Genomic DNA, 57,671 nt, shown 5'->3' with positions numbered 1-57,671 from the left:
GGCCTCACACCCAGCTATTTATTCACTATACATAGAAAGGAGGATTCGGTATGGAGGTACCCAAATACCGGTCCTTGAAAGATCACGTATACGATTACATTGCCCAGAAGATCCAGGACGGAACCTTGCTTCCCAACCAGAAGATCAACGAGGCAGAAATATGCAAAAAGCTGGACATCAGTCGCACGCCTACTCGGGAGGCGCTTTTCCAGCTGGCTTCAGACAATCTGCTGCAATACATCCCACGCAGGGGATTTATTGTCACTCCTTTTGATGCAGGCAAAAAACTGGAGTTCTCCCAAGCGATCGGTGTGCTGGAGGCACTTGCTGCCACACTTGCAGCAGACCATCTCAGACCATCCGAACTACTGGAGATGGAAACTCTGGTTGTTCGAATGGACGAAGATATCAGCCAGCTTGATCTTGCTGCTTACAACAAGAACCAATATCAGTTCCATAATCTGTACATTCAGCGATGTGGTAACGCCACAGTCATTGAGATGTTAAACACATTGAAGAACAGTTTCATAAGGCAGTCCTATGTTAGTGATAATAAACCAAAGCTATCTGAGGTACTGATGGAAGTTAATGAAGAGCACCGCCAAATTTTAAGTGCTTTTCGAGCCAAAGATAAGAACCAACTGGAAGCCCTGCTTAAACACCACTGGCGGATTATCGACAACGATATGCTGTAGTCCGTTCTGTCGGAACAAACCAAAGGCAACCCACACAATTGTGTGAGTTGTCTTTTTCCTATTTTTCGTTTTTGACCTCCAACGGTGCCCTAGCCGCAAAAACAGCATATCCCAACTTTTTGCCGTATTTCGCGAGCAAACGATCATTGGTAAGACTCATACGCTGCATACGTTCATCCTCAAACCAATCCATATCGATCTCGCGATGTGGGTCATGATCAACGCCCCATTTTGCCATGGATCGCGAATGTTCTTTGACCTCTACCTTGGTGAAACCACACTGCTTGAGGCGTTTTCTCCATGCTGTGGCCGTTACCAGGGTTCGTATACCGTAAAATTGCTTTAACCTGCGACACATCAATTCGGTCTTCTGGCCTGATAGAACCATCTCCCGATCCACCAAAAGTCCACCAGGCTTCAACACTCTTCTATACTCAGCAAGTGCACTCCGCCATGGGGTGAAGATCGTGACCGACTCCACAAATACCACATCAAAATGATTTTCCGGAAAAGGTAACGATGTTACATCCGCCTGAACAAATCGAACATCCACCCGTTCTCGTCTCGCTCGCCGAACTGCCTTATCCAGCATATTGCGATGAAGATCAATCGCCGTTACCCGATATCCGCCTTTAGCCAAGTAACACGCAGTCCTCCCAGTGCCGCACCCTATCTCAAGAATATGATTACTCACAGGCAGAGATAAGCTATCCAGCAACTTCAGTGTTGCTAAAAATCCTCCAGGATGGGCACTTCCCTCCCCTAACCGAGCCAGCATGTCATGATAATCCACGCGACATCCCCTCCTCACTTCTCCCAGTGTATGGAGCAGATTCAAAAACGGCTCCTCCCCATTCGATTTTCCGGGTACTCGTCCATACCAATTGCTCTTCTTTTTACTATGATATACAAACCGTTGAATTCAAGCGGCAACCGCATCTAATGAGGAGGATTTGCATGTACAGAATTAATCGGGTATGTGAAGAAACGGTTTCTCCGCACGTTGGACGTTCCGTTTGTCTCGTTATGAACGACGGTAAGCATATGTATGGTACGCTTAGTCAATGTCGTGATGGCAAAATTTATTTGAACGGGTGTTTCGAAGGACCACGGCTGTGTTCAGTCAAATCCAAACAGCAGCTTGTGAAAAGCAGCAAGAAAAACGCTGCTGTAACAAAAAAAGTTAAATCTTCGGCATACGGTCGATATGGATACGGAGGATACGGTGGGGGTTACGGCTATGGAGCGGGAATCGATCTGGCTCTGGTAACAACATTGTTTCTGCTGCCATTCCTGTTCATCTAAATTCCATTCTGATCGTGGTAAAATTGTAGTCATAACAAAGACCCTTTTTGCTTATAGCGAAAAGGGTCTTTATCTTTTTCATACGATTCACGTCAATTACACTATATTTTCTGTTAAAAAATGATACAAAAAAAGGCATTCGCCAAAACGAATGCCGGGAACTTCATATTTAATACCCTTACCTTCGCACAGGGTGTCTGTTCGATCTTAAAAAAAAACACCTCGTTAGAGGCGGGTAAGCTATGTTAAATCCGATTTCCTTTAGGCATCGTTTTCAGATTACTATTCGAATTCTCAAGCAATGGTAGCATCCTAGTCGTGCTGACCATCTCAGAAGCACATATCGGACAAGTAGGTACGTTATCAAACGCAAAATTGTCCCGCATCCATCCTTTGCACGTATCACTCGTACATTCCCAGATTGCCGCATCAGCTTGTGGAATCTCTTCCAACGGTTTTTTGCGATTATACATGACTTCTACCCCCTTTGTTATGGAAAAACATCTAACCGACGTTATTTCACAGAAGCCTACACTTAGCGGAAGTTTAACGTCCCACCGGACTCCTGCCTCGTCAACTAATGGGTCGACTTTTATATAACTGATCAAAAAAAAGAAGCTGCCTTTACCATTTTAACATGTTAAAGGCAGCTATGCTTTAATTACAGTTTTACAACTTCTTCTGCTTGAGGACCACGGTTTCCTTGTACAATTTTAAATTGTACGCGTTGACCTTCGTCCAGAGTTTTGAAGCCGTCGCCTGTAATAGCGCTGAAGTGTACGAATACATCTTCTCCGCCTTCAACTTCGATGAAACCGAAGCCTTTATCAGCGTTGAACCATTTTACTGTTCCGTTTTGCATGTGAATTACACCTCCAAATAAAAATTAACATGTTCCTTTGTTCTTTGCAGCAAGCAAATAAAAATTCACACATTGAAAAAGGTACCAGTCATAAACCTATAAGTGATCGCCCTTTACAATATATGAATTAGGTTTTCCACTCTCTACAACTTGTTTTTATTATAACTCCAATTCAGCAAAAAAGCAAATCTTTGTATTTTCTTTTCAAACAGCTTTGGAAATACATGTTATTAACACGCGCGGGGACAGGGTTTATCACACTTATGTGTGTGGCCGCTTATGTACGGTCTTATGAAAGGATATGCAGATCTAATCCATCTTATACATTTTTTATATAACATTCTGACATGCATATCCAACACAACCAATGAATCATCTTACTCCAGTATAACACACTATGTCCATGCCCACATAAATGCATCCCGATCCCAGGCGATCTGCCCACGATGAAGCTTTCGGAAAGCCTTCTTCACTTCCTTGGACAATGATGTATTGCCGTTCTCGTTCACAAAAACAAACTCTTCACCAAAATGGGTCTTAACATATTCTATGGCAGCTTCCTGATGAAGTGTTCCTGTGAATTTAATCTCCTGTACCATCCATTCCGCTACACCTTGTGCTGTCTTCTCCACTATATCACCTACTGTCTGAATCTAATGTACGGATAGGCAGACCTCGTATCATGAACATATCTGTCTTCCCGCCAGACTGAAGTATACCATGATCCAACTGCTGACGGGAAACTGTATGATAACTACTTTCAAGCAATACCCGCAATACCCTTAATGAACAACCGTATTCGCTTGCTCACTCCCTTTGGATGGAATAGACGAATTTGTTCGAATGCTCCACACTAACCATGCACAGTAAGCAATCAGTACTGCCAGTATAAACAGATCGTAAGGAAGTGTACCTGTGTCCTCCAGATCATTCCCTAGAAATTGAATCAGATTATGTATGAAATGAAACAATATAAGCGGTACGATATTTCCGTTCTTCAGCATCAATAACGCCAGTACAGCTCCCAGGAGCAGCGCATAGATCAATTGTATGATCGTATCCGTCGTATCCTGACCAGACAATGCGTTCAATAGATGTGTGATGGAAAACAAGATGCTGGAGGTCACAACTGCGGCCACTGCACTTTTTCGAAGCAATATTTTGAAAATAAGCCCCCGATAGATCGTTTCCTCAACAAAAGCTACGAGCAAGGTAAAAAAGATGAAAAAGGCTACTCGTGACAAGCTCAGCTCCCCAAATCCTTTCAGGGTAAGTGTACCCAGTACAAGGAGTAGTGGAATATAATACTTTGCGTGGCCAGCCGGGATACTTCGCAAAGATCGGAAGCCAGTCTCTCCCCACTTGCGTCTTAACGTCAGATAGATCATCAGAACAATGGCAATGGGTGTAAAAGAAATGAGTACAGGGGAAGTGTAGTCCAGTTGTTTTATCGTTGCAATGGCCCCTGCTGCAAATACGGCTAACAGAAGAAGCAGCTCAATAATCACAACGGTGAGCACAGGTTTGCGCTTGGAAAAGGAATGTTTTGGCTTGGATTGCGCATTAATCATACATTTACCTACCTCGTTTCATTTATGTTCTCCGTTGTCATAAGAACTTATATACCAATATAGTTGTATCACATCATCCGTATATTGAATATTCCTATTATGGATAAAACTATAAAAGTAACAAAAAAGAGACTTATCCTGACTGCTTTTCCCCTAAAATCAGGTATGGCTTATACCTTTATCTGTCCATTATAGTATTACAAGAGTTCAATGCTGCAGGGGTGTGGCGACTCTTCAGCGTCTTATATCTATGAAGTACCCATAACGATAGTTTCACAATGCATAATGAAATCAGGGGGATACTATGAAAGCATTCTTTCAGCGCTGGGGGCATTTACTGGCTATTCTGTGCATACCGCTCCAAGGCTCCATTTACGTATTTCTAGGCAGCAACACCGGAAGTGATGTCTTCTACAATTATGCTTGGATTGACACACAGATTCCTTTTCTCAAAGAATTTATTTATCCGTACATTAGCTGGATGCCCATTCTGTATCTTGGATTTCTCTATCTGGGTCTGACGAACAAGTCGCTATTCTGGCGTACGTTGATTACCTATAATGTTGGTGTCATGGCTGCCAATGTCTGTTTTGCGGTGTTTCCTACCCATGTCCCGCGCCCGGAGATCGGCGGAACTGATCTGAGCAGCGTGTTAGTACAGTTTATCTATACCAATGATGCGCCTTTCAACTGTTTCCCAAGTGTTCACGTTCTGACCAGCTACTTGCTGTTTATTGTGATCAACAGACACTTGAACTTTAAGCCTTTGGCACGGATTTCTTGGTCGGCATGGCTGTGGTTGATTATTGCTTCAACGGTGTTTGTAAAACAGCATTCCTTGCTGGACATCGCTGGAGGCATTTTGTTTGCTGAGGGAGCGTATTGGACTGTACATGTCTTTGCTCTTCGTCTTGGGCAGGCACGAAAAAAAGGGAAGCAGCCACTCACAGCCTCTAACCCAAGCAGTCATGTATAACGACATATATATATATGTAACAGGTGGGATGATGATCCTGCTATACAAAAAAAGAGGGCCTAGGCCCTCTTTTTTTGTACTCATTTAATTAAACCTACTTATATAGAAGAACTTTATTTGGGTTGGACTACGCGTTTCACGCTATAGGTGGTCGTTCATGAAGAAGGTCAGACGGTGGACTTCCGGTTATACGTTTGAATATGCGGTAAAAATAAGACAGGTCCCGGTAGCCGAGAAATTCGGCAATTTCCTGGATGGAGAGTTGTGACTCAGTGAGCAGATATATTGCTCGTTTCATCCGTTGATCATGGACATATTGACTGATGGTCTGATTTGTCATGCTTTTGAATAATGCGGCAGCATAATTGGGAGTTTTATTGATCTCGTCCCCGAGTTCTTCCTTCGTCACTTTCTCCCTATAATGCCGCTCAATATATCGCTTCATCCGTTCAACATGATTATGCCTCTCCGGCGGGATAACTCCACGATCAAGCTCCCTGTTCATATAAATCAACACTTCCATCAATAAGGCTTGGCTCATCATGACATAATAAGACGGACGCTCCTGCCATTGTTGATAAATAGCGCTCATGCGTTGATGGATCAGTTCGTAACATCCAGGTTTATGCCGCAAAGCCTCATACCGTTCCAGTGCAGGCAGAGTTTCGGTATGGTCGCGTTGCAATTGAATTACAATCTGTGTGTGCGTTACTGTAGGAATACTCTTGCCGTAATATGGGGTACCACCTGGAATGAGGAGCAATTCCCCCTTTTCCATGATCTGTTTATCACCGTTCACCCAATATACACATTTTCCATAAGTAACCAAGCTAAGCCGCCAAGTTTCTTGAGATTGCACAGCTTCTTCGTACCAACCGACACCATTAATATGTCGTACTTCAAGTGGAGTGACCATAACACACCTCATTATCGGACTATACTCTAATCATTGTACTATAGTTCATACCCTGATTCGACAGAAAACGCTACAATACACATATAAGCTTAAATATGAGGAGGAAATTAGCATGTTAAAAACAAAAATTATTTGTACCATGGGACCTGCTTGTGACTCAATCGAATTGTTAAAAGTAATGATTCAGGAAGGTATGACCGTTGCCCGTCTGAACATGGCTCATGGCGAACTGGAAGATCACGTTACACGGATTAACAATATCCGCAAAGCAGCTTCCGAACTGAACACCTATATACCGATCATGATGGACATCAAAGGGCCGGAAGTACGTATCGGTAAACTGAAAGAAGCATCCTGCCATCTGCAAGCTGGTAAAGAGCTGATCCTGACTACTGAAGAAATTCTTGGTGACGCTGAGCGTATCTCGGTAAACTATCCGGAACTGAACCTCGTTGTGAAACCTGGCGATCGTATCCTCATCGATGATGGCCTTGTGGATCTGACTGTACTGTCTGTGGAAGGATCCGATATCCATTGTAAAATCATCAGTGGCGGCATTCTGAAACCACGCAAAGGGGTTAACTTGCCAGGAATCAAAACGACATTGCCAGGTGTAACCGAGCGTGACGTTATGCACATCGGATTTGGGATCGAAAACGATATCGAAATTATCGCAGCATCCTTTGTTCGTAAAGGTGATGACATCCGTGAAATCCGCAGCATTTTGAAAGAACGCGGTGTAGACCACGTTCAGATCATCTCCAAAATCGAAAACCAGGAAGGTATGACCAACCTGGACGATATTATTGAAGCATCTGACGGCATCATGGTAGCTCGTGGAGATCTCGGGGTTGAAGTTCCGATCGAAGACGTACCAATGATGCAAAAAGAAATGATCGATAAATGTAACCGCGCTGGTAAACCAGTTATCGTAGCTACACACATGCTGGAGTCCATGCAAGTGAACCCACGCCCTACTCGTTCCGAAGTTAGTGACGTGGCCAATGCTGTACTTCAAGGTGCTGACGTTGTGATGTTGTCCGGTGAATCAGCTGCTGGTAAATATCCGGTACAATCCGTGCGCACGATGGCTGCTGTTGCTCGCCGTGCTGAAACGATGATCGATTACAAAGAGCAATTCGCACAAAAATCGGCTCAACAGATCGCTGATATTACTGAAGTTATCAGTCAGGGCGCTGTAAGTTCTTCCCTCGTACTGAATGCAAAAGCAATCATCACTTCGACTGAGAGTGGATTCACAGCACGTATGATCTCCAAGTATCGTCCAAAAGCACCAATCATCGCAGTTACACAACATGAAGAAGTATTGGCGAAAATCTGCCTGCTCTCAGGTGTCATTCCGGTTATGGGCGACAAAGTAACAACAACGGATGAAATGTTCGAATCGGCTACGCGTAACGCAATCAAAACAGGTTACATTGAAAAAGGTGACATCATTGTATTGTCCGCTGGTGTTCCAATCGGTCAATCCGGTAATACAAACCTGATCAAAGTTCAACAAGTTTAATTCAATAGCTGAAACTGAAGCTATACATTTTAGCTATAAAATAGAAATACAAAAAACCACCGGGAGCAGAAATGCTTCCCGGTGGTTTTTTGTTGATGTTGTTGCCAATGATCGTGATGTTATAACAAACGGCTTCGAGATTATAGATTCCTCGAGTAATTAACCAGATCCTGTGACATGGTGTTGATCTCATCCATTGAAGCATTCACCTGTTGTGTCAGAGCAGCTTGATTTTGCGTTAACGTGGACATATTACCGATGTGCTCAAGAATCTGATCAATCAATGTTTTCATTTTCTGCATGCTATCTTCGATATTTACTGTGGCCTCCGAACTGTGATCAGCCAGTTTCCGCACTTCACCTGCAACGACGCCAAATCCCAGTCCCAGCTCTCCCGCTCGTGCAGCTTCAATGGCTGCATTCAACCCCAGCAGATTGGTCTGACTGGCAATCTCTCGAATAAACACGGTGATATTCTTCGTATCATCTGCACTGCTTTTCACTTGAATGGCCGCATCGGCGGATAACTCCTGTGCAGTAACCAGATCCTGTGCCTGATCGGTGATCGAGTTGATTCCACGTACCATCTCGCCAATGGACTCCGACAATTGTTTTGTTTTCAGATTCATGGCCTCCACGATCTGTTCCTTATTCTTCTCATGGGTAACATCTCGAATGGTTCCAGCTACACGGAGTGGTACTCCATCCTGATCCCGAATGGTCTCCCCACCCGCGTGATACCACCGATACTCCCCGTCTTTGCGCTGCAGACGATAATCCAGATCGTACGGCGTACGACCACTGTAATCGTTCATGTGTCTGGCAAATTCGTTGATCGTCCGATCATGGTCTTCCGGATGAAGTCGGCTGCTCCAGCTGCTGAACACATTCGGGAAATCCTGCTCGTCTTTAAACCCTAACTCTTTACGGAACTGGGGTGACCACCAAAATTCATTGTTTGGATTAACTACATCTCCAGCCACAACGGTCATATCCCACGGTGCCTCCACCAAGGCGCGGTTAACCAGATCATATCGGGTGACGAGTGCTTCCAGCTCATCAGACTTGCTCTTCTCCTCATGAATATCAAACATGATGCCCAGAAGTTTGACCGGAACTCCAGCCTGATTTCGGATGACTTGTCCAAGGCATCGGAACCAGCGAATTTCTCCACTTTTTGTAATCATACGGCTGATGACGTTATAGGCAGTTGTTGCTTTTGTGTCATTCACATGTTTCATAATCTCCTGCACCAGTTGGGGTCTGTCATCCGGATAGATCGATTTGGCCCAGCTTGCAAATGAATCGGGATAATCCTTGGCATTATGGAAGCCTAACATTTGGCGGAATTCATTCGAAAATGCGACGATATTATTGTTATCCAGTGGATCACCAGCAACAATTTTTGATTCCCATAATCCCACATTCATTGCCTGATTCAGCATTCTAAGGCGCATTTCCACGTCTTCGTTTTGAGCTTTCATCATATGTACTGCTTTTTTGATATTACTAGCTATTTCATCAGTATCCTGAAACTCAATGCCATCTTCAATCCCTGCGTCATAGTTGCCCTTTTCTGCGTTTGCTACCAGTTTACGACTATACTCCAGTAAATTCTGATGCGCATCTGTACGAAGGTGTTTGGTCGATTCAGTACGTTTACGAAACATGCTCATTTCTCCTCTTAGCTCATATGATATATATTTCGACATTATCAGACATTAAGTGTAGAGCAATGGTCTTAATTTTGTATAAAAACAAGAACCAGCGCTGAAACAGTACTGGTTCTTATATTAATTGCCTTTATTTTTTATGAAAATAAATCTTAAATGACTACCTCTTCCCAGCTACCAGCCAAAATTCAGTGTTTTCCCCGTCTCCACCCAAGTTTTGATACTGCTTAGAATCATCCACCAGCTGCTCTGTGCATTCGCAATGGAAGGATGGTTATTTGTAAATTGATCATTGATCAGCGTCAGCTTCGTACACTCACCTACAGTTTCCAATTGGAAGACCACTCTGGATTGAAGCTCGGCATGATTCGCATGGTACGACGGTCCAGGATGCTCCTGATAACTAAGTCTGGACAACGGTTCAAATTCCAATATATCTCCATACACATGGACAGTCTCCGCACCATCATTACCTGGCCCTACATAAGCAAACGGCTGGCCTGGTTGGAAATTGGTGCGAAGTTCGCTGCCGAAAAAACTGTTCCGTGTGCCGTCTGGTGATATTAGAGCATTCCACACCTCTTCCAGTCCTGCATTGATATAGAATTCATATTTCAGTTCCATGGACTCACTCCCTTTATGTATTGGATACGCGATCTGCCAACCTCGCACTCCTATCCTATCGTTATACCCCAAAGGCCGTATTGTAAAAACGCGACAACAGGTAAAATATAAGCTCTTTATGTTTTCGGGAATGTAATACCATAATCCAAATGGATTGCGCCCATATAGTGCTTTCCCAGAAGATCAGATATACTAAACGGGAGTGAAATAACAGGTCTGTTCAAGGTAATGCGACTAATTAAGAAAGGAAATGAGATATGAGCCAATCAACCAATATTATGGGTATCCCTTTTCCCAATGTCACGATGGATCAAACCGTTGCGATCCTTGATAAAGTCGTAGATCAGGAAAGCAATGAACTGTTCCATGTCATCACAGGTAATCCTGAGATGGTTATGTCCTGTCAAAAGAATGCATCTCTTCGGAACGTCGTCGATCAAGCCGGGTTGGTCACAGCTGACGGTGCCGGTATTGTGATGGTATCCCGTTTTCGGGGCGGACAATTGACCGAACGGGTAACCGGTTGTGATCTGCTGTTTCGTTTATTGGAGGAAGGCGATCAAAAACACTGGTCATTCTACATGCTGGGAGCAGAGGAAAGCGTCAGTGAACAGGCAGTAAAGATCATTGCGCAGCGTTACCCCGGAGTTATCGTAAAAGGTAGACACCATGGTTATTTCCAGGCAGATGAGGAACAACAGATTGTGGAAGAGATTTGTACTGCTCAACCAGACTTTCTTATCGTGGCTCTTGGCGCACCCCATGCGGAACACTGGATTAACAAGTATCGCCACCAGTTGAACGCTCGTGTAGCCATAGGTGTTGGAGGCAGTCTCGATATCGTGGCTGGCAAAACCAAACGTGCCCCTGCGATATGGCAGAAGCTTAACCTGGAATGGCTCTATCGCCTCCTCAGTCAACCTTCGAGATGGCGCAGGCAACTCATTTTACCCCGTTTTGCTGTGCGGGCATTGTTGTTCAGAGAACCTAAATAATGTGAGATGAGCAGGAGGGATGATTCGGATGCAACAGGTAGAACAAGGAGACAGACCAAGTATGGGCCTGCTGAATCTGAATGAAGGTGATCATAAATATCAACTGACACGCCATGCTCCTTCCGAAGCACTTCGCCCTTTTGTTAAACATTACTGGATCGTATCGTGGGATCTGACTGGACTTGAACCGTATCCCCAACATGTCGTGCCTAACCCCTGTGTCAATCTGGTTGTGGAACGGAACAATACGTTTTTCTTCGGACCATCGGGACGTAAATTCTCCTATCTTGTGAGCGGGAAAGGTCGTGTATTTGGCGTGAAGTTCAAACCAGGAGGATTTTATCCCTTCCTTCGGGTTCCTGTTTCTTCATTGTACGGACAACCGATGAATGTATTCAATATTCTTGACGTCACAGCGGAGTCCTTGGAAGACCGGCTTCTTGGGGCGGGGGATGATGCGGATAAAACCAGTTACATCGACCAGCTATTGTGTGCACACCTTCCTGCTGAAGATGCTCAAGCGAGAATGGTTAATGATATTGTGCAACAGATTGAACAGAACCGAGAGATGCTGCGAGTGGATGATCTGTCTTCTTATTGGAATATGCATACCCGAAAGCTTCAACGGCTGTTCAATCAGTATGTGGGCATCGGACCCAAAACGGTAATCAAGTTGTATCGTCTGCAAAATGCTGCAGAATGGATGGACCGCGGTCTTCACTGTGACCTGATTAAGCTATCTCAGGATCTTGGATATCATGATCAATCCCATTTCATCCGAGATTTCAAGTCCATTATTGGCAGTACACCAGAGGAATACTTACACTCTAGACATCCGCATGGTGAGCGCCGAGGGCTGATCAATTAGAAACCTGTCCTGAAAATCAGGACAGGTGAATGACTTCTATGGTATCCCCCGTATGGATTACACCTTCCCGTTCAACCGAGCATACAATCCCACGTTTTTTGCGAGCCGCAGGCACGAATTTTTTGCGCAAACCGTCCTGTTCATAGAATTGTTCAATCATTTTTCCCGGATGTACACAGGGAAGGTTCTCCCCTTCACATATTAACCCTGTCCCGTTTGGAAATAGGAGCCGCGTTCCAGCAGGCAGTTCCGTCAATCGATCAATGCCACGAACCAGTATATTGGCACCAAGCCACTCTGGACGCACTTCAGGAATGTTCATTTTCTCAGCAATAAGAGCACATTCTTCCTCAGACACAATACTGATCTGGCGGCGATTCGCAATCGGTGTGCCACGCTTGTAGATTTTCTGACGTGAGTCCGCCGGACGAAGCAGACCATAATGACGGTCACCCGGAATTCCTGCAAGCTCAATGTCGATAAAAGGTACAACTCGGGTCACAAATGTGGATGGATCATCAGCCAACATGACGAATTGAACTGTTCCCATAGTAATCTCCTCCCTTTCCTGAGCAATATTACTTCTTTATTGTTCATTATTACCCAATGAATGGATTGTCGACAATCGGCGTATGCTTAGCTTTGTAACCATTTTTTAATTTCAACATCATAACTCAACTGGAAAACAATAAAAATTTAAATAATACGCAATTAAATTGTTACAAATCAAATTTGCTCTTTCCGTTCTTGTTGCAAACATTTATACTAGGATGGACAAGTAAATAAATTACATATCAGAAAGCAAGGTGTTTCCTTTGATTAGTATCATTTTTGTAGCTCTTGTAGCTGTCGAACACTTCTATATCATGGTGATGGAGATGTTTATGTGGACTCGTCCACGCACAATGAAAACCTTTAATCTCACGCCGGAATTCGCCAAATCCACCAAATCTCTCGCGGCCAATCAAGGTCTTTACAATGGATTTCTCGCGGCAGGTCTGATCTGGGGACTCGTATATCCGGATGCTGCCGTTGGACAGCATATTCAGATTTTCTTCCTGGCGTGTGTGATTATCGCGGCTCTTTATGGAGGAGCAACTTCTTCACGGTCGATCATTATCAAACAAGGTTTGCCTGCGATCATTGCGTTGTTGCTCGTTCTGTTCCTGTAATTTCTGTCGAATGGTGCATTGCTTCGATTCATGTTAACTCCTTTATGGTAAGGTAGTGAATAGATAGCAGTGTACAATGACCAGAATCGTTCTGGAATTGGAAGGAGAACATGTCATGGGATTGTTTGACAAGCTTCGGCGGCGCAAAAAGGAAAAAGTACCTGCAGGTGGTGCTGTCGAATCGACGAATTACAGTGAAACCATCGTGGGTTTTGTCCTGCTGGAGCGTGACGATTGTGATTTTGACCTCTTCATCAGGAACATGAAGAACGAATGGGATATCGAGATTGAAGAACGCCCAGAGGAGGGCAATCTCTTTTTCGAAGTGAATGGAATGCAGGTGGTATGTGCCCATATTGCCGCGCCTGTACCCGACCGTGAAGTTGAGGAGAATGCCAAACTCAACATCCTTTGGCGAGAAGCGGAGCAAGTTACCTCACGGCACCAGTCTCAGATTATTGTCTCTGTTCTGAACGCAACAAATGCTATTGATGGACATGTTCTGTTCACTCAAACAGCGAGTGCCTTATTACAGTTGGATCACGCGCTGGCCATATACATGGCCCCACTTGTTGTTGAAGCCAGTCAATATGTCGAAACCAGCCGTGGGATCAAACATGATGAGTTGCCAGTCTCGCTCTGGATTTTCATCGGATTATTCCAAAATGCCGAAGGCGCTTCAGCTTACACTTACGGACTACGTAACTTTGGTAAAGAAGAGATGGAGATTATGCAATCGTCGGAGTCCTTAAGCGATGTATTTGAGATGATGTTCATGACCACAACGTATGTGGTTGAGAACGACGTCACACTGCATGATGGGGAAACACTAGGCTTCTCGGCAGAACAAAAGCTGAGCATTTCCCTTTCCAAAGGTGTAGCAACGGAAGGTAACAGTTTGAAGATTGGCTTCTAATTTAAGTAGTTATCTTAACTTTATCGTGTCACAGTTGTAGAAGCCGTCTGGAGTTCATTCTCTGGGCGGCTTTTAGCTATTTAACCTTCCTCCCAATGACGATATGATAACAATCCCTGAATTTAACTTCACTAGGAATAAGTAGTCCATAAGAACCACTTAATTATGAATTTAGTTTTCATTCTCGTTATAAAAAGGTATAATTAATAGGCTTATAGTCTCATATATTACATATTATTTTATTATCGAGGAGTTGCCTACATGTCTGTTAGACGTTTGGATTCAACTAAACCTATTATTGAAATTATCTGGGAAGGTATTGTTTCTCCTGAACATGTCGAACAAACGAATACAGAAATCCAGAGAATAGCGGAACAATTGGGGAATTCGTTTGATGTGCTAGTAGATATGCGGAACATGAAGGCTTTCCCTCAGGATACCAAAGAAAAAATTGTGGAACACCAGAAACTACTGACACAGTGGGGGATGAAACGAGCTAGTGTAGCCGTAGGTGGTGCGATCGCCAAAATGCAATTGAATCGGATCTCCAAAGAGTCCGCGCACCAGACTGAATTCCAATGGGAAACGTATGACGAGGCTTTGGCATTTTTGTTGAAATAATATTGAAGTGCTACGGACTTAGTATAATAAGAGAGATACCGATGCTGTACATGGCACACAGAAAGAGGCGTTCCCATGAGGAAACGCCTCTTCTTTTGCAGTTCCACGTGGTTTACTCAGTTTTGCCAGTGATCCGAACGCTCATCATTTAAGATTCAAGTTTACTTACACGCACCATCGTTACTGATGTACCATTTAGGGACTCCTCCACAAATCCTAACCGCTTATATAAGCGAATCGCTTGGTTATCCGGGTCAACACTGAGCGAGACTGCTGCAATTCCCCGCCGTTCAACCTCATCTAATGCGGTCTGAAGCAGTAAGGTACCTACTCCTTTTCCACGTGCATCTTCCGTTACAGCCATCCCCATCTCTGGCGTAGCTGCATTCACATAACCGTATCCCGCATTCTGATCCGTATAGAATCTTAATGTTATTGAACCTAGTCTCTTGCCCTGCTGGTCAACTGCAACATACCCGAAATCCCCTTCTCTTCCCCAGTCTTCAACGTATTTGGACAGTCCGGGAGTATGAATACTTTCGATTGGAAAAGGTTCATCACCTTCTCTTCTATGCAGGGATGCGTATAACATCTCCCACAGAAAGGGGATATCCTGTTCTTCAATAGGGCGTACATAATAGTTGGTTATGATGGTCATGTTTGCTCCTCCTTCAGCTTTTCAAAAAGGCGGTCCATCTCATTCAGATTAAACTCATTGGTAATCTCGTAGTCCTGAAATTTGTCTCTTGTTTTCGCGCCGCTATAGATGGAGATAGATTGTTCATTATAAAACGTCAGTCCAAATCCATCGGTAAAGCGACCTTCTTTATTAATGGTAAGTCGCCACTCATAGTAATGCGGATTCCTTTCGGAAACGTCGAATTCCCGTACTCTTTTAAGTTCAACATCCTTTAATAACTTCAGCATGTCTCTAATCTCTTTGGGATCTGTAATCGTTATTTCATCATCTTCATTATACGATTCATTGTTGAAAATTTTCCTAATCGTCAGTCGATCCAATGTATCCAGCATCGTCATATGATCTGTGACCTCTGCTCGAAACGTCGTATGTTTGCTAGGGATATACATAGTGTATTGACCGGAGGTATACATACGCACTGCAATAGCTAAAAAAACAATAATCATGGCGATACCCATAATCATCTTGATTCGTTTAATCATCCCAATCCCCTCTCTAGATCTACATAAAACATATAAATTGGTAATTATTGATATATTCCAGTATAACATCTCACCCCTTCTGTTCCAATGTCATTTCTTATCTCTGGTCTCTCAATTACGATGACGTTTTGGGCTACGCTAAAATTGAAGATTTAAATGAAAATTTAAATAAACAAGCCCGTTCTCCCATAGGGTGAGCGCGGCTTGTTTGTTAACTTTGTTATATTGTTTTATTACCTATTCATAACCAGGTAAGACGACAACCCTTATCCCGAGCATGAATATGACACACGTAGACTTGGCCTCACAACTGATCAGGTTACATCAGAAACCTAATTGTTTTCAGCCCAATACACGGCCTGCTGATTCTCGGATAACCAGCTCAGGCTTCAGCACAATCTTCTGCGGTTCTTTTTGTTCATCCTTTAACTCTTCAATCAACAGATCTACAGCGCGATGTCCCAGTTCTTCAATTGGCTGGGCAACGGTCGTAAGCGGTGGACTGGTTACCGAAGCCAGAATGGTGTTATCAAACCCGATAATCGACACATCCTCTGGTACGCGTAGGCCCAGCTCTTTGGCTGCCTGGAGAGCACCGATGGCCTGAATGTCATTACAACAGAACAAACCTGTCGGGTGATCCTTCTCACCGAGCAGCAGTAACGCCTCTTTTTTGGCCGAGCTCAGGTCAGCTGCCGATTCTCGGATCTGATTCGGTTCCAGCGTATGACCTGCCTTAATCAGGGTTTCACGGAATCCACGTACACGTTCCTGACTGCTGCTGACTTTGGACGGTTCCGACAGAACCGCTACACGGGTGTGCCCAAGTTCAAGCAGATGCTCCGCTGCGAGTGCTCCACCGAGAATGTCATCAATGGTGACTGTATGAACCGACAGGGATGGCATATGACGTGCAATCAGAGCGACAGGGATGGACTGCTGCAAAAGTGGTGACAAAATTTCGGCATTATCGATCCCGGTTCCGATCATCATGCCATCGACCCTTTTTTGCTGAAGCAGATTCAGGTAACGCTCTACCCGCTCGTCCTTATTATCCGTACTGCAGATGACCACGCTGTAACCCAATTGACGGCTTCGATCCTCCACGGCTCTGGCGAGTTCTGCGAAATAAGGGTTTGAGATGTCCGGTACGAGCAGCCCCAATGTATACGTCTGCTTCCCTGTAAGTGCAGCTGCGATCGCACTGGGTTGATAGTGAAGGCGTTCCATGATCTCCATAATCTCAGCGCGCCGCTTCTCGCTGATCTTGCCTTTGCCATTAATGACCTGCGAGACGGTTGCAATGGATACACCCGCCTCGCGTGCTATATCGTATATGGTTGCTTTCATTGTTGTTCCCCATTTGTGCTATATATAAATTTCGTTATACATAGATAATTGTTCTCTTCTCATTATGCAGGGGGAAGTCTGCATACGCAACTTGAAGCCAGCACAATGTGCGTAGCATGAACTGTTTTACTTTTTCATCAACCACTCATGGTCAGGATCGTTATGGAATTTCCAGGTCCGGGTTGGTCCAGCCATCACGTTCAGATAGTAGACCTCATACCCCGGAGGAGCACCTACCGGATGATATCCGTCCGGAACAAGCACCACTTCACCGTTTTTCACTGCTAGCGTCTCGTCCACAGAACGATCATCCGTGTATATACGCTGAATGGCAAACCCCTGCTCAGGCTGTACACGGAAATAATACGTTTCTTCCAGCAAAGATTCATCCGGGAGTGCGTCCCGATCATGCTTATGTGGGGGGTAACTGGACCAATGCCCATCTGGTGTGAACACCTCAACAACGAGCAGACTGTCCGCTTCCTTCTGTTCCGGTAAAATGTTGTGAATCTGGCGTTCCAGATTGCCATATCCACGTGCCTCTACCCCTACATCTTCGGGTGCAATGAGACGAGCCGGGTACGTGCCTTTACCGGGTGCAACACATATAGCGATTTCCAGTTCTGTACGTGCTGTGATCTGTACTTGATCAGAAGTTGAGACGTAGACCGAATACGGCGGAATTTTCTCGAAAACACTCATTCTTTTTCCGATATTATCCCATGTGTGCTCCCGGGTACTTACATTGGCGAAACCACTGAGAAGCACCACACAGAGTTCCTGATCACCGCTCTCACGGGTTAGCGTCTCCCCCTCCGCCAGCTTCGCTACCTGAAAGCCAACATATTCCCACCCCGCCGACTCCGGTGTTACGTTTATAAGTGTACCGTCTTCCTCCGGGTTGACCACGGGTTTCACAATACGTTCTGACATCTTGCCATCCACTCCTTTCTGTAGTCGTCCACAACAACCTGATACTTATAAAAAACAAAACTTAAACTATTCATGCCCTCTATTGAAAAAAGTGACTTAATCATCCACTATGGCGTTGCTGTTTGCGATTCCAGTGACACCCCAGGGACTTCACTCAGCTTCACAGGTCTTCCCCGCTCCATGGACATTTTTGCTGCCAGTGCAATTCGTTCTGCCTGTACTGCATCGTGGCCATCTACGATAACCGGTGTATCATGAATGATTGCATCGATAAAGAGGGCTGTCTCCTGCACATACGCTTCATTGTAGCGTTCCAGGAAAAAGTGTAACGGTTTGTCGCGCATGAGCCCGGCCGCTGTACTGATTTCAGCCGTATTTGGATGATCATTCGCCGCTGCGGCGCTGCCCATCGAGCCAAACACTTCAACACGCTGGTCATACCCGTATACAGCCTGACGGCTGTTATCAATGACACCAATCGCTCCATTGGCAAAAGTCATCGTTACAATCGCTGTATCCACGTCACCATGTTCCGCAAAGACCGGATTGATCAGCACGTTACCCTGAGCGTATACTTCTTCCACTTCACTCCCGGACAGATACCGAGCCATGTCAAAATCGTGGATCATCATGTCCATGAAAATCCCGCCAGACACCCGGATATACTCCGCAGGAGGCGGACTCGGGTCGCGAGACGTAATTTTGATAATATGTGGATCACCAATCGTACCATCCTGCACATGTGCACGTATCCGTCTGAAGTTGTGATCGAAGCGGCGGTTAAATCCAATTTGCAGCTTCACGCCAGCCTTCTGAACTGCTGCTACCGCCGCTTGGGTCTGTGCCAGATCCATGCTGACCGGCTTCTCGCAGAAGATATGTTTGCCCGCCTGGGCGGCCTGTTCGATCAGCGGCACATGTGTATCTGTTGAAGAACAGATCAGCACCGCGTCTACATTAGGCATCGAGATCAACTCGCTGCTGTTCGTTGTTACAACAGGGATGCCACGACTGGAGGCCCAAGCCTCCAATTCAGGACCTGCAAATAAGTCACTGATTCCCACAATCTCGGCATGCGGGTTACGCAGGAGATTGTCTGCATGAATTTTGCCGATCCGTCCAGCACCGATGATGCCAATTCTCACTTTGTCCTTGCCCATTCCGTTATCCTCCCTATGTGCGTCCATATGGGCTGGGCGTTCCCCTTAGCCCGAGTGATGCTCTGGTTGTTACCAGCGCGCCGTTACCATCTTCTTGCGAGTGTAGAATTCAACACCATCCGTACCATTGGCATGTAGATCACCATAGAAGGACTTTTTCCAACCGGAAAACGGGAAAAATGCCATTGGCGCAGGTACGCCCAGGTTAATACCCAACATGCCCGCATCAATCGTTTCACGGAATTGACGCATACTCGCTCCGCTGCGGGTGAACAGACACGCCCCGTTGGCAAAATCAGAACGGTTCGCCAGCTCAACGGCTTCCTCCAGCGTAGACACTCTTGCCACCGAGAGTACCGGAGCAAAGATCTCATCCTGCCAGATTTTCATATTGCTATCAACTTGGTCAAATACCGTAGGCCCTACAAAATAACCGGATTCACCTGTCGCCTGATCCTTACGTCCATCCCGAATCAATGCCGCGCCTTCCTGCTCTCCGGCTTCAATGTAACTGAGTGTACGCTCTTTATGTGGTCCACGGATGACAGGACCGAGGAACACGCCCTCATCCATGCCGTTACCAATGGTAATGCGGTCTGCAGCTTCCACCAGCTTTTGTACCAGTTCGTCAGCCACATCACCCACAGCCACAACAACCGCACATGCCATGCAACGCTCCCCTGCTGAACCAAAAGCTGCACTGGTAATCTCTTTCACGGTTAGATCCAGATCGGCGTCCGGCATAACGATGGAGTGGTTTTTGGCACCAGCCAGTGCCTGTACCCGTTTGCCATGCTTGGATGCAGTGGTGTAGACGTATTCAGCTACAGGTTGTGATCCGACAAAGGAGATCGCTTGAACATCCTTATGTTCCAGCAACCCGTTCACGACATCATGCGCACCGTGAACGATGTTGAGCACGCCGTCCGGAAGCCCCGCTTCCTTGAACAGCTCTGCCAGGCGGCCTGCCAGCAGCGGTGTGCGCTCGGACGGCTTCAGGACAAAGGTGTTACCACACGCAATAGCCAGCGGGAACATCCAGCACGGCACCATCATCGGGAAATTGAATGGGGTAATCCCCCCAATTACACCGATTGGGTAGCGGTACATGCCCGACTCCAGTCCTGTCGCGATGTCAGGCAGTTGTTTGCCCATCATCAGATTCGGGGCACCAGCCGCGAACTCGACACATTCAATGCCACGCAATACCTCTCCGTACGCTTCGGCATAACTTTTACCGTTCTCCAGTGTCACCAGGCGAGCTAGCTCTTCCCAATGTTCAACCAGCAGCTGCTGGTAGCGGAACAAAATACGTGCACGGCGCGGAACCGGTGTGCTGCTCCAGGATTTGAACGCTTCTTGTGCTGTCTGAACCGCCAGATCCACATCCGCTTGTTCGGACAATGGCACATGTGCAATAACCTCTTCTGTAGCCGGATTCACCACTGGCTCCGTGCGAGTTGACGCCGGGGTTACCCAGGCACCTCCGATCCAGTTTTGTACCATTGTCGCTGTTGCAGACGCTTCAGAAATTCCTTTTCCCATAGCCCTGTCTCCCTTCGCTTATGTGTGATCCCTTATGTTGAACTTATATGATTGATGTTGATCTGTATGAGTACGTTGTTCAAAGTATTGCAACGTGCTTCAGGACACGGTGATCTCGCCCCGATTGCAACGTTCGATGTAATCATTCACCTGTTCTACTGTTGGCATCGCATCCGAACAGCTGTGGCTTGAAATGACGATACTTGCTGCGCCACTGCCATAGGCCATACTGCGCTCAATCGTCCAGCCCTGCATCAATCCATACAGGAACCCAGCCGCATAGGAATCGCCTGCCCCGAACGTTTTGACCACTTTTGCCGGATAGCTGTCCGCACGGTGGGAAAGCCCTTCACGCGTATAAGCAATGGATCCTTCCTTCCCGTGTTTGATTACTACAATATTCGCTGAGAAATCAAACCATTTCTGTGCAGTCACCTGATCGCTATGATCCGGATTGTGGTCGAATGTCTCCATCATGTCGAACTCTTCACGTGTGCCGAGGATGATATCGCATTTCTCGGCTGCAAGGTTGTAATAGACCGCTGTCTCTTCGTCCGATGTCCATGTGTATGGGCGATAGTCTAGATCAAACACAATAACTGTGCCATGTTTTTTTGCATACGTTAGTGCCTGTAATACGGCTTCACGGGATGGGCTCTGCGCGAGGGCTGTGCCTGAGATTAACAGCACTTTGGATTCAGCAATCAACTGCTCTTGTACCTCTTGCGCCTGTAATAACAAATCCGCTACATTGTCCCGGTACATCAGGATACTGCAATCCGTTGGGCTTTTGATTTCTGTAAAAGCAAGCCCTGTCACCGCTCCGGTGTCATCTGTAACTACATTTGATGTGTCGATGCCGTTCTTCTCCAAATAACTCTGGATGAATCTGCCCATCTGGTCACCTGCGATTTTGCCGATAAAAGCCGTCTTCATACCCAGTCTGGACATGCCAATCGTAATATTGGCCGGAGAGCCACCTACATACTTCGTAAACGTCATCGTCTCTTCCATCGGGCGATTGATCTCATTGGCGTTCAAGTCGATGCACAAGCGGCCAATCGCGGTGAAATCCTTCTTCCTGGATACCGGAAAGGATACGTAAGTCATTGCATGTGAGCCCCTTTCTGTAGTGGGATTTTCCATGTTCTATATGGATATCTAGACTAGTTACTCATTCCATCGTAAGAACTCGTAAACGGCTAGAGTAAGTCAGTTTTATTTTCCAATCGTAACTTTATACTCTTGCTGGCCTTCTTCCTTTTTCGCTTCATAGGTGTGGCCTCTGACCGCTACAATGCTAAACGAATCAGCTGTGTTGGTATAACGACTCCATATAGTTCAAAGATCGCTTCGCATACTCATATGGGTTATGAATCGCAGGGTCCTGCTCTCCTTCAAGCATCGCCCAGCCATCGTACCCTCGTGTGATCAGTTCTTGTAGAATTGGTGCAAAATCAATGCATCCATCGCCTGGTACAGTGAACACTCCTCTACGAATACAGCCGACAAAGTCAGATTGCTCCGCGCGTGCTTCATCCAGCACATGCGGGCGGATATCTTTCAGATGGATATAGGCGATCCGATCATAATGTTTGCGCAGCAGTTCAAGTGGATCGGCTCCGCCGTAGTACGCATGACCAGTATCATAGAGCAGATACACGAGAGAAGGGTCTGTCAGCTCCATCAGTCGATCAATCTCATCCGGTTGCTCTACCACTGTGCCTCCATGATGATGATACGTAAGCTTCAACCCATGTTCGCGGGCAATAGCTCCTGCTTCGTTCAATCCTTCAGCGAGGATATGCCATTCAGATTCGCTGAGTCTGAGCACTTCTTTTTCATTCGGTGTCCGTCTTGGATCAAAATGAAGTGACCCGCCTACCTCCGCCGTACTGATCACCTTACTGCCCATGGATTGCAGAAATTCCGCATGTTTGCGATAACTGTCCAGCTCCGACTGACGATATGCCGGGTCGGAGAAAAGTACAGATTTCCACTGGGAGATCAGCTTGATATTCCTTTTGCTCAATTCCTCACGCAATATAGTAGGATCGGTAGGATATTTACGTCCCATCTCTGTACCCGTCAGCCCAAGACGCTGAATGTCATCCAGAATCTGTGCACACGTTGTCGCATCACCATGCTCCTTCACATCTTCACCGACCCAATTGATCGGATGAATCCCAAGCTGGAATGGCAGCTTGCTCATTGCTCCACGTCTCCTTTGTCGTTCAACATTGTTGTTCACTATATTAAACCGGATTAAATCGGTCTTGCTTTGGCACGGTTGGCTTGCATGGTGTGATGAGCATGAACTACCTTTTCTTCGGCAGATACCTCAGGTACACCCACATTCCACCATGACTCGTATCCACCTGCGTTGGTTCCAGGCACGACCGAAATCTCAATCAACGTACTCACTGTTTCGTTCTTCGCATCTCGGAGTGCTTGTTCCAGCTGTTCTGCTGTCTCCGCTCTATAGGATTTGGCTCCCATGCTTCGGGCGTGTGCAGCAAAGTCCATTGGCATGTAATCCCCGGTCAGTCGTCCACTCTCGGATTCCCGATAACGGAACTCATTGCCAAACCCGTCACTGCCATGTTCCCGCTGTAAATTATGAATACATTGGAATCCATTGTTGTTGAATAATAAAATAGTCATCTTCTTCTGTTCCTGCAAACTGGTCACAAACTCCGAATGCAGCATCAGATAACTGCCATCCCCTACCATGGCGTACACTTCACGATCCGGCTCGGCAAGTGCTGCTCCGAACGCTCCACTTACCTCGTACCCCATACAGGAGAATCCATACTCCATGTGGTATGTCTTTGGTTCAGACGCACGCCACAGACGATGTAGATCACCCGGCAGACTGCCTGCCGCACACACTATGACGGAGGATGGATCAATGGTCCGGTTAACGATGCCAACTGCTGTAGTCTGTGCCAGCCCTGCTTCATGTTGAGCTGCATACAGCCGATCCACTTCTGCATTCCACTCAGCGCGGAGATCAGCGATTTCGGATGCACCATATGCACTTCGGTATTGTCTTTCCTGCAATTCCTTTTGCAAAGCCTGCAATCCTTCGCGTGCATCTGCCAGAATGGCTTCTCCGCCTAACTTGGCGGCATCCATGCCGTTCAGGTTGATGTTGATGAATGAAGCTTCTGGATGCTGAAAAGCAGAGCGGGACGCCGTCGTAAAATCCGAGAACCGCGTACCGACGCCGATCACAACGTCTGCTTCTCTCGCCAGCCTATTGGCTGCCAGAGAGCCCGTAACCCCGATGGCCCCCACATTTAGTGGGTGGTCCCAAGAAACTGCGCTCTTGCCCGCCTGCGTCTCGGCGATCGGAATACCAAATGCCTCGGCGCACTCCAAGAGTTGAACGGACGCCTCAGAGTACAACACACCGCCGCCTGCAACGAGCAGCGGTTTTCTGCCTCGGGCAATCTGCTCCGTTGCCCGCTCAATGGCTGCCTGTACCGGGGGACGACGATCCAGATAATGTACTTTGCGGGCAAAGAACGATTCTGGATAATCGTATGCCTCTGCCTGCACATCCTGCGGCAGTGCGAGCGTTACTGCTCCCGTCTCTGCTGGATCGGTTAGCACACGCATGGCCTGTGTAACAGCAATCATCAACTGTTCGGGACGAACAATGCGATCCCAGTACTTGCTGACCGCTTTGAATGGATCAGTGGCTGAGATTGTATAATCACTGCTCACTTCCAACTGCTGAAGTACCGGGTCCGGTTCCCGTGTAGCAAAGTTGTCTCCAGGAAGCAATAAAACCGGAATTCGGTTCACCGTTGCAGTAGCTGCCGCCGTAATCATATTCAAAGCACCAGGTCCAATGGATGTTGTACATGCATAGATCTGTCTACGGTTCTTCTGCTTGGCATAAGCCGCTGCCGTATGCACCATGCCTTGTTCGTTCTTGCCTTGCATATACGTCAGGCTTCCCGGACTGCGCTCCAGCGCTTCTCCAATGCCTGTTACATTGCCATGTCCAAAAATACCGATGATTCCCTTCACAAACTTGGTTTCCACCCCGTCAACCGAGATATATTGCTGATCCAAGTATCGAAGCAGTGCCTGGGCCATCGTTAATCGAATTGTTTTCATGAGTTTGATCGCCGTCCTTTCCTTTACGGGTTAAGCGCTTAATCTACGTTAAGTTTAAGCGCCTTACCCCTAAAGGTTAAGCGCTTAATTGATATAGTATTACAGGTTAATGATTTACGCAAGCTATTTTTGTAAGCGTTTTTATAAATTGTGGTAAAGAAAAAATATTCTTGTGTTCGAACATGTGTTAGACCTTCTCTATTTGAACACTTCCACAATGACTAAGGACAGACTTAAAAGAGAGGGGAATATATCGTGAGGATGGGATACATGCTGGTACATGATATTCAGCCAAATAATCCCTGGTCTTTGTATACAATCATGGTCAATATGCCTGTGAATGCAAAAAAAAGAAAGAGACGGTACTCACCGTCTCTTTCTTTTTTAATATATAAGCGGGTGATGGGAATCGAACCCACGCTATTAGCTTGGAAGGCTAAAGTTCTACCATTGAACTACACCCGCATAACAACAATCGGGATGACACGATTTGAACATGCGACCCCCTGGTCCCAAACCAGGTGCTCTACCAAGCTGAGCTACATCCCGTTATCTATACCGGCGAGAGGACTCGAACCTCCACGGTTTCCCACTCGATTTTGAGTCGAGCGCGTCTGCCATTCCGCCACGCCGGCAAAATATGAAGTTATAATGGCGCGCCCTGAGAGATTCGAACTCCCGGCCTTTTGATTCGTAGTCAAACGCTCTATCCAGCTGAGCTAAGGGCGCAAAATATTGGAGCGGAAGACGGGAATCGAACCCGCGACCCTCGCCTTGGCAAGGCGATGCTCTACCGCTGAGCCACTTCCGCAAATAAAGGATGCGCGTGGAGGGACTTGAACCCCCACGTCAAAGACGCTAGATCCTAAGTCTAGTGCGTCTGCCAATTCCGCCACACGCGCATATAATGGTGAGTCATGAAGGGCTCGAACCTTCGACACCCTGATTAAAAGTCAGGTGCTCTACCAACTGAGCTAATGACTCATAGAAAAACTGGTGGAGGATGATGGATTCGAACCACCGAACCCGTACGGGAGCAGATTTACAGTCTGATGCGTTTGGCCGCTTCGCTAATCCTCCAGGATTACATGGTGCCGGCGAGAGGACTTGAACCCCCAACCTACTGATTACAAGTCAGTTGCTCTACCAGTTGAGCTACACCGGCGTATTACATGGTGTTATAAATGGTGGCTCGGGACGGAATCGAACCGCCGACACGAGGATTTTCAGTCCTCTGCTCTACCGACTGAGCTACCGAGCCTTACTACATTAAAAAAATGGCGGAACCGACGGGATTCGAACCCGCGATCTCCTGCGTGACAGGCAGGCATGTTAGGCCAACTACACCACGGTTCCAGATCACTTTCTCAAGGAAAGTATAATTGCGGGGGCAGGATTTGAACCTGCGGCCTTCGGGTTATGAGCCCGACGAGCTACCGGGCTGCTCCACCCCGCGTCGTTATAAAGTTATATGGTGGAGGCTGAGGGGATCGAACCCCCGACCCTCTGCTTGTAAGGCAGATGCTCTCCCAGCTGAGCTAAGCCTCCATATTATGACCCGTAGGGGATTCGAACCCCTGTTACCTCCGTGAAAGGGAGGTGTCTTAACCCCTTGACCAACGGGCCTTACTGGCTCCCCGAACAGGGCTCGAACCTGTGACAACTCGATTAACAGTCGAGTGCTCTACCAACTGAGCTATCAGGGAATGGTGGAGCCAAGCGGGATCGAACCGCTGACCTCCTGCTTGCAAGGCAGGCGCTCTCCCAGCTGAGCTATGGCCCCATACTCTGGTGTATTTCATTGTTGTGGTCTTGCTATGGGCCCTGGTGGACTCGAACCACCGGCCTCACCCTTATCAGAGGTGCGCTCTAACCAACTGAGCTAAGGGCCCTTATCAATTTTCGAAAAAAAATACCCCAATGGGGTTTCGCTTGGCGGCGTCCTACTCTCCCAGGACCCTGCGGTCCAAGTACCATCGGCGCTAGAGGGCTTAACGGTCGTGTTCGGGATGGGTACGTGTGGAACCCCTCCGCCATCGCCACCAAACGCATAGCATAGCTTACATTCAGAGATCGTTCTCTGAAAACTAGATTCGAAACGAAACATGCGAATTACAACTTGCTATTGGATAAGCCCTCGACCGATTAGTACTGGTCAGCTCCATGCATTGCTGCACTTCCACCCCCAGCCTATCTACCTCGTCGTCTTCAAGGGGTCTTACATACTGGGAAATCTCATCTTGAGGGGGGCTTCACGCTTAGATGCTTTCAGCGTTTATCCCGTCCGTACATAGCTACCCAGCGGTGCTCCTGGCGGAACAACTGGTACACCAGCGGTACGTCCATCCCGGTCCTCTCGTACTAAGGACAGCTCCTCTCAAATTTCCTACGCCCACGACAGATAGGGACCGAACTGTCTCACGACGTTCTGAACCCAGCTCGCGTACCGCTTTAATGGGCGAACAGCCCAACCCTTGGGACCTACTTCAGCCCCAGGATGCGATGAGCCGACATCGAGGTGCCAAACCTCCCCGTCGATGTGGACTCTTGGGGGAGATAAGCCTGTTATCCCCAGGGTAGCTTTTATCCGTTGAGCGATGGCCCTTCCATGCGGTACCACCGGATCACTAAGCCCGACTTTCGTCCCTGCTCGACTTGTAGGTCTCGCAGTCAAGCTCCCTTATGCCTTTGCACTCTTCGAATGATTTCCAACCATTCTGAGGGAACCTTTGGGCGCCTCCGTTACTCTTTAGGAGGCGACCGCCCCAGTCAAACTGCCCACCTGACACTGTCCCCGCACCGGATTACGGTACCAGGTTAGAACCTAGATACGATCAGGGTGGTATCCCAACGTTGCCTCCACGCAAGCTGGCGCTCACGTTTCAAAGGCTCCCACCTATCCTGTACAGATCGTACCCAAATTCAATATCAAGCTGCAGTAAAGCTCCATGGGGTCTTTCCGTCTTGTCGCGGGTAACCTGCATCTTCACAGGTATTAAAATTTCACCGGATCTCTCGTTGAGACAGCGCCCAAGTCGTTACGCCATTCGTGCGGGTCAGAATTTACCTGACAAGGAATTTCGCTACCTTAGGACCGTTATAGTTACGGCCGCCGTTTACTGGGGCTTCGGTTCACAGCTTCGGATTGCTCCTAACCACTCCCCTTAACCTTCCAGCACCGGGCAGGCGTCAGCCCGTATACTTCGCCTTACGGCTTCGCACAGACCTGTGTTTTTGCTAAACAGTCGCTTGGGCCTTTTCACTGCGGCCCCCTCGTGCTATTCACACTACCGGGGCACCCCTTCTCCCGAAGTTACGGGGTCATTTTGCCGAGTTCCTTAACGAGAGTTCTTCCGCGCGCCTTAGAATACTCTTCTCGCCTACCTGTGTCGGTTTGCGGTACGGGCACCATCACCTGGCTAGAGGCTTTTCTTGGCAGTGTGAGATCATGACCTTCGCTACTATAATTTTCGCTCCCCATCACAGCTCAGCCTTACAATGTGCGGATTTGCCTACACATCAGCCTTACTGCTTAGACGGACATCCATCAGTCCGCGTCACTACCCTACTGCGTCCCCCCATTGCTCATAACGGCTTACGGTGGTACAGGAATTTCGACCTGTTGTCCTTCGACTACGCCTTTCGGCCTCGCCTTAGGTCCCGACTTACCCTGAGCGGACGAGCCTTCCTCAGGAACCCTTAGGCTTTCGGCGGATCAGATTCTCACTGATCTTTTCGTTACTCATACCGGCATTCTCACTTGTATAATGTCCAGCGCTCCTTACGGTACACCTTCAACCCTTATACAACGCTCCCCTACCCCTGATGCAAAGCATCAAGCCATAGCTTCGGTGGTGTGTTTAGCCCCGTTACATTTTCGGCGCAGAGTCACTCGACCAGTGAGCTATTACGCACTCTTTCAATGGTGGCTGCTTCTAAGCCAACATCCTGGTTGTCTGTGCAACTCCACATCCTTTCCCACTTAACACACACTTGGGGACCTTAGCTGATGGTCTGGGCTGTTTCCCTTTTGACAATGGATCTTAGCACTCACTGTCTGACTCCCGGAAGTAAGTCTATGGCATTCGGAGTTTGACTGAGCTTGGTAACCCTTGCGGGCCCCGCACCCAATCAGTGCTCTACCTCCACGACTCTGTTTTCCGAGGCTAGCCCTAAAGCTATTTCGGGGAGAACCAGCTATCTCCGAGTTCGATTGGAATTTCTCCGCTACCCCCACCTCATCCCCGCATTTTTCAACATGCGTGGGTTCGGGCCTCCAGTGCGTGTTACCGCACCTTCACCCTGGACAGGGGTAGATCACCCGGTTTCGGGTCTACGTCCACGTACTACATCGCCCTATTCAGACTCGCTTTCGCTGCGGCTCCGGCTCTTCACCTTAACCTTGCACGGGAACGTAACTCGCCGGTTCATTCTACAAAAGGCACGCCATCACCCCTAAAACGGGCTCTGACTTTTTGTAAGCACACGGTTTCAGGTTCTATTTCACTCCCCTTCCGGGGTGCTTTTCACCTTTCCCTCACGGTACTGCTTCACTATCGGTCGCTAGGAAGTATTTAGCCTTGGCAGATGGTCCTGCCGGATTCATACGGGGTTTCACGTGCCCCGCACTACTCGGGATCCGTCTCGGAGGGAACAGACTTTCAACTACAGGGCTTTTACCTTCTTTGGCGGGCCTTTCCAGACCTCTTCGCTTAACCGGTTCCTTTGTAACTCCATGTGAGACGTCCCACAACCCCAAAGAGCAAGCTCTCTGGTTTGGGCTTCTCCGCGTTCGCTCGCCGCTACTGACGGAATCACTATTGTTTTCTCTTCCTCAGGGTACTTAGATGTTTCAGTTCCCCTGGTATGCCTCTACACAACCTATGTATTCAGTTGTGAGTAACTGGAAATTACCCCAGCTGGGTTTCCCCATTCGGACACCCCCGGATCAAAGCTTGCTTACAGCTCCCCGAGGCAGTTTCGTTGTTCGCCACGTCCTTCATCGGCTCCTAGCGCCTAGGCATCCTCCGTGTGCTCTTAGTAGCTTAACCTCGTGCTCCGGTTTCGACTGCTCGCTTCCCTTGTTTTGCTTGCGCAAAGCCAAAAGTCGCTCCCATTCGATACCATCGTACGTGCAATCTACCTTATAAAAACACTTCACTTGTTTACACAAGATCAGCTTAAAGGAATGTTCTAATTCGCGTTTGTTTCGTTTCGATATCTAGTTTTCAAAGAACAAGCTCCATGCAAAAGCAAGCTGTTTTGAGAGTTTGAGCTCTCAAAACCGAACAACGAGTGAGTGTTTTGCAGCTAAGCTGCGTATTTGAATGTTTCCGTTGCAGGAAACGATTCTCCATAGAAAGGAGGTGATCCAGCCGCACCTTCCGATACGGCTACCTTGTTACGACTTCACCCCAATCATCTATCCCACCTTCGGCGGCTGGCTCCTTGCGGTTACCCCACCGACTTCGGGTGTTATAAACTCTCGTGGTGTGACGGGCGGTGTGTACAAGACCCGGGAACGTATTCACCGCGGCATGCTGATCCGCGATTACTAGCAATTCCGACTTCATGCAGGCGAGTTGCAGCCTGCAATCCGAACTGAGACCGGCTTTGTTGGGATTGGCTCCATCTCGCGATTTCGCAGCCCGTTGTACCGGCCATTGTAGTACGTGTGTAGCCCAGGTCATAAGGGGCATGATGATTTGACGTCATCCCCACCTTCCTCCGGTTTGTCACCGGCAGTCTATCTAGAGTGCCCATCCGAAATGCTGGCAACTAAATATAAGGGTTGCGCTCGTTGCGGGACTTAACCCAACATCTCACGACACGAGCTGACGACAACCATGCACCACCTGTCTCCTCTGTCCCGAAGGAAAGATACATCTCTGCATCGATCAGAGGGATGTCAAGACCTGGTAAGGTTCTTCGCGTTGCTTCGAATTAAACCACATACTCCACTGCTTGTGCGGGTCCCCGTCAATTCCTTTGAGTTTCAGTCTTGCGACCGTACTCCCCAGGCGGAGTGCTTAATGTGTTAACTTCGGCACCAAGGGTATCGAAACCCCTAACACCTAGCACTCATCGTTTACGGCGTGGACTACCAGGGTATCTAATCCTGTTTGCTCCCCACGCTTTCGCGCCTCAGCGTCAGTTACAGCCCAGAGAGTCGCCTTCGCCACTGGTGTTCCTCCACATATCTACGCATTTCACCGCTACACGTGGAATTCCACTCTCCTCTTCTGCACTCAAGTCACCCAGTTTCCAGTGCGATCCGGGGTTGAGCCCCGGGATTAAACACCAGACTTAAATGACCGCCTGCGCGCGCTTTACGCCCAATAATTCCGGACAACGCTTGCCCCCTACGTATTACCGCGGCTGCTGGCACGTAGTTAGCCGGGGCTTTCTTCTCAGGTACCGTCACCTTGAGAGCAGTTACTCTCCCAAGCGTTCTTCCCTGGCAACAGAGCTTTACGATCCGAAAACCTTCATCACTCACGCGGCATTGCTCCGTCAGGCTTTCGCCCATTGCGGAAGATTCCCTACTGCTGCCTCCCGTAGGAGTCTGGGCCGTGTCTCAGTCCCAGTGTGGCCGATCACCCTCTCAGGTCGGCTACGCATCGTCGCCTTGGTGAGCCGTTACCTCACCAACTAGCTAATGCGCCGCAGGCCCATCCCCAAGTGACAGATTGCTCCGTCTTTCCAGTTTCCTTCAGGCGAAGAAAACAATTATTCGGTATTAGCTACCGTTTCCGGTAGTTGTCCCAAACTTGAGGGCAGGTTGCCTACGTGTTACTCACCCGTCCGCCGCTAACCATCAGAGAAGCAAGCTTCTCTTCAAGTCCGCTCGACTTGCATGTATTAGGCATGCCGCCAGCGTTCGTCCTGAGCCAGGATCAAACTCTCCAATAAAGTATTGAAAAGAGCGATAAGCTCATTTTGAATCTGACGAGATTAAAAATCTCATTTGTGCTCCAGCCGATCCAAGCCAAGGCTTGTCTCAAACTTTCGCGTTCATTCTGCAAGCAGAATGTTTACTCACTCGTTGTTCAGTTTTCAAAGATCAAACTTATTTTCGTTACCGAGCGTTGTTCTCCTCAGCAACTTTTATATCATAACACTTCCGAACCAACTTAGCAAGCTCTTTTTTTAAGTTTCTTTCGAAGCTTATTTGTTTTGCCTGCGGCACTTTGTTTTTTGTGTTTTTTTGGCCGGAAATAGAATATATCATATACACAATACAATTACCACTTGTAAAATATCCCATCTGAAACTGATTATATTATCGATTCAGTCTCTTCATAATCTCTTTTTCCAATGGCAATATCCTCTTACTATACCCTATATACACTCACCGGTCTAATCTATCTCAATATAGGTTGTGAACAGACTCATTCAACATCATTACAATCGTTCTATAAATTAAGAAACATAATGCCTCTACTCAATAACGCTGCTATCTGTTATGTCGGTATCAAATCTAATAATTAAACTCCATAAGCTGTGGGCTTATATAGTTTGTGTTTTTCACTTTTTATACTATTAGTCTCTGAACCTGCCCATCACTATCGTGTCGTGATACTGTCCATCCGTGTGTCGCCGATCCTTTTTCAAAATGCCTTCGATCTCGAAGCCTCTCTTTTGATATAGCTCGATTGCCTTATCGTTGGATGCCAGCACGTTCAACGTCATCTTCTCTACACCAGTCTGGTCTGCCCATTCTATCGACTTCTCCAGCAAGTTCTTGCCAATCCCATGTCCCCAGAACTCTCGGGCTACACACACGCCGAACTCAACCTTATGGCAAAAGCGCTTCAACTCTGTACCTTCACATCGGGAGTATCCCACAATCTCACCCGCTACTACAGCAACAAGGAACAGATTCCGTGACTTCTCAGTGTCCAAATGGATGATCCGCCTAAACCCGGCTGCGTCGATATACGCCTCGCCCTCTTCACGATCCATGTTCTCGGTTTCCCATCGATTTGTACACGTAGTGAAGACAAGGTCTCAGCATCCTTTTCCTCTGCCGATCTAATGGAGTAAGACAAGCCTTTAATGTAATATTCCTGCTGATCGATCATCATAAGAACCGTACCTCTTCCACTTTGTTTAATCACTGTACCTGTAACGCTCTACCCCACCTCAGACGGACTCTTGCCCGTAAGCATTTTGAACACCTGGCTAAAATACGTTGCATTACGGAACCCCGTCATCTCGCTCACCTCATATACCATGTAATGTCCCGACTGCAACAGTTCCAACGCCCTCTGAATCCGGTACCCGTTCAAATAACTCACGAAATTCTCACCGGTCACCCTTTTGAACAGTTGACTCAGATACTTCGGATGTACGAACAGCCCCTTGGCGATCGCTTCAAAACTAATCTCTTCGGCGTAATGAAGCTCTACATACTGTTTCACCTGCTCGATAAGTTTATTGCTTTTCTTCTCGCCCATCTCCTTACGTATCTGTTCCAGCCAGTCGCAGATAATACGATCCATCCAGTTTACCAGATCATGCAAAGCATATTTCGATTGAATTTCACGCAAAAAATCACTCATCGCCAGCGGCGGCGCTAACATAGGATGAAGTCGGTTCCAGCTATGCATCAACGTGTCAAACAGACTAACGGCCACAACCTGTACATCCTGTATCCCAACACATTTCCCCTCTTTCAGCAAAAGGCAAATATGATGCCATACCTCTTCGGCCAGGTCAGGTCGAATATCCGCCCAAGCCTCATTCCATTGACGAAGCAATAATGAATAATCGGTCACACTTGGTTCTGTTTCCTCTGATGTTTCATAGTGGTAGATACGACTTCCACCTTGGAACTCTGCTGTTTCCACCGCTTCCCTGCTCTCGAGATAGGAATCTATCACCTCACATGGGTGACTTTTGGATCTTCCGATTCCAGCACTCACTTCAATTTTCAGATACGTAAAGATCTGATCGATCATCCTCTCCACGAGTGGCAGGCATTCCTCCAGATGATCTTTATCTCCTAATAGAAGCAACACAAATACCTGATCCGAATAATCAACAATCTCTAACTGACCATTCATGCGCGCCGCTTGCTCCTTCACCGTCTCCTGAATAATATCGGCTGCACCATAACGGAGAAGCTGCCAATCCCGTTCTTTCATCCGTGTCAAAAATACGGGGCGATTCAGTTGCAGACTAATGGCGCGTGTCTGGGAGGACATGTGAATGCCTATATAGTCCATGCGTTCTTTGGGCAGCTCGTCTGCCCGATATCGCGTAGTCAGCAGTTCGTGAAGAAATTGTTTGCGCAAATACGGAAGTACCCGTCCGACCTCCTGCTTGTATGTCCGCTCCAGCCGCTCATGCCGCTCTCGCACATCTTGTTCCAGTAGCACCTCCCGCAGCACAGACTCAATCTCCTCAACCTCTGCCGGCTTCAGCAAAAAGTGATTCACCCCCCAGCGCATGGCTGCCCGGGCGTTCTCGAATTCGTCATATCCACTAAGAATGATGATCGGCAAGTGGGGATGATCACGTCGCAACGTCTGTGTGATTTCAAGCCCGGTCATCCCCGGTAGATATACGTCAGTCATAACGACATCTGGATGCATACGGTGAAACAGCTCTAGCGCATCCAAGCCATTGGAAGCAGTGCCTGCAATGCTGAGGCCCAGAGAAGGCCAATCGATATGATCTGTTAATGCCTTTACAATATGAGGATCGTCATCAACAAGCATAATGGTCTTCATCATTTTTCACCGTCCAGCCATAGATTTAATTGCTCGTCGGTCTCAATACGCGGCAGCGTAATGGTCACTTCCACTCCACCTGACTCTCTATCGCTCAGTTGAACACCATACCTCTTCCCACAATAAAGCTGAATGCGCTGATGTACATTCCGTACGCCGATGCCACACGTCTCTTCGAGTTTCCACCCCTCCGGCAAACCCCGCCCATTATCCGTGATACGAATGACGATATCCTCATGCGGGCCAACCTCTTCGTTCATATGCACCTGAATTCGAAGTGTGCCTTCTTCAGGGTGCCCGTGCATAACGGCATTTTCGATGAAAGGCTGCAAAATGATCTTGGGAATGTAACAACCGCGAATATGCGGATCGATCTGCTCCTGATATTGAATGGAGAACGGTAGCCGCTCTGACTGGATGTTAACGTAGCAACGGGCATGTTCCAACTCATCACGAACCCGTATAAACAGTCTCCCTCCACTCAGTCCGATCCGTAACAGCTTACTTAGTTGTACAATCATGCGACTGATATCCTTGGCTTCGTAATCAAGTGCGCGCCAGTGGATCATGTCGAGGGTATTGTATAAAAAATGGGGTTTGATCTGGGCCTCAAGCAAACCCGTCTGAGCTTCACGCTTGGCCCGGCTCTCATCCTTCACCTGTTCCATCAGCGTCGTGAGCTGTGAAGCCATGTGATTAAAGCCATAAGCCAAATGGGCATATTCCTCCGTAAACGAAAGTTGGACCCGGGTATCGAAGTCCCCTTTCTCCAGTTGTCTCATTCGTTTGATTAATTGTCGCAAAGGCCGGATGATCTGCCTTACAAACAGGTAAGCCAGCACAGCCGAGCATAATAGTCCCAGCACCGCGATGCTGAGGATCTGCCAGCCTGCTTGTCTGAGCGGAGATAACAGTGTATATACCGGAATAGTCTGTACGAGGCGCCACTGAAGCATCGCTGGCCTGGAGTACAGCACCAATTGAGCACCTCCGGGTTGGCCGGAAACTACTTCGTACCCGTCTGCACCATGCTGGACATGTTCCTGAATCCATGCACTATCTATAATAGAAGAAGATGAATTTACAGCTTCACCCGTTTCCTGTACTGTACTCGCTTCATTTCTTCGATCCGCTCGTTCATTCTCCCCTGTTGGATCAACTCTCCCCATCTGCATTACGACATTACCAGCCGTATCTACCAACAGGACTTTTCCATCAAGCACCATGGGTACATCAGCAAACCTGCGTACGATGTCGGCTCTACTCAGTCGAATGAGTACATAGGCAACCGTCCCGCCACGACTGTCGAAAATCCGTTGGGCGTATCCGACCAGGGATTGTCCAGATTCGTTCTCACGCAGCGGAACCCAAGCCGCATCAGCCTTTTCCAGCGTAGCAAACCAAGAGTCGCGTGCGATGGTGTCCACCGGAAATATGCGATCAGCCATAGTCACTGTCACTTCATTAAAGGCATCCGTATACAGTTCGATGGAAGTGATGCCTTCACTCACGACCATGGTATGATCCAGAATTCGAGAGACCTCTCTCCGCTGGTGAATCTGTGCAAGCCTGCCCGTATCAGCCGTTTCGAGCAAACTGGACAGTTCCCGATTGCTTACCAAAGCATAGGCAGTTCCGGTTACCCCTGTGATGAAATCAAATCCCCGACGTGTGCTTTCGTTCAGAAGAGCCAGGCGTGCTTTGCTAATCTCGGCAAAGGTGACTGCTGAGAAAGACTGATATGCCAGCCACACCACAACCGAGACGAGCAGGAGGTTAAACGCAATAAAGCAAGTCACCATCAACGTGGAGAGCTTGCTTTGTTGCAGCTTTTGATTAATGAATGAAGACCATCTTCCTTTCCTCATGGAAAAATCAACTCGTTTCGTCTTGGAATTACCCTTTGAGCCCAGAGGTCGCGATTCCTTCCACGAAGTACTTTTGACACACGATAAATACGATAAAACATGGCACCAGCGATAACACCGACATGGCAAACATCGGACCCCAATCCGATTGAGAACTGGAATCAAGGAACAGACGCAGACCCAGCGGTACGGTGTATTTGCTCACATCACTCAAGTAGATCAACTGACTGAAGAAGTCGTCCCATGTCCACAAGAACGTAAAGATCATCGTGGTAACCAGCGCTGGAAAAGCAAGTGGAATGATGATTTTTGTGTATATTTTCACAGGACCGCATCCATCGATGGTAGCCGCCTCATCCAGCTCTTTAGGTAATCCCCGGAAGAACTGTACCATGAGGAAAATGAAGAAGGCGTCGGTCGCCAGCCATTTTGGCACCACAAGCGGCAGATACGTATTCACCCACTCCAGGTGGTTGAAGAGAATATACTGCGGGATCAGCGTCACATGATGGGGCAACATGATCGTCATGAGCATCAGGCCAAAGCAGATGGCTTTGAAACGAAAATTCAGTCGGGCGAAGGCATACGCCGCCATAGAGCAGGAAATCACATTGCCCAGCACGGCGCCAAGCGATAGAACGACAGAGTTAGTTAGAAACCGAGAGAACGGGTTGCCCTGAATTCCCGACCAGCCATTCATATAATTTTGCCAATTCCATTCCTGTGGCCAGAACCACGTCTCTGTAAAGATCATATGTCCCGGTTTGAACGAGCTGCCCAGCATCCAGAGGATCGGGTAGAGCATGACAAAGGCGATGCCTGAGATCAACACATGTTTGCTGACGACCCATGCTGTAGAGTTCCGTTGTCCAATCATGATTTCCCACCATCCTCATAGTGCACCCACAGCTTGCTACTGCGGAATACGAGCAATGTAAATACGCCAATCAGGATGACCAGCACCCAGGCCATCGCAGAAGCATAGCCCATCTGAAAGAATGAAAATCCTTTTTTGTACAGATACAGAGAGTACATTAGGGTTGAGTTCACTGGCCCTCCGCTACCATTACTGATAACAAAAGCCTGTGTGAACGATTGAAAGGACGTAATCAGCTGCATGACAAGATTGAAGAAGATAACGGGTGACAGAATCGGCAAAGTTATATAGAAGAATCTCCGCAGGGGACCTGCACCATCTACCGCTGAGGCTTCATCATATTCGGGTGGAATCTGCTTCAAACCTGCCAGGAAAATAATCATGGATGATCCGAACTGCCACACAGATAACAGCACGATGGAGTACAGGGCATACTTCGGATTGGCAACCCAATCGGGCGCTTTAATGCCTACCATGGCAAGAACACTATTGAGTAGCCCGTCCCCACCCAGCATTTTACGCCACAACATCGCAATCGCCACGCTACCTCCAAGCAATGTCGGGATGTAATACACTGTCCGATAAATACCTAATCCTCGAATCCCTTTGTTGAGCAACATCGCTACCAGCAGCGCGAAAATCAATTTGACCGGTACGGATACAGCGACATACGTGAATGTGACTTTGAGCGACTGAGTGAACAGTTTATCCGATGTAAACATCGTGGTGTAGTTATCCAGACCGACCCAGGAAGGCGCGGCCAGGATACTGTAATCGGTGAACGAAATGTACAAGGATACCAACATTGGACCTAAGGTGAGAAATAACAACCCGACAAGCCATGGGGCGAGAAATAGAAGTGCGGCTCCATTATGCGCATATCTCCGTTTGACCCGCCGGGTAGTTACGCGCTCGATTCGGGCTTGACTGACCTGTGATGTCGTCATCTTCGCAACCTCCCCGCAGAATTAGAAGTGTGAGACAGTTCCAATCATTATTGACTCGATCCAAGCGTAGCCTTGGCTCCTTCAATAAACTGGGCAATGACATCTGGAGTATTACCTTGACCGAAGGCGATCTGCTCGCTTGCGCTCTTGAAACTTGTGTCCACTTCAGCAAATCCTTGCGGGTATGGCGGGTCAATCTCGCTGGAGTTCTTCGATACAGTATCGATAAATTGGAAAATGGTTTGCTCCGCTTCCGGCAGCGTAGGCTGCATCTGTTCACGAATGCTGGAATTGACCGGCACCCCACGTTCAGAACCAAGAATAGCGGTTGCTTCTGGATCATTGACCATGAAATCAATGAACATGGCAACTTCCTTTGGATGTTTGGTTTTACCATAACCGGAGAGGAACTGGCCTGGTTTCAGATATTCACCGATTTGCTTTTCACCTACACCATGCGGAAGCACTTGTATGCCAAGCTTATGATCCTGGTTTTTGTTCACCTGCTGGAATGTCAGCAATTGATTGGACCATGCAAAATCCATAGCGGCTGTGCCCAGTGAGATCGGACGTGTCTCCAGCGCATTGGTTGTGGATGCCGTTATCTCCGCTGTGGTCACTCCACCATTCTCGCGTAGTGCGCTCCACATATCGAACCATTGCTGAAGCTCCTCGCTGGTAGCTGTCATTGTGCCACCGTCGAACAATCCTTTTCCGGATTGCCGAATAAACACTTCAAACATGTTCGTTGTACCGGAAATGTCTGCCGATCCATAGAACCCCTCACCTTTGGCTGCGGCGATCTTGGTTGCAATATCCCCAAAATCCTTCCATGTCCAGCTCTCTTGTGGTTCTTCTATACCTAATTCCTGAAATACAGTGGCGTCATAGATGACACCTGGTGCGTTAACTCCGAGGGTAATTGCATATAATTTATCGTCAATCGAACCGGCTGTAATCATGCTCTGATCATGATCCTCTGTCCGCAGCTCTTTGCTCTCTGCAAACGGAGTCAGGTCAAGCAAGGCACCACGCCGGGCAAAGTCAGTCAAAAAGGCGTAATCCATCTGGATGATATCTGGTGCATTTGAACCGGCTACCTGTGTAGTCAACTTGTCAAAGTAACCGTCCCAACCGGAATATTCAGGCTTAATGGTGATTCCCGGATGTTTCTCTTCAAACAATTGGATCACTTTGGTCGTCAGATCATGTCTGGTTTGTGATCCCCACCAAGTCATGCGCAGTTCAATCTTGCCTGATGAATCTCCTTCACTTCCACTTGCTTCCCCAGAAGAAGATGATGTATCAGTGGCCCCTCCAGAACAGGCTGTAGCGAACAATAACAGGGACAGGCAGAACAGGGTTACCCACTTTTTTGTAATCATCATAAATGAATTTCCTCCCCTTCTTGCATTTATGGAATCGCTTACAAAACCTATTGTATCGGTCTATGGCTGCACATGACATAAACAAAAGTAAGCTTTCCTGTCAAAAAAGTAAGGAGTTCCAGGAATCAAAAACCACCAGGAATGATATTCCCGGCGGTGATGATCCCGTCTCAAATATGATTACGGATATACAACCGTATTACGTGGAGCAGAAGACTGTTGTATAGAAACGATAGTATGAAAATCAGACCTCGGCGGTCTGTGAGGAATGTGAGACGGCAGGTGAAAACACCCTGTGTTCAGCCAGATGTTTCTTCATTTTTGCTACTTCAGTTCCTGCCAGCATCATAATGCCTATTCCGTGATTGTCATTGGTAACGGTACGCAAGTCCTGATCATAATACTCTGCCGTAAACGCATATCGTGATCCGCTACACACGCCATGCACACTCCCTTGACGATCAATGGCTTTGCAGATAAGTCCCTTCCAAGCCCGCTCGGCAGCTGTGACGTAAACTTCTGGGTCTTTGAACCAGCCAAAGCGTACACCTCTCGCAAAACCATAGGCAAACATCGCCGTGCAGGAGGCTTCTTCATACGTCTGCGGAACATTCAACACCTGATGCCACAACCCGCTTTCCCCTTGAAGCGCTGCGTACCCCTCACACAGCTCATTGAAGAAATCTATTAAGGCTGGGCGCTCGGGATGCTCTGTTGGCAAAGCTTCCAATACCTCTGTCAAGGAAAACAGTGTCCAGCCATTTCCCCGTCCCCATGGAATCTGCGTTGCCTGTCCGTATTTGAAATCATACACATGTGACATGATCTTGAACTCAGGCATAAACAGATACTTCCGATACAGTGAAAATTGTCTGGCGGCTTCATCCAATGCGGCTGAGTTGCCTGTCACCCGTGCATAACGAACGAGAAACGGCGTGCTCATATAGAGGTCATCTGCCCACATGGTATTCTCGGCATACTCCCCTACACATGTGCGATAAAATGCACCATCCTCCTGCCGTTCCAGGCGGGAAAGCATGAAATCTGCAATCCGTTCAGCAATCGGAAGAAACGTTGGTTCATGACACTCTGAATACGCTTCTAGCATGGCCGAACCAAAAGAACCACAGTTATCCAGCATTTTCAGCATGACCAATTGTTGATTGACTGCCGGGAAACCATACTGCTCCCGATCCCATAAGGAGTATTCATACATCTGGGTACATGCCTGCACATGCTCAGCCGCATAACGTGTAATGTCCGGTCTTTGCAAATAACGCCCCGTCCGTAATAGACCATATACAGTGACACCCAATGGATAATCCCAGCGACCATAATTGGTCACACTGCCCACTGTCCATTTGTTGCTTAACATCGCGTTCTCATAATAAGGTCTGATCCAAGCATCCGGTCGATCTAAGCGCCAATACGTCTGTTCTAGACCCGTTTGATACACTCGGTCCGTTCGAGTCAGATCCGCCAAGTCCGGTTCAACCTCCGATTCAAAAGGTCCGACATATAACCAAGACTCTCCGGAAGCACCGTGCACACGCTGAGGAAGTTCCAGTGAAAGTGGTTTACCCGAAACGGATGCGTTCAGATTAAAATGCCAAGGTCCCGCCGTATCATTATATTCACTTCGGACAAGCAGGTCATTCCGTCCAAAAGAGACTGGTACATCCACCTCGAACGGACCCGCCTCCTTCACTTGCAACACAGGCTTGCCGCTAATCCATATACTCAGAGAACCGGAAGATTGACCTGACAATCGCACCGCACTCCCGGTTGAATCGTTATTGTTCAGATGGGTCCAAGCATAAGCATGCTTTCCGGGAAGGTTTCCGAATATTCGTTCGAAAGCTGGCTTGGTTTTATCTTCATCAGACCAGCCTGTCTCAGGCAGCCAGTTCAAACTGTAATCTGCTTCTTTTCCAAGCAGGTCCGGTTGTTTACTCGCGGCCGGGTTCGGTTGGGAGAACACCCACCCCGCTTGCCCCTGTCTCTCCTGAAATGGAGCAAATACATTCAAAATGCGCACTTTTCCTTCATCTGACCCAAATTGGCAGCCAAATCCGGCAGGGGTGTTTTTCATCTCCAGCCAAATGGTGTTCCAACCAGGCTTGATATCGATGCTGAGCTTCACCGTTGCGTCTGGACTAATCTCATCCATTACGGTTGAGCGATAGACCATCTGCTCATTGAAATAGAAACGAACAGGCCCATAACAGCGGACCAACACGTCCAGATTCCGGTCCTCGTCCCCCCAAACCAGTGTAGCTGCGTAGGATATATGGTCTTTAGGTGCATCAGGAAAGCGTTTACCTAAATTCAGATCATAAAGCCCTTTTTCATTTTGCAAAATACCAGACTTCTGGAATACCCGATATACAAAATCAGCCTGTGCATTGGCTCCAATATACCTCTCGGCCAGTACCTTCAACACCTGATCCTGATCTTCTCCAAATCGGTAATACATGCTCTGTGGTTCACTGAAATAGGTCGTCATCGATGGCACACATCCTTCTCCCGTTGAAATAAAGTCTTATATCATAACATTCATACCATCCACACTGGAGCACAAAACTAATATGCAGTATTAAAGTATAGCGCTTAACCTAGGTGGGTAATCCCCTTACCGGGAAGTAGGTATGTCCCTTGGTTATCTTCTGAATAGCCGAATAATAATCCCAGTATAACTGACATGTTCGGTGGTGGCTACAGATTTTTGATTACGCTTACAAAAAATCAGAAAATTCGGTTTTTACTTCGCCAATTACACCTTCATTGGGACATTAATTCAAAAAACGGAAAATGTTACCGATATAGAAACTATATATGTTGAACTAATCATTTACACAGAAACGTAGAGGACAGAAAAAACTGAAAAAGCGAAGCGTTCGCCTAAAAGCTTTCTGAAAGAAAGCTGCATCGTAAGCATACGCTATCACCGGATTTTTCCCTTGAGAAAAGGGAATCAAAAAAATCTGGGGATAACAGCGATTGGAAGGTTATTGTGTCATCGGAGTGTACGTGTGAATATATCTTTAGTTCAACTTATATAGATTGAAAAATTCCACTTTTTGTATCGGAAAGGAAAGATGCACATTGAATACTCTTGAATCTCTGGTAAATGCTATGCCTTTTGTTAGCCAAATGTTCCGTGACGACATATCCATATCCATTAATGATCATGAGAAGGTATTGTATTTTTCCGAAGCAAAAAGTCTGGAGATTGGCGTGAAGGTTGGGGATGAGCTGCATGATGATTATAAACATTTCAAAATGCTGACTAACAGAGATTCCCGTACCGTGGCACGCATGCCTGGTGATCTGCAGGGCAGACCTTTTGATGCCATTCTAATCCCTATTAAAGAGAACGATCAGGTCGTGGGTATATTGGGTGTGAACTACGCACTGGATAGTCACATGACACTGGAAACGCTGATCCGTGAAAATGAAACAACCATTAATGCGCTCGTCGGCGGCATTCAGCAGATTGCGGCACATTCCGAAGAACTCTCCGCTACATCGGAAGAGATTCTGCGCAATTCCAAAAAAGCTTCAGAGAACTCGGTCAGTGTAAGTAAAGTAACAAACGTCATTCGTGAAGTATCGGAACAAACCAATCTGCTTGGACTAAACGCCATGATAGAGGCAGCCCGTGTGGGCGATCAGGGGGCCGGATTCGGTGTGGTGGCCAGTGAAGTACGTAAACTGTCGGATCATACGAAACAAGCAGCAGCTGATATCGAATCGTCCCTAGGCAGCGTGCAAGATTCCATGAAACATATGGAGCAAGAGATCGGTCAGATTACAACCGCAACAGTGGATCAGGCTAAGCTTGTTACCGAGTTCATGGAAAGTATCGAACAGCTTAGTGAGACAAGCGCGAATCTGAAAAAGTTCGTACATCAGATGCTGGCGCTCGAATAACAATAGAGTTCCACAACAGAAAGAACAAACGATATGAAATGTACATAACAAATGATTTAGAATGTGAAAAGCCTCCGCTGACTTCCCTTTACAGGAAGTCAGCGGAGGCTTTGTTTCGTACTTGCGGTGATATCACCTTTACGGTTTATGCTCACACGGCTGTTATATCTCTACAGCGACGCCAAAATGGTCAGACACGACCGGTCCGTTTTTACCATTCAAGACCACGGTAGAAGATTTAGCCTGAATCGGACGATTGGAGAAAATATAGTCGATCCGAAGATCGCGTTTGTTATCTGCCCAGCCGGCAATGGCCTTCACCACGGTTGCTCCTTCATCCTTTTGCAATGCTGTATTGTACAGGTCATTCCATCCTTTGCTCATCATATAATCATAGCCTTCATCACGCACTTCCGCGACATTATTGAAATCACCCATTATAAATAACGGCTGGTCCATGTAGGGGGCAAGCTTGCTCTCCGTCAAATCCCACTGTCCCTTGAAAGGTTCCTGCGCATCATCCCACCAGTTATAATGTCCGTTCACAAACCAGGTTGCTTCACCTTGGACGACCGTCTGAATTCCCACAATCTTGCGTGTACGATAGTTGTTATAATCTCGCATGTGGGACACGTATTCCCCAAAAGCCTGCTTAATCGGCGTCCGGCTAAGGATCGCCAATCCTTCATCGTATTTTTGAAACCCAACATGCGCGGGAATCCACGTCCAGTAATATTGCTCTGTCAGCTGCTGAAGCAGGACGTAGGCATAGTTGTCTTTTTTAATCACTGCATCGGGTTCAGTAGCATAATACATCTTCAGTTCTTCTTCAGAAAGCGCGACTTCCTGCATCGATTGGTTGACCTCCTGCATGGAGATCACATCGAATTGATGTGTATTAATAAAATCAGCCAGTTGATTGATCTTGTTCAGTTGATCCTCTTCCGCCCAAGCGTGTGTGTTTAACGTAAGTATTTTCATATGCTCTCTCCTGTTGTGTGTAATATGGCCGTTTCCCCGGCCTGCATCGTTCCTGAAAGGAATACATACCATAAGCATACACAATATGGTGCAATCATGCATTCCGTCCGCCAGCAGAACCGACGTGTTCATCCTGATTCCAGTTGGTCTAAAATAACTTCAAATTCTTCATAACCCATGCACGGATCGGCTCATAACTGATATGATGGATACAACAAATTTACAACATCACGTCATAGACGTGGTGATTACTGAACCTATGTTTACCCCAGGAGATGGAATGATGAACATACCGAATAACATGAGGATGGATGATGCGCAGTGGCAACAGTTGATCAGGCAGGTTGCAGAGCATTTTAATAACCTGACGATCATGCGCGGATTCCAATATTATAAACAGAAACGTGTCGGACCATTAACCTATTCCGAACAACAAGGGATCTCGGCCGTTGTACAAGGATCGGAAGAATATGAGGTCACCCTTAGCATGCAATCCCTGACTACAAGTCATTGTACCTGCCCGGTGAGTTCCGTATGCAAACATATGACGGCTGTATTGATGAGTTATGCCGAGCAACTTGAGCGACCTGTCCATGCCATTGTGAATGCGCACTCCAGTACTTCGCTCAAACAAACGACTAAACCCGTCGGGGCCATGTCCGCAGGACTATCCAGCTATGCAGATGCCGATGAACAACAGGATATGGACATTCCGGACAACCAATACAGCCAGATCAAGGAACGTGCCACAGAGCTTGCTGATCTCGAAATCTCGGAATGGCACGAACTATTCCACTCCTGTCTGAGACGGCTGGGTACTGGCACAGCAAGCACATCCTACGTACAGGAAGCAACGGACGAGCTGTATGCCATTAAACCAAGGCTGTCCGCTGCAATGGACCAACTTTTTGAACTACATGTGCAGCTGCACCTCATCCGATTCTGCGTGCCGCCGGCTCGTAATTCAATCACTCATACCCCCGTGTACTTGAGCTACCCTGCCCAGCTCGCGGTGGATGCACTTCTGAAAGACATTGAACGGATCTTTAACCATCCGCTAGACCTGTCAGGTCTAAAGGGAAACAAGCTTGAACAACTTTGGAACAGACTGGCCGAAACCTCGGCTTATTTACGCAAACAGATGATGCCTGAGACAGCCAGCATGATGTTCTTCACTCCGATCTATCGACAACTGTGGTTGAACTGGATCGTACCTGAGCTGCAAGGGTCGCGGGACATGTTAGTGTCGGAACAGGCCATCTTAGATGATATAGAACGCAATATAACCGCCGCTTCGTCACCTTCCCAGTCAGGTGGGAGTGTCTTGGGTAGCGCTCAAAATAATGGAAGTAGTAGTGATAGACCAGGCAAAGCCGTAACACTGCCTTTACCACTCATACTCGCGCAGAGCTGGATGCACTTCCATCTGGGGCAAGATGATCAGGCATGGCAGCGACTCATCCATGGAAGCTCGGCCTACGGCTTCCCGCCAGAACAACTGTTGCATTTTCTCCATGTACTCGCAGATTCGGCTGAATGGAAGCGACTTGGGGATTGGTTGGTACAACTTGGCCCCCTTCTGGCGAATCGGCGTAATACACCTTTGAATGATTACATGCATCTATGGGATACGGCCATTCAACATCTGCCCGATGCAGAGAACCGTATGTGGGACACGCTTGTCAGTATGCTTCCCCACTCCCGCCCCGCCTACGAAGATGCTATGCATTCGCGTGGACAGTGGCGCAGATGGATTGATTTTCAGCTGAGTACGGGAACGGAACCTCTCGAATTCCGCGTAGCGATGCTGCAACCAATCGAAAAAGATGCACCTGAGCTGCTGCTTCCCTTCTATCATCAGGCAGTGGAGCGTTATATCGGACACAAAAACAGGGACGGATACAAAGCAGCGGTGAAGCTGTTGAAACGTCTGTCCAAAATCTATAAAAAAATGAAGCAAGAAGCGCACTGGGAGCAATTCATCACCACACTCGCCGTTCGTAACAGTCGGCTGCGCGCCCTGCAGGAAGAGCTTCGGAAAGGTAAACTGATCTCATGAGCTTAATTCATCCTTACACTGAAACGATTGAGGTTCACGTCGCTTTAACCGGATATGGCGATGCTTTGTTTTACGGAGCACTCAACACACACCACTTTGTACCGGGACAGTCGCTTAAGCAGCGATTGTTCGCTTGGCATGCGCCTTCCTTCTACGGGACCGAACTGGAAGTTCGGCAGATTGAGGAGATTGAGCTGGTTGTTCTGCCTGCGGAAGAAGTGATTCCCTTTTTTGCCGAGATGCATACGCTGCTTCATATTGAATGGAAGTGGGACGAGCAAGCGGAATATCTGATTCGACTAGCTCCAGCACTGGCATCCTCCATAGAGAAAAGAAAATACGTACCTAGCTTCGAGGCATACCGTGCAGGACAGCTTCAGTGGACCTGGGACCCGGATAGCTTGAAAAAGCAGGATCGGGCATCGCTTACCAAAGCGATTCAGCAAACGGACGAGAGTTATGCCGAAGGACTTGGGGCGGCCTATTCCGCCTTTGTATTCCAGCGCTGGTACAGTTCGGAAGAAGCTGCAACGGATCTGCGGCGTGAATTCCCGCAGTTGTTCCCAGAGCGTGGCACTCTACCCAAGACAGCCGGGATGGATGCTCAGTCCTGGCTCGTATCCATTGGCTGGAAAGCAGATGCCGCACCATTCAGACCCATGCTGCAATTGCAGGAGCCGGACGAGGATGAGCCATCTTGGCGGCTGCGATTGGTGTTGCAGAACAAGCTGGATGCCGCTGTATTGGTGCCCGTCATGCTGGATTCACGGGGCAGACTTGAAGGTGAATGGCCAGAGGTATGGACACCGTTCATTCTGGATCGCTCGGCCGGATGGCTGGATCAGCTGCGTGCACATCTGCCGCGTCTTGGAAGCTCCATTAGTGGTAGGCGGGATGTGCTGAGTGATCCTTTGGGAGATCAGGAAGCCTGGCAGTTCCTGACGCAGGATAGCGGGCGGTTACTCGCAGCGGGCTGGCAAGTTCTGCTGCCTGGTTGGTGGGAAGCAGCCCGTAAGAAGAAACCAAAGCTGCGTGCTAAGGTACAGCCGGAGGAAGGCAGTGAACGGGGACAGTCGTTCTTTGGACTGGACTCGATTATTCATTTTGACTGGCGAATTGCGATTGGTGACACGGATCTCAGCGAAGATGAATTCGCCGACCTTGTTGCCCGTAATGAACGACTGGTTCGCTTCCGTGGAGAATGGGTTCCTCTCGACCCCGACCTGCTGGAACAGATACGTCGTGCCATGGGCGGTGTAGATCGGGAACAGGGACTCTCATTCCAGGATATTCTGCACCTGCATCTGCTGCACAATGAGCAACGGGAATATCGCAACCAGAAATGGAAGGAAGGACAACAAACCGAGGAAGAGCAGCCACCACAGGATGATCAGAACATTCGGCTGGAAGTAGAACTGAATGAGCACCTGAACCGGGTTATTGCACAACTCGGGGGCGGACAAGGCGGCGCACCTTCCCTGCCCATTCCGACAGGGCTTCATGCCGAGTTGCGATCGTATCAGAAGGAAGGTTTTGCATGGCTTGGTTTCCTGCGCAGATTTGGCCTTGGGGCATGTCTTGCCGATGATATGGGTCTCGGGAAAACCATTCAGTTCATCACGTATCTGTTACACATCAAGGATCATGAACCACGTAAGCCGGGACAAGCCCCGGTTCTTCTGATCTGCCCAACCTCCGTACTGGGCAACTGGCAAAAGGAAATTAGCCGCTTCGCACCCTCCATTAATGTCAGTCTGCATTATGGCGCACGCCGATTAAGTGGAGAAGAATTCCGGGATCAGACTGAGCAGGTGGATATTATTATCACGTCCTTTGCTACGGCTACACTGGATCAGGAGATGTTACAAACCTATACGTGGTCATGCATCTGTCTCGATGAAGCGCAGAATATCAAAAACGCCCAGACCAAACAGTCGCTGGCTGTCCGCAGCTTCCCTGCGAAACACCGCATTGCCATGACAGGTACGCCGATCGAGAATAGGTTGTCCGAGCTGTGGTCGATCTATGACTTTATCAATCCAGGATATCTGGGCAACGCCCGGGCATTCCAGACTCGCTTCATCAGTGCCATTGAAAAAGATAAAGATGAGCAGCGCATGCAGGATTTACAGCAATTGGTGAAACCATTCATGCTACGCCGTAAGAAAAAAGATCCCAATATCCAGCTTGATCTGCCGGACAAAAACGAGATGAAGACTTACATTCACCTTACGGGCGAACAAAGTGCATTGTATGACCAGTCCGTACAGGCCCTGATGGATAAAATGAAAGAGCTGGAAGGCATCAAGCGCAAAGGTGCCATTCTATCGGCGTTAACCCAGCTCAAGCAACTGTGTGACCACCCTCTGCTGTTGACCAAAGAGGCTTTGCCTGAGGAACTGCCTGAAGACGGCGCATTAACATCTGCTTATGACTTGTACAGTCCGCAAGATATGGCGATGCTGATTAGTCGCTCCGCAAAACTGGAACGACTGATGGAACTTGTCCGGGAATTGCGGGACGAAGGCGAGCGATGCCTTATTTTCACCCAATACATCGGTATGGGACAGATGCTGCAACAGGTACTGCGTCAGGAGTTGCAGGAGCCTGTGCTGTATCTGCACGGGGGTACCTCCAAAACGGCAAGGGATCGTATGATTGAGGAATTCCAATCCCGTACATTGCCTGAGGATAAGCAACCTTCCGTCTTCATTCTGTCCATCAAGGCAGGCGGTGTGGGGTTGAATCTGACCGCAGCCAATCATGTCTTCCATTTTGACCGCTGGTGGAACCCTGCTGTTGAGAATCAAGCCACCGACCGGGCTTACCGGATGGGTCAGACCAAAGATGTTCAGGTGCATAAGTTCATCTCTCTTGGCACATTGGAGGAGCGGATCGACGAGATGTTGGAGAGCAAACAGCAGCTCAGCGATAACATCATCACAAGCTCTGAGAACTGGATTACCGAATTGTCGACGGACGAGTTGCAGGATCTGTTCACTCGGCGTCGTGACTGGTCGGGCTAACTTGGATTAGATGATATATATCATAAAAAAAGAGAAACACAAAAAGAGCGAAGTTTCGGAATTTGAATTCCGACTTCGCTCTTTTTGTATTGTTGCAGCAGTTAATCATCCGTTCTTAACGCATGTTACCGATGATGGATGATCTCGAATCCTGCATTTTTTTGACAAAGTTTGTCATGACATCAAACGCTTCATTGCGCTTGTTGGACATGGACTGCAGACGAAGCATGTCCATCTGTTGCGAGTTGCTTGCAGCATCAATTTGACCTTTCAGCTTTTGAACAGCTGCTTCATCCCCGTTTTGCTGGGCTACCTGCAATTGAGAGTTCAACTCCGCGATCTGTTGATTACGGTTCTGTACTTCCTGGATTTGCGTTTGCAATTGCGCATCCAGCAATTTGGCGCGTTCGCTCTGAACCATCATCAAAGCCGTTTCGATATCCATACTGCTAATGTTGATAGGTGTTACGCCAGAGATGTTGGAGACTGAAACTGTGCTCGCTGAAGCTGAAGAGACGATGGATACTGCAGCAACAGCAGCAACTACTGTTGAAGCGAAAAATTTGCCTGAACGTTTCATGAATGTTCCTCCAAGTATATATGTAATTTGTACCAGTTTTTTGTTGGCATCTTCCGCCATTCTAAATCAAAAGAACTAGTTGTACAATCAAATTAACTTCAAATTTGAATTAATCTCAATTTCCCTTACACCCGCCTACCTCCGCTTACAATTTGAGTAAATTAAGCAGGGCATACTAAGTAAAAGTGCATTCTTACGGGCATATTTACTACGACTAGTTTGTTCTTTACTCCAACGCTTGAAAGTCACATTGGAGATTGACGATACGTTCATGATTTTACTTTAGAACATGGTTATGTTATATTCACTAATAGATTTTACACAATTTAATTTTGTGATATTTAATATAAATTGATGTTATATACTTTACGGGAGGTTTTTTATATGAAAAAGATACTGGTTGTTCTAACAAATGTAGATAAGTACGCAACGAAGGATGAGCCTACCGGCTTGTGGCTGAGCGAAGCAACTCACTTTATTGAAGAGTTTGACCATAATGACAATGTTCAGATCGATCTGGTTAGCCCTAAAGGTGGTAACGTACCTCTTGATCCGAAAAGCCTCGGCGATTCTCTGGATGAGAGCACCAAAGCCTATTTCGAGAACGAAACGTTCATGAACCAATTGAAAAATACGTTGAAACCTGGCGAAGTAAATGCGAGTGACTACGATGCAATCTACTTCACAGGAGGTCACGGTACAATGTGGGATTTCCCGGACAATGCCGAACTTCAAGAGCTTTCTCGTGATATCTATGAAAAAGGTGGCGTTGTATCCGGCGTGTGCCACGGGGTTACAGCCCTGTTGAATGTGAAGCTGTCCAACGGCCTGCTTTTGATCAACGACAAAACCGTTTCCGGCTTCACGAATGAAGAAGAAACATTGGCTCAACAAACCGAGTATGTTCCTTTCCTGCTGGAAGATGCTTTGAGAGAACGCGCTGCACAATATGATAAAGCTGCTGCCTTCGGTTCCTATGTCACAACAGATGGCCGCGTGGTCACAGGACAGAATCCGCAATCTAGCAAAGCTGTAGCTGAAAGTGTTAAACAACTGCTGGGTCTGTAAAATAAACCGATCGATCCCTCTCCTCCCCCAGGAGATCATATAGATGTACAAAGCAAAACAGCACGTGATCCGTCATAATCTGACAGAACACATGCTGTTTTTTTCTAGTGATTTGTCGAAGCAGAAGCTTCCGTTGCTGTTCCTCCAGCCAAACGCTTCACGATGTAAGGCACGGTCACCGACGTCAGGATCACGGCAAACGCAATCTGAGCGATAGCTGTGTCTACATATGGTGCATACGCCGGATTGAACCCGGCAGCCATCGAAGGCACCACCATGGACAATCCAGCAACCGAACATGTCGCAGCCGCTGCGTAACCTGGTCGTCTTAATATCGTGCGATCGATTCCAATGAGCGGCAACATGCAGATCAGCAAAAATAACACCGTGACCAACAAACCGGACAGACTGGACTGAAATGCAATACGCAGATCAATATTGGACCCGAAGCTGGTACCTAGAAAAGGTAGTAGAATCAGTGTTCCCGGAGCAAACATCTTCTGTATGTTGCTATCCAGGTTACCAAGCAGTATCCCGATCAAGAAAGGTACTAGTGTAGCAAATACACTGAGATAATCGATACCGACGCCGCTTGCCGAATTCAATATCATGACCGGAATAACCGGTACGGCGATCAGATTCAGAATGCCAAACGCAGCACGATCCACATCATCTCCATACGTGTTCATCAAGGCCAGATATAATCCTGGATTACAACTGGTCAGAACGGCAATGAAGGCTACCGCAGAAACTCCCCCGACCCCACTTATGCCAAAAAAGTGTACAAACGCCCATCCGAACAGGCAGCTGATGAGGATGCGTGAAATACAGAGCACCCCTGCTCTCTTCAAAGTCACCAGAAGCTGTGACAAGTTAAGCTGTGTTCCTGATATCAGTAAAATCATACCGATCAGCACCATGGTACCTTTCGATGTGAACAGCGCTGTTGTTGGATCTCCGATCTGAAAAAACGATGGAAACACCGTGTTGATGACCGCGGCGACCAGCATGGGAACAATCAGCAAGCCGCCGGGTATTTTTTTGATACGACCCAGAATGTTCATGGTGCGTTACAGTTCTGCTCCGTTGGTACGGATCACATTCTGATACCAGAAGAAGGAATCCTTACGATATCTTTTCAGCGTACCATTGCCATAGTCGTCCTGATCCACATAGATAAATCCGTACCGTTTGCTCATCTCGGAGGTCCCTGAACTGATCATGTCGATAGGTCCCCACATCGTGTATCCCAACACTTCGACCCCATCGGCAATGGCGAGTCCCATCTGTTCGATATGTTTGCTCAGGAAATCAATCCGGTACGGATCGTTGATCGTTCCGTCCTCATTCAGTTTGTCGTAGAAGCCTGAGCTGTTCTCCAGAATAAAGACAGGTTTTTGATATCGATCATAGACGAGATTCAGCGTATAACGCAGGCCAATGGGATCAATCTGCCAACCCCACTCGTTAGCCGGCAGATGCGGGTTTTTATATACACTGTGTACATTGCCTGCCGTTAGTTCGAGTTGTTCGGTATCACTACTGGAAATCATGGAGTTGTAATACGACATCCCCACAAAATCAGCCGTGTGTGCGCGAATGCTATCCAGATCGCCATCCTCGATGTTCAACTGGATTTCCTTGTTTTTAAAATACGTTTTACTATAGTAAGGATACTCGCCTTTATTGAGCACATCGAGATAAAATTGATTTTTCATCTGATCATCCTGCTGCATCTGAAGTGCGTCCTCCGGCTTGCAAGTGTAAGGATACGTTGTAAAATAAGCCACCATACTTCCGATCTGGTTATTCGGATCAATCTCATGTGCCATCTTGGTTGCTCTGGACGCAGCTACAAATTGATGATGCAGCCCCTGGAACAGCATTTCTTCATAATTTGGAGCATCATAATCAATAATTCCCAGTGTCTTGGCCGATGCTTTCACGCTCATATTGATTTCGTTGAACGTCACCCAATATTTCACTTTGCCCTTGTAGCGATTAAACAACACATCACAATAGTTCACATACAGATCGATCAGCTTGCGGTTATACCATCCTCCGAACTTGTCCATCAGTACAATTGGCGTATCAAAGTGACTGATGGTGATCAAGGGCTCCATACCGTGTTTAAGACATTCATCAATCACCTGATCATAGAACTCTAGTGCCTTTTCGTTCGGAGCGGCATCGTCGCCACCTGGAAATACTCTGGCCCATGAAATGGAATAACGGAATACTTTGAAGCCCATCTCAGCAAACAAGGCGATATCCTCACGGAAAGAATGATAAAAATCAATTCCCCGGCGCTTGGGATATTTAACTGTATCCGGGTCATTCCTGGCCTCTTCAATCATCTCCCAATTCACTCTGATCTGCTTGGTCACTTTGCGGTCGTTCTTCTCGTTAAATTTCATCACTTCAGGGATGGTCAGACTCTTGCCGTCCACATTATAAGCTCCCTCGGCCTGACAGGCAGACAGTGCACCACCCCACAAAAAATCTTTTGGAAAATTGGAATTTGTCATTTTAGTTTCCTCCTGTTATTACGTGTTATTAAGTCTTATTTCAGTTTTTATGGGATCAGCTTCATTAGCGCTTCGCTCTCCCGGATCGGGCCGCTGGTCGCTGTAGTCAGTACGTCTCCATACTGTTGCATGTTGGTTACCACAATCGATGTAATGGTGTTATAACCTGCTGACGTAATGCCCTCCGGATCAAAATCAACCAATAAATCCCCTGCCTTGATTGTCTGTCCTTGCTCGATATGGGCGTTAAAATATTTCCCTTTCAGACTGACGGTATCCACCCCGATATGAATCAGGATCTCAACACCATTCGTTGCCTTCAAACCGATGGCGTGTTTGGTGCGATAAAGCGCCTCAACTACTCCGTCAAATGGAGCGTATACCTTGCCATCTGTCGGAACGATTGCAATGCCTTTACCCATTAACTCTTGGGCAAATGCCTGATCTTCCACTTCAGAGATCGGTTTGATCTCCCCTGTCATTGGACTAACGATAAGCATGTCAGAAGATGTGGATGTCAGTGATGATACGGACGCTGTAGTTGCCTCTGTGGCAACGGCTGTCTGATTGCTATTTACTTTATCCGTAGCTTGCTGCTTCGATTTATTTCCATCTGTATCTTCCTTGATGCCAGCCAACAGCGTGAACACAAACCCGAGTACAACGGCGGCAATACAACCAATAACGACATACATGTAACGATCAGAGGAATACGTGCCAATTGCCAATACACCTGGCAGTGAAATTGCATTCGCTGTTGTATGCACCAAGCTGTAGAATCCACCGACTAATCCACCTGCCAGGCAACCTGCGAAAAACGGACGTTTGTATTTCAGCGTTACACCATAGATCGCCGGCTCGGTAATCCCGAACAACGCGGTGAATCCACTCGAAGCAGCTGCTGATTTCATCGTTTTACTCTTCGTCAGTACAAACACACCGAAGGCTGCTCCAGCCTGAGCCAAATTTGCTGCCAGTGCCGTTGGTAACAACACGGTTGCGCCCAGTGTAGCCACTTGTTGAACCTGAATCGGCATGATGGCATAGTGCATACCGAACATAACCATGATCGGTTTGAAAAATCCAAGAATCGCACCAGCAAGAACACCTGCAGTGGAGAACAATGAGTTAATGCCATTCGTCAACCAGTCACCGATATATGAACCTACTGGGCCAAGCACGATCAGTTCCACTGGAATCATAATGAACAAAACAATCATTGGGGTAAGCAGGACCTGTAGAAACTTGGGAATCACTCGATTGACGATCGGATACACATAACTCATAATCCATACCGCCAAAATGATTGGAATGACGGAAGAGGAATATTTCATCAACAGAATCGGCATGCCGAGAAAATCAATACTGTTTACACCCGTCTCAGCAATCTGAGCCGCAGCGTTCAAAATGGTTGGATGCATTAGTCCCGCAGCAAGAGCTACCGCCAAATAGGGATTGGTTTTGAAACGGTTTGCTGCACTGACAGCCAGGAAGAACGGCATGAAGTAGAAAATGCAGTCCCCGATCATGTTAATGATTGTCAGGAAACCGGAGCCTTCTAGGTAACCCATGGCAGTTATAACGGTAGCCAAACATTTGATCATCCCGCAACCAACAAGTGCTGGCAGAACAGGCGTGAATATACCTGCGATGGTTTCAAGCACTACATTGACGGGGTTACGTCTCTTTTTCGGCCCACTGTCTGTAGACTCTGTAAGCTCGCCAATCTTGTCAGAAGTTAGATTCTTCACTTCACTGTATACCGCGTCTACTTTAGCACCGATAACAACCTGAACCTGTCCACCGGAATTTTGTGCCTTGAGCACGCCTTCGAGCTGATCCAGCGCCTTGAGGTCTGCTTTGTTATCATCCTTCAAAACGAATCTCAAACGGGTTGCACAGTGTGTCAGACCCGATATATTTTGCTCGCCGCCAACGAGATCAAGTACGTTTTTAGCCAAGTCTTTATTGTTCATGACCCTTCTCCTCTACATGAATAAATTGGATATATAAAAAATGACCAAGCCGGGGAATCGTCATTCCCTACGCTTGGTCATGCCTGATCGAATCAGTAACAGTCCAATATGGATTATTTGGTTAGTTCCTTCATTAGGTTCATTCTGTTGGTTCATTCGAGATCAATCGTTGAATATGCAAGATCAAGTATAATTTTTCATCATCCGAACAGGTCCAGCCATAGTTATTTTCCAGAAAGTCCGCAATCTTCTCCACACAAGCGAGTTCTTTCGGAAACTTCTCCTTCACCATTAGAAACAGCGATTCATTCTCGTCTTTGAGCGACTTACCGCTCATCTGCCTCAGAATGAAATACCGGATATGTGTGGCAAAGCGCATGAAATGGATGGAATCCTCCTGAAAGTCAATTTTGAGCGCATATTTGATCACGGACAGAATCTCACCCGTAACTGTGGTCACCTTGGTGGTATCCGTCATCTCTCCCGATCCCACCTGTGCATTGACAAAATGTAATGCAATCAGTGTTGTTTCGGCTGTTGGCAGAGCGATATCCGTTTTTTCCTGAATCAGCTTCAGCGCAGCCTCCCCCACCCGGGTCTCGTCCGGATAGAGTGTCCGCACTTCCCATTCCAGCGGATTTTTGATACGGATACCTTCTCTAGTTCGGGTTAATGCAAAACTGATATGGTCAGACAGGGTGAGAAGCAGATTCGGGTTAAATGTTTTATTCAGGATCTGACTGCCCAGCTTGATGACTTCCTCCGCAAGATAAATATCCTCAATTGGAATACTGTTCAGCAGGTCATACATACGGATGTTCTTTGGTGCTACAAATATTTTCTCCACCAAGTCCGTCTCCGTCAGCTCATAGGGCGTTTTCAGAAATCCTACACCCTTGCCTACGACAAAAACCTCTTCGTTATGTTCATTAATAGCGATGGCTACGTTATTGTTTACTTTCTTGATAACCTTCAATGTTCTCACCCCCCAACAAAAAATAAAAAAAGACCGAAAGCGATTACAGTAAAGCAATCGAATTCGGTCATGCCTGGTTTCCCCAGTAACAGTCCGTGTTATGAATATAAGTTTATTATAGTGCTGTTTTCGAAAAAGTCAATCATCCAATCTTAGGGAAACATGGCTCTGCAAAGCAGATGAAAAAAACAAAGCGCTGTGGTACAATGAAGGAATTGTGTATTCACAGACAGACATGTGGGTAAAGGTGCTGAATCGATTGTGGATCAGTGCCCTTTATTCATGATTATGCTGCCATTCTAGGGAGGCTTATGGAACAACCATGCTCATCATTGGTATCGCCGGAGGAACCGGCTCCGGTAAAACGACGGTAGCTCGCTCCGTTATAGACCGTCTGGGATCAGGTAAGGTTACGTTTATATCCCAAGACAATTATTACAAAGACCAGTCGCAGCTCACACCTGAGCAACGCCGACTCACCAATTACGATCACCCGTTTGCATTCGATAATGATCTGTTGATTGAGCATCTCACCCTGTTGAAAAAAGGCCAAGCGGCGTATGCCCCCGTATATGACTTCACCATAGATAACCGTGCTGCCAATGAGACGGTTGAACTGGCACCGAACCATATTGTCATTGTAGAAGGATTGCATGTGCTGATTGATGAACATCTTCGCAGTCTGATGGACATTAAAGTATTTG

44 protein-coding genes, 17 tRNA genes, 3 rRNA genes and 1 pseudogene (1 of these 65 cut by a window edge) are annotated in these 57,671 nt (G+C 47.4%); 14 read left to right on the top strand and 51 right to left on the bottom strand.

All coding sequences use genetic code 11. The annotated features are described in order from the left end of the window. Nucleotides 1-50: 50 nt before the first annotated feature. Complete coding sequence (locus tag MHI48_RS01615; RefSeq protein WP_036607955.1) at nt 51-695, top strand: GntR family transcriptional regulator; 645 nt, start codon at nt 51-53, stop codon at nt 693-695. A gap of 58 nt (nt 696-753) precedes the next feature. Here MHI48_RS01615 and MHI48_RS01610 read toward each other — a convergent pair whose 3' ends face one another. After that, on the bottom strand, nt 754-1,488 hold the full coding sequence (locus MHI48_RS01610) for a class I SAM-dependent methyltransferase (protein WP_405142821.1): 735 nt from the start codon (nt 1,486-1,488) through the stop codon (nt 754-756). Between the two features lie 164 nt (nt 1,489-1,652). Between MHI48_RS01610 and MHI48_RS01605 the strand changes: the two genes are divergently transcribed. Beyond that, nucleotides 1,653-2,000, top strand: coding sequence for a hypothetical protein (locus MHI48_RS01605; RefSeq protein WP_405142819.1), 348 nt, complete (start codon nt 1,653-1,655; stop codon nt 1,998-2,000). A gap of 245 nt (nt 2,001-2,245) precedes the next feature. On the opposite strand, the gene MHI48_RS01600 is transcribed toward MHI48_RS01605, so the two are convergent. From MHI48_RS01600 to MHI48_RS01585, 4 genes are all read right to left on the bottom strand, one after another. After that, complete coding sequence (locus tag MHI48_RS01600) at nt 2,246-2,473, bottom strand: cold-shock protein (RefSeq protein WP_017691121.1); 228 nt, start codon at nt 2,471-2,473, stop codon at nt 2,246-2,248. Between the two features lie 188 nt (nt 2,474-2,661). Beyond that, the gene (locus MHI48_RS01595; RefSeq protein WP_017691122.1) at nt 2,662-2,862 is read right to left on the bottom strand and encodes a cold-shock protein; all 201 of its coding nucleotides are present in this window, start codon (nt 2,860-2,862) and stop codon (nt 2,662-2,664) included. A 395-nt stretch (nt 2,863-3,257) separates the two neighbouring features. Next, the gene (locus MHI48_RS01590) at nt 3,258-3,494 is read right to left on the bottom strand and encodes a DUF6953 family protein (protein WP_036607962.1); all 237 of its coding nucleotides are present in this window, start codon (nt 3,492-3,494) and stop codon (nt 3,258-3,260) included. 150 nt (nt 3,495-3,644) lie between these two features. After that, on the bottom strand, nt 3,645-4,433 hold the full coding sequence (locus MHI48_RS01585) for a CPBP family intramembrane glutamic endopeptidase (protein WP_101315121.1): 789 nt from the start codon (nt 4,431-4,433) through the stop codon (nt 3,645-3,647). Between the two features lie 304 nt (nt 4,434-4,737). Here MHI48_RS01585 and MHI48_RS01580 point away from each other — a divergent pair, with 304 nt between their 5' ends. After that, nucleotides 4,738-5,409, top strand: coding sequence for a phosphatase PAP2 family protein (locus MHI48_RS01580; RefSeq protein ID WP_101315122.1), 672 nt, complete (start codon nt 4,738-4,740; stop codon nt 5,407-5,409). Nucleotides 5,410-5,545: 136 nt separating this feature from the next. On the opposite strand, the gene MHI48_RS01575 is transcribed toward MHI48_RS01580, so the two are convergent. Then, nucleotides 5,546-6,325 carry an AraC family transcriptional regulator gene (locus MHI48_RS01575; RefSeq protein ID WP_036607966.1) on the bottom strand — a complete coding sequence of 260 codons (780 nt, stop codon included), beginning with the start codon at nt 6,323-6,325 and terminating at the stop codon, nt 5,546-5,548. Nucleotides 6,326-6,437: 112 nt separating this feature from the next. Here MHI48_RS01575 and pyk point away from each other — a divergent pair, with 112 nt between their 5' ends. Further along, nucleotides 6,438-7,853 carry a pyruvate kinase gene (gene pyk / locus MHI48_RS01570; protein ID WP_036607968.1) on the top strand — a complete coding sequence of 472 codons (1,416 nt, stop codon included), beginning with the start codon at nt 6,438-6,440 and terminating at the stop codon, nt 7,851-7,853. A gap of 140 nt (nt 7,854-7,993) precedes the next feature. Here the strand turns inward: pyk and MHI48_RS01565 are convergent, their stop codons facing one another. Together MHI48_RS01565 and MHI48_RS01560 are read right to left on the bottom strand one after the other, a co-directional pair. Further along, entirely contained in the window at nt 7,994-9,523 is a 1,530-nt protein-coding gene (locus MHI48_RS01565; protein WP_101315124.1) for a PAS domain-containing protein, read from the bottom strand. 177 nt (nt 9,524-9,700) lie between these two features. Continuing rightward, nucleotides 9,701-10,150, bottom strand: a complete 450-nt coding sequence (locus MHI48_RS01560; RefSeq protein ID WP_405142815.1) for an SRPBCC family protein — start codon at nt 10,148-10,150, stop codon at nt 9,701-9,703. Between the two features lie 257 nt (nt 10,151-10,407). On the opposite strand from MHI48_RS01560, the gene MHI48_RS01555 reads away from it, so the two are divergent. Then, the gene (locus tag MHI48_RS01555) at nt 10,408-11,145 is read left to right on the top strand and encodes a WecB/TagA/CpsF family glycosyltransferase (RefSeq protein WP_405142813.1); all 738 of its coding nucleotides are present in this window, start codon (nt 10,408-10,410) and stop codon (nt 11,143-11,145) included. 28 nt (nt 11,146-11,173) lie between these two features. Continuing rightward, nucleotides 11,174-12,013 (top strand): DUF6597 domain-containing transcriptional factor, encoded by an 840-nt coding sequence (locus MHI48_RS01550; protein ID WP_405142811.1) that lies wholly within the window; start codon nt 11,174-11,176, stop codon nt 12,011-12,013. A gap of 16 nt (nt 12,014-12,029) precedes the next feature. On the opposite strand, the gene MHI48_RS01545 is transcribed toward MHI48_RS01550, so the two are convergent. After that, the gene (locus tag MHI48_RS01545; protein ID WP_017691131.1) at nt 12,030-12,563 is read right to left on the bottom strand and encodes an MOSC domain-containing protein; all 534 of its coding nucleotides are present in this window, start codon (nt 12,561-12,563) and stop codon (nt 12,030-12,032) included. A 265-nt stretch (nt 12,564-12,828) separates the two neighbouring features. Here MHI48_RS01545 and MHI48_RS01540 point away from each other — a divergent pair, with 265 nt between their 5' ends. The 3 genes from MHI48_RS01540 to MHI48_RS01530 all read left to right on the top strand — a co-directional run bounded on the left by MHI48_RS01540 (nt 12,829) and on the right by MHI48_RS01530 (nt 14,722). Then, on the top strand, nt 12,829-13,185 hold the full coding sequence (locus tag MHI48_RS01540; RefSeq protein ID WP_036608019.1) for a DUF1304 domain-containing protein: 357 nt from the start codon (nt 12,829-12,831) through the stop codon (nt 13,183-13,185). 76 nt (nt 13,186-13,261) lie between these two features. After that, nucleotides 13,262-14,101, top strand: a complete 840-nt coding sequence (locus MHI48_RS01535; RefSeq protein ID WP_340388537.1) for a DUF4261 domain-containing protein — start codon at nt 13,262-13,264, stop codon at nt 14,099-14,101. A gap of 261 nt (nt 14,102-14,362) precedes the next feature. Beyond that, a complete protein-coding gene (locus MHI48_RS01530) occupies nt 14,363-14,722 on the top strand; it encodes a hypothetical protein (RefSeq protein ID WP_036607981.1) in 360 nt (119 codons plus the stop codon). A 148-nt stretch (nt 14,723-14,870) separates the two neighbouring features. Here MHI48_RS01530 and MHI48_RS01525 read toward each other — a convergent pair whose 3' ends face one another. The 36 genes and pseudogenes from MHI48_RS01525 to MHI48_RS01350 all read right to left on the bottom strand — a co-directional run bounded on the left by MHI48_RS01525 (nt 14,871) and on the right by MHI48_RS01350 (nt 42,346). Continuing rightward, nucleotides 14,871-15,380 carry a GNAT family N-acetyltransferase gene (locus tag MHI48_RS01525; protein ID WP_051449808.1) on the bottom strand — a complete coding sequence of 170 codons (510 nt, stop codon included), beginning with the start codon at nt 15,378-15,380 and terminating at the stop codon, nt 14,871-14,873. Continuing rightward, nucleotides 15,377-15,904, bottom strand: coding sequence for a hypothetical protein (locus tag MHI48_RS01520; RefSeq protein ID WP_076329987.1), 528 nt, complete (start codon nt 15,902-15,904; stop codon nt 15,377-15,379). Before MHI48_RS01520 ends, MHI48_RS01525 begins: the two co-directional genes overlap by 4 nt. A 342-nt stretch (nt 15,905-16,246) precedes the next feature. Continuing rightward, nucleotides 16,247-17,254, bottom strand: a complete 1,008-nt coding sequence (locus MHI48_RS01515) for a LacI family DNA-binding transcriptional regulator (RefSeq protein WP_036671938.1) — start codon at nt 17,252-17,254, stop codon at nt 16,247-16,249. A 126-nt stretch (nt 17,255-17,380) separates the two neighbouring features. Next, a complete protein-coding gene (gene iolB, locus MHI48_RS01510) occupies nt 17,381-18,187 on the bottom strand; it encodes a 5-deoxy-glucuronate isomerase (RefSeq protein WP_076329988.1) in 807 nt (268 codons plus the stop codon). Nucleotides 18,188-18,294: 107 nt separating this feature from the next. Further along, nucleotides 18,295-19,347, bottom strand: a complete 1,053-nt coding sequence (gene iolG / locus MHI48_RS01505; protein ID WP_076329989.1) for an inositol 2-dehydrogenase — start codon at nt 19,345-19,347, stop codon at nt 18,295-18,297. Nucleotides 19,348-19,416: 69 nt separating this feature from the next. Then, nucleotides 19,417-20,892 carry a CoA-acylating methylmalonate-semialdehyde dehydrogenase gene (locus MHI48_RS01500; protein ID WP_244898267.1) on the bottom strand — a complete coding sequence of 492 codons (1,476 nt, stop codon included), beginning with the start codon at nt 20,890-20,892 and terminating at the stop codon, nt 19,417-19,419. A gap of 99 nt (nt 20,893-20,991) precedes the next feature. Continuing rightward, nucleotides 20,992-22,002, bottom strand: a complete 1,011-nt coding sequence (gene iolC, locus MHI48_RS01495; RefSeq protein WP_076329990.1) for a 5-dehydro-2-deoxygluconokinase — start codon at nt 22,000-22,002, stop codon at nt 20,992-20,994. 199 nt (nt 22,003-22,201) lie between these two features. Continuing rightward, nucleotides 22,202-23,104, bottom strand: coding sequence for a myo-inosose-2 dehydratase (gene iolE / locus MHI48_RS01490; RefSeq protein WP_076329991.1), 903 nt, complete (start codon nt 23,102-23,104; stop codon nt 22,202-22,204). Nucleotides 23,105-23,157: 53 nt separating this feature from the next. Continuing rightward, nucleotides 23,158-25,023, bottom strand: coding sequence for a 3D-(3,5/4)-trihydroxycyclohexane-1,2-dione acylhydrolase (decyclizing) (iolD, locus tag MHI48_RS01485; RefSeq protein ID WP_076329992.1), 1,866 nt, complete (start codon nt 25,021-25,023; stop codon nt 23,158-23,160). A 394-nt stretch (nt 25,024-25,417) separates the two neighbouring features. Then, nucleotides 25,418-25,488, bottom strand: a tRNA-Gly gene (locus tag MHI48_RS01480). Between the two features lie 10 nt (nt 25,489-25,498). Beyond that, nucleotides 25,499-25,572: transfer RNA gene (locus MHI48_RS01475), tRNA-Pro, on the bottom strand. Between the two features lie 7 nt (nt 25,573-25,579). Next, nucleotides 25,580-25,658: transfer RNA gene (locus MHI48_RS01470), tRNA-Leu, on the bottom strand. A 17-nt stretch (nt 25,659-25,675) separates the two neighbouring features. Continuing rightward, nucleotides 25,676-25,752, bottom strand: a tRNA-Arg gene (locus MHI48_RS01465). Nucleotides 25,753-25,759: 7 nt separating this feature from the next. Then, a tRNA-Gly gene (locus MHI48_RS01460) sits at nt 25,760-25,834 on the bottom strand. 10 nt (nt 25,835-25,844) lie between these two features. After that, a tRNA-Leu gene (locus MHI48_RS01455) sits at nt 25,845-25,925 on the bottom strand. Between the two features lie 6 nt (nt 25,926-25,931). After that, nucleotides 25,932-26,007 (bottom strand) — tRNA-Lys (locus tag MHI48_RS01450). A gap of 10 nt (nt 26,008-26,017) precedes the next feature. Further along, nucleotides 26,018-26,103 (bottom strand) — tRNA-Tyr (locus MHI48_RS01445). Nucleotides 26,104-26,112: 9 nt separating this feature from the next. Next, nucleotides 26,113-26,188: transfer RNA gene (locus MHI48_RS01440), tRNA-Thr, on the bottom strand. A 20-nt stretch (nt 26,189-26,208) separates the two neighbouring features. Then, nucleotides 26,209-26,284 (bottom strand) — tRNA-Phe (locus tag MHI48_RS01435). Between the two features lie 17 nt (nt 26,285-26,301). Further along, nucleotides 26,302-26,379, bottom strand: a tRNA-Asp gene (locus MHI48_RS01430). 26 nt (nt 26,380-26,405) lie between these two features. Beyond that, nucleotides 26,406-26,479, bottom strand: a tRNA-Met gene (locus tag MHI48_RS01425). A gap of 16 nt (nt 26,480-26,495) precedes the next feature. Further along, nucleotides 26,496-26,571 (bottom strand) — tRNA-Val (locus MHI48_RS01420). Between the two features lie 6 nt (nt 26,572-26,577). Then, nucleotides 26,578-26,649: transfer RNA gene (locus MHI48_RS01415), tRNA-Glu, on the bottom strand. A gap of 4 nt (nt 26,650-26,653) precedes the next feature. Beyond that, a tRNA-Asn gene (locus tag MHI48_RS01410) sits at nt 26,654-26,729 on the bottom strand. A 1-nt stretch (nt 26,730) separates the two neighbouring features. After that, nucleotides 26,731-26,806: transfer RNA gene (locus MHI48_RS01405), tRNA-Ala, on the bottom strand. Nucleotides 26,807-26,841: 35 nt separating this feature from the next. Continuing rightward, nucleotides 26,842-26,915: transfer RNA gene (locus MHI48_RS01400), tRNA-Ile, on the bottom strand. Nucleotides 26,916-26,953: 38 nt separating this feature from the next. Then, nucleotides 26,954-27,070: ribosomal RNA gene (rrf, locus tag MHI48_RS01395) — 5S ribosomal RNA — on the bottom strand. A 78-nt stretch (nt 27,071-27,148) separates the two neighbouring features. Beyond that, nucleotides 27,149-30,074: ribosomal RNA gene (locus MHI48_RS01390) — 23S ribosomal RNA — on the bottom strand. Nucleotides 30,075-30,382: 308 nt separating this feature from the next. Continuing rightward, nucleotides 30,383-31,935 (bottom strand): 16S ribosomal RNA (locus MHI48_RS01385). Together the 16S, 23S and 5S rRNA genes with 17 tRNA genes alongside form the textbook arrangement of a ribosomal RNA operon. A gap of 630 nt (nt 31,936-32,565) precedes the next feature. Beyond that, nucleotides 32,566-33,110, bottom strand: a pseudogene (locus MHI48_RS01380) (GNAT family N-acetyltransferase). A 48-nt stretch (nt 33,111-33,158) separates the two neighbouring features. Next, complete coding sequence (locus MHI48_RS01375; RefSeq protein WP_076329663.1) at nt 33,159-34,763, bottom strand: response regulator; 1,605 nt, start codon at nt 34,761-34,763, stop codon at nt 33,159-33,161. After that, a complete protein-coding gene (locus tag MHI48_RS01370) occupies nt 34,760-36,628 on the bottom strand; it encodes a sensor histidine kinase (RefSeq protein WP_076329662.1) in 1,869 nt (622 codons plus the stop codon). Before MHI48_RS01370 ends, MHI48_RS01375 begins: the two co-directional genes overlap by 4 nt. 28 nt (nt 36,629-36,656) lie before the next feature. Continuing rightward, nucleotides 36,657-37,505 (bottom strand): carbohydrate ABC transporter permease, encoded by an 849-nt coding sequence (locus MHI48_RS01365; RefSeq protein ID WP_047841525.1) that lies wholly within the window; start codon nt 37,503-37,505, stop codon nt 36,657-36,659. Further along, nucleotides 37,502-38,452 carry a carbohydrate ABC transporter permease gene (locus MHI48_RS01360; RefSeq protein ID WP_036616398.1) on the bottom strand — a complete coding sequence of 317 codons (951 nt, stop codon included), beginning with the start codon at nt 38,450-38,452 and terminating at the stop codon, nt 37,502-37,504. Before MHI48_RS01360 ends, MHI48_RS01365 begins: the two co-directional genes overlap by 4 nt. 47 nt (nt 38,453-38,499) lie before the next feature. Further along, entirely contained in the window at nt 38,500-39,840 is a 1,341-nt protein-coding gene (locus tag MHI48_RS01355) for an ABC transporter substrate-binding protein (protein ID WP_076329661.1), read from the bottom strand. A gap of 244 nt (nt 39,841-40,084) precedes the next feature. Next, nucleotides 40,085-42,346, bottom strand: a complete 2,262-nt coding sequence (locus MHI48_RS01350) for a glycoside hydrolase family 105 protein (RefSeq protein WP_076329660.1) — start codon at nt 42,344-42,346, stop codon at nt 40,085-40,087. A gap of 599 nt (nt 42,347-42,945) precedes the next feature. On the opposite strand from MHI48_RS01350, the gene MHI48_RS01345 reads away from it, so the two are divergent. Further along, entirely contained in the window at nt 42,946-43,773 is an 828-nt protein-coding gene (locus MHI48_RS01345) for a methyl-accepting chemotaxis protein (protein WP_017691152.1), read from the top strand. A 162-nt stretch (nt 43,774-43,935) separates the two neighbouring features. Here MHI48_RS01345 and MHI48_RS01340 read toward each other — a convergent pair whose 3' ends face one another. Further along, complete coding sequence (locus MHI48_RS01340; protein ID WP_076329659.1) at nt 43,936-44,754, bottom strand: endonuclease/exonuclease/phosphatase family protein; 819 nt, start codon at nt 44,752-44,754, stop codon at nt 43,936-43,938. Between the two features lie 280 nt (nt 44,755-45,034). Between MHI48_RS01340 and MHI48_RS01335 the strand changes: the two genes are divergently transcribed. Continuing rightward, on the top strand, nt 45,035-46,813 hold the full coding sequence (locus tag MHI48_RS01335) for an SWIM zinc finger domain-containing protein (protein ID WP_076329658.1): 1,779 nt from the start codon (nt 45,035-45,037) through the stop codon (nt 46,811-46,813). Between the two features lie 5 nt (nt 46,814-46,818). Continuing rightward, nucleotides 46,819-49,839, top strand: coding sequence for a DEAD/DEAH box helicase (locus MHI48_RS01330; protein WP_405144568.1), 3,021 nt, complete (start codon nt 46,819-46,821; stop codon nt 49,837-49,839). A 115-nt stretch (nt 49,840-49,954) separates the two neighbouring features. On the opposite strand, the gene MHI48_RS01325 is transcribed toward MHI48_RS01330, so the two are convergent. Beyond that, nucleotides 49,955-50,419, bottom strand: coding sequence for a hypothetical protein (locus MHI48_RS01325; protein WP_051447427.1), 465 nt, complete (start codon nt 50,417-50,419; stop codon nt 49,955-49,957). A 384-nt stretch (nt 50,420-50,803) separates the two neighbouring features. Between MHI48_RS01325 and MHI48_RS01320 the strand changes: the two genes are divergently transcribed. Next, complete coding sequence (locus MHI48_RS01320) at nt 50,804-51,487, top strand: type 1 glutamine amidotransferase domain-containing protein (protein WP_076320081.1); 684 nt, start codon at nt 50,804-50,806, stop codon at nt 51,485-51,487. A gap of 104 nt (nt 51,488-51,591) precedes the next feature. Here the strand turns inward: MHI48_RS01320 and MHI48_RS01315 are convergent, their stop codons facing one another. The 4 genes from MHI48_RS01315 to MHI48_RS01300 all read right to left on the bottom strand — a co-directional run bounded on the left by MHI48_RS01315 (nt 51,592) and on the right by MHI48_RS01300 (nt 56,976). Continuing rightward, complete coding sequence (locus MHI48_RS01315) at nt 51,592-52,551, bottom strand: 2-keto-3-deoxygluconate permease (protein WP_405142803.1); 960 nt, start codon at nt 52,549-52,551, stop codon at nt 51,592-51,594. A 6-nt stretch (nt 52,552-52,557) separates the two neighbouring features. After that, nucleotides 52,558-54,015: a glycoside hydrolase family 1 protein gene (locus tag MHI48_RS01310; RefSeq protein WP_405142801.1), complete on the bottom strand. Its 1,458-nt coding sequence runs from the start codon at nt 54,013-54,015 to the stop codon at nt 52,558-52,560. A 47-nt stretch (nt 54,016-54,062) separates the two neighbouring features. Further along, on the bottom strand, nt 54,063-55,991 hold the full coding sequence (locus MHI48_RS01305; protein WP_405142799.1) for a beta-glucoside-specific PTS transporter subunit IIABC: 1,929 nt from the start codon (nt 55,989-55,991) through the stop codon (nt 54,063-54,065). Nucleotides 55,992-56,130: 139 nt separating this feature from the next. Further along, nucleotides 56,131-56,976, bottom strand: a complete 846-nt coding sequence (locus MHI48_RS01300; RefSeq protein ID WP_405142797.1) for a PRD domain-containing protein — start codon at nt 56,974-56,976, stop codon at nt 56,131-56,133. A gap of 313 nt (nt 56,977-57,289) precedes the next feature. On the opposite strand from MHI48_RS01300, the gene udk reads away from it, so the two are divergent. After that, nucleotides 57,290-57,671 carry the 5' portion of a uridine kinase gene (gene udk / locus MHI48_RS01295; protein WP_017691162.1) on the top strand. It continues 251 nt past the right edge of the window, so only the first 382 of its 633 coding nucleotides appear in the window; it begins with the start codon at nt 57,290-57,292; the stop codon falls past the right edge of the window.

Origin of the sequence: Paenibacillus sp. FSL H7-0942 (genome assembly GCF_045040715.1) — a bacterium.
Taxonomy (GTDB): Bacteria; Bacillota; Bacilli; order Paenibacillales; family Paenibacillaceae; genus Paenibacillus; species Paenibacillus amylolyticus.
Note: the sequence above shows the minus strand (reverse complement) of the source record. Positions and strands in the feature narration are given on the sequence as shown.

Bases quoted from the DNA above. Each gene is read 5' to 3' on its own strand.
- iolB (WP_076329988.1), bottom strand. From the start codon at position 18,187: ATGTCAGAACGTATTGTGAAACCCGTGGTCAACCCGGAGGAAGACGGT.
- MHI48_RS01585 (WP_101315121.1), bottom strand. From the start codon at position 4,433: ATGATTAATGCGCAATCCAAGCCAAAACATTCCTTTTCCAAGCGCAAA.
- iolG (WP_076329989.1), bottom strand. From the start codon at position 19,347: ATGGGCAAGGACAAAGTGAGAATTGGCATCATCGGTGCTGGACGGATC.
- iolE (WP_076329991.1), bottom strand. From the start codon at position 23,104: ATGAGCAAGCTGCCATTCCAGCTTGGGATTCATCCGATCAATTGGGTC.
- MHI48_RS01550 (WP_405142811.1), top strand. From the start codon at position 11,174: ATGCAACAGGTAGAACAAGGAGACAGACCAAGTATGGGCCTGCTGAAT.
- MHI48_RS01320 (WP_076320081.1), top strand. From the start codon at position 50,804: ATGAAAAAGATACTGGTTGTTCTAACAAATGTAGATAAGTACGCAACG.
- MHI48_RS01595 (WP_017691122.1), bottom strand. From the start codon at position 2,862: ATGCAAAACGGAACAGTAAAATGGTTCAACGCTGATAAAGGCTTCGGT.
- MHI48_RS01305 (WP_405142799.1), bottom strand. From the start codon at position 55,991: ATGAACAATAAAGACTTGGCTAAAAACGTACTTGATCTCGTTGGCGGC.
- MHI48_RS01515 (WP_036671938.1), bottom strand. From the start codon at position 17,254: ATGAAAGCAACCATATACGATATAGCACGCGAGGCGGGTGTATCCATT.
- MHI48_RS01525 (WP_051449808.1), bottom strand. From the start codon at position 15,380: ATGACCATCATAACCAACTATTATGTACGCCCTATTGAAGAACAGGAT.
- iolC (WP_076329990.1), bottom strand. From the start codon at position 22,002: ATGACTTACGTATCCTTTCCGGTATCCAGGAAGAAGGATTTCACCGCG.
- MHI48_RS01365 (WP_047841525.1), bottom strand. From the start codon at position 37,505: ATGATTGGACAACGGAACTCTACAGCATGGGTCGTCAGCAAACATGTG.
- MHI48_RS01545 (WP_017691131.1), bottom strand. From the start codon at position 12,563: ATGGGAACAGTTCAATTCGTCATGTTGGCTGATGATCCATCCACATTT.
- MHI48_RS01355 (WP_076329661.1), bottom strand. From the start codon at position 39,840: ATGATGATTACAAAAAAGTGGGTAACCCTGTTCTGCCTGTCCCTGTTA.
- MHI48_RS01520 (WP_076329987.1), bottom strand. From the start codon at position 15,904: ATGATTAAACGAATCAAGATGATTATGGGTATCGCCATGATTATTGTT.
- MHI48_RS01560 (WP_405142815.1), bottom strand. From the start codon at position 10,150: ATGGAACTGAAATATGAATTCTATATCAATGCAGGACTGGAAGAGGTG.
- MHI48_RS01600 (WP_017691121.1), bottom strand. From the start codon at position 2,473: ATGTATAATCGCAAAAAACCGTTGGAAGAGATTCCACAAGCTGATGCG.
- MHI48_RS01530 (WP_036607981.1), top strand. From the start codon at position 14,363: ATGTCTGTTAGACGTTTGGATTCAACTAAACCTATTATTGAAATTATC.
- MHI48_RS01360 (WP_036616398.1), bottom strand. From the start codon at position 38,452: ATGACGACATCACAGGTCAGTCAAGCCCGAATCGAGCGCGTAACTACC.
- MHI48_RS01350 (WP_076329660.1), bottom strand. From the start codon at position 42,346: ATGACGACCTATTTCAGTGAACCACAGAGCATGTATTACCGATTTGGA.
- MHI48_RS01535 (WP_340388537.1), top strand. From the start codon at position 13,262: ATGACCAGAATCGTTCTGGAATTGGAAGGAGAACATGTCATGGGATTG.
- MHI48_RS01340 (WP_076329659.1), bottom strand. From the start codon at position 44,754: ATGAAAATACTTACGTTAAACACACACGCTTGGGCGGAAGAGGATCAA.
- MHI48_RS01555 (WP_405142813.1), top strand. From the start codon at position 10,408: ATGAGCCAATCAACCAATATTATGGGTATCCCTTTTCCCAATGTCACG.
- MHI48_RS01325 (WP_051447427.1), bottom strand. From the start codon at position 50,419: ATGAAACGTTCAGGCAAATTTTTCGCTTCAACAGTAGTTGCTGCTGTT.
- MHI48_RS01615 (WP_036607955.1), top strand. From the start codon at position 51: ATGGAGGTACCCAAATACCGGTCCTTGAAAGATCACGTATACGATTAC.
- MHI48_RS01315 (WP_405142803.1), bottom strand. From the start codon at position 52,551: ATGAACATTCTGGGTCGTATCAAAAAAATACCCGGCGGCTTGCTGATT.
- MHI48_RS01500 (WP_244898267.1), bottom strand. From the start codon at position 20,892: ATGGGAAAAGGAATTTCTGAAGCGTCTGCAACAGCGACAATGGTACAA.
- MHI48_RS01310 (WP_405142801.1), bottom strand. From the start codon at position 54,015: ATGACAAATTCCAATTTTCCAAAAGATTTTTTGTGGGGTGGTGCACTG.
- MHI48_RS01375 (WP_076329663.1), bottom strand. From the start codon at position 34,763: ATGATGAAGACCATTATGCTTGTTGATGACGATCCTCATATTGTAAAG.
- MHI48_RS01580 (WP_101315122.1), top strand. From the start codon at position 4,738: ATGAAAGCATTCTTTCAGCGCTGGGGGCATTTACTGGCTATTCTGTGC.
- iolD (WP_076329992.1), bottom strand. From the start codon at position 25,023: ATGAAAACAATTCGATTAACGATGGCCCAGGCACTGCTTCGATACTTG.
- MHI48_RS01565 (WP_101315124.1), bottom strand. From the start codon at position 9,523: ATGTTTCGTAAACGTACTGAATCGACCAAACACCTTCGTACAGATGCG.
- MHI48_RS01605 (WP_405142819.1), top strand. From the start codon at position 1,653: ATGTACAGAATTAATCGGGTATGTGAAGAAACGGTTTCTCCGCACGTT.
- MHI48_RS01575 (WP_036607966.1), bottom strand. From the start codon at position 6,325: ATGGTCACTCCACTTGAAGTACGACATATTAATGGTGTCGGTTGGTAC.
- MHI48_RS01370 (WP_076329662.1), bottom strand. From the start codon at position 36,628: ATGAGGAAAGGAAGATGGTCTTCATTCATTAATCAAAAGCTGCAACAA.
- pyk (WP_036607968.1), top strand. From the start codon at position 6,438: ATGTTAAAAACAAAAATTATTTGTACCATGGGACCTGCTTGTGACTCA.
- MHI48_RS01335 (WP_076329658.1), top strand. From the start codon at position 45,035: ATGATGAACATACCGAATAACATGAGGATGGATGATGCGCAGTGGCAA.